The organism is Arsukibacterium sp. UBA3155 (assembly GCA_002364615.1).
Classification (GTDB): Bacteria; Pseudomonadota; Gammaproteobacteria; order Enterobacterales; family Alteromonadaceae; genus Alishewanella.
The window spans coordinates 1-57,671 of record DEYP01000022.1 but is presented as its reverse complement, the minus strand read 5'-3'; the positions used below and the strand labels follow the sequence as shown (position 1 = coordinate 57,671).

Here is a 57,671-nt window from a genome sequence, read left to right as displayed (position 1 = left end):
CATGCCAGCAGGTTTCAGTGCCGACATGGCAGGTAGGCCCCTGGGGCAGAGCCAGCACCAAAATGCTATCGCTATCGCAGTCACTGGCAATGCTAACCAGTTGCAACGTATTGCCGGAGCTTTCGCCTTTGGTCCACAGCCGCTGCTTGCTGCGACTGTAAAACGTGACCTGGCCACTCTGGAATGTGTGTTCAAGTGCTGCCGGGCTCATATACCCCTGCATCAGCACTTTACCGGAAATGGCGTGCTGCACTATTGCCGGTAATAACTGGTTATCGGGCCAGCTTAGGGCTTTAATTTGTTCTTTGTTCATAAGTAACCTTAGAAATTATCGTCTTCGCTTGAAGTCGGCTCTGAGGTTTAGCTGCACACAGAGACGCCGTAAATACCTCCCTGTAGGCTCCTCTGTGGCATCCTTGCCACAGACGCTCTGTTTAGCAGCTAATCCTCGTCGCTTGCGACATATGCGTGACAGTTGGCACAAACAAAGCAAGCGCGGATATACTTTTTGCTATGACCGTTGAAGCCCTGGACGGGCGGAAACGAGCCCCCATGGATGGGTTTACGGCGTGTCACAGCAAAAATGTACGCAGCGATTGCGTGTTCAAAGCTCCGTTTCCGCTTTTACGGCCGAATACTGATACCATCAGCTATCAGTTTCGCTTTAAGCGCCGCTATCTCAATAATTGCTTTGTGAAACACACTGGCGGCCAAAGCGCCATCTACATCGGCTTTTTCAAACACGTCACTAAAATGCTGCATGGTACCTGCACCGCCACTGGCGATTAATGGCACTTTACAGATATCACGAATGCTTTTCAGCTGGGCAATATCATAACCCTGACGCACGCCATCCTGATTCATGCAGTTAAGCACGATTTCGCCGGCACCGCGTTGCTGCACTTCCTCTACCCAGTCGCGGGTAAGCCAGCGGGTTTTCTGGGTGCGGCTTTCATCACCGGTAAACTGGTACACCTGATACTGGCCCGAGGCGACATCAAAAAAGCTGTCTATCCCCACCACAATACATTGCTGGCCAAAAATATGATTAAGCTCGCTAATCAATTCCGGCCGGGCCAGGGCGGGGCTATTTACTGAAATTTTATCCGCGCCCATTTCCAGGATCTTGCCGGCATCAAGCACACTTTTAATGCCGCCTGCCACACAAAATGGAATATCGATAACCTCGGCAATGCGCCTGACCCAGCTTTTATCCACTACTCTGCCATCGCTGGAAGCAGTGATGTCATAAAAAACCAGCTCATCGGCACCGGCTTCGGCATAACGCTGGGCTAAAGGCACAATGTCACCAATAATTTCGTGGTTACGAAATTGCACACCTTTTACTACTTTGCCATCACGAACATCTAAACAGGGTATTAACCGTTTTGCCAGCATGCAATGGCCTCCTTCAGGCTGAACTTACCTTCGAGGAGTGAGCGGCCCAGAATGACGCCGGCCACACCACTGCCAATTAATGCTTTGATATCATTCAAAGAACCTATACCGCCGGACGCCTGCCACTGTATTTGTGGGTAATGTGCAGTCAGTTCGCGGTAAAGCGCGACATTCGAGCCGCTTAGCGTGCCATCGCGGCTGATATCGGTACACAGCACATGTTTGGCACCTGCCGCTATATACTGATCCAGCACGTGTTCTAAGGTGATCGACGATTGCTCAATCCAGCCATGGGAAGGCAGGGTTTTCTCGCCTTTATCGTTAATGGCGACATCCAGCGCCAGCACAATATGCTCGCCACCGTACTTACGGATCCAGCTTTGTACCAGCTCTGGCTGACGAATAGCCAGGCTGCCAATTACCACCCGGCCTGCGCCAGCATCAAGTAAATCAATAACATCCTGCTCGCTACGTACGCCTCCACCTACCTGAATATGCAAAGGCGAGGCCGTCATGAGCTCGGTTAGCAGCGCCAACTGTCGCTTGCTGGCATCTTTAGCTCCGGATAAATCAACGATATGCAACCAGTCACTGCCATCTTGTGCATAGTTATTACGTAACGTCAGCGGGCTGAACTGGTATTCTGTGGTACTGTCATAGCGACCCTGATATAGCCGTACTACGGTACCGTCAATTAAATCTATTGCCGGGATAATCACAACTGCCACTCCAGAAAGTTTTGTAATAAGCGCGCGCCGGTTTTACCGGAACGTTCCGGGTGAAACTGGGCGCCTGCCACGTTATCTTTGCCAATTACTGCAGCAAAATCACTGCCGTAGTGGCACTGTGCCAGTGAATAGGCACTGGGGGCAGCGGCAAAGCTGTGCACAAAGTACATATAATCGCTGCTGCTAAAGCCCTTTAGTATCGGGTGGTTGCTGATACTGTGTAAAGTATTCCAACCCATATGTGGCAGGCGTAAGCCAGCACTTTGCATCGGTAAAACGGCACCGGGGATCAGATTAAGACAGGGCACATCCCCTTCCATGCTGTGGCTTGTCAGCATTTGCATTCCCAGGCAAATACCCAGTAGCGGCTGCTGCAAGCCCTGCAAGGTAGCAATCAGTTCGCCATGCTGCAGCTGGGCCATCGCATTGTGGGCCGTGCCAACGCCGGGTAACACCACTTTGTCGGCCGCTTTAATGACGGCTGCCTCATGGCTGATAGTGGCATCAACGCCTAAGCGTTTAAACGCAAAATACACTGAGCTGATATTGGCGCAGCCGGTATCAACAATAACCAGTTGCATTACAGCACTCCCTTAGAGCTTGGCAGCGCTTCGCCAGAGACGGTAATAGCCTGGCGTAACGCCCGGCCAAAGGCTTTAAACAGACCTTCGACCATATGGTGCTTATTGCCGTCAGAAACCGATAAGTGCAGGCTGATTAACATGGCATCGCTGATGGAGCGGAAAAAATGCGGCACCATTTCCAGGTTCAGACCGCCAACACTACCTTCGCCTAACTCAGCATCGAATTTAAACAATGGCCGGCCGGATAAATCGAGGATACATTCAGCCCGGCATTCGTCCATTGGCAGCACAAAACCGAAGCGGTTAATGCCACGCTTATTGCCCAGTGCTTGTTTTAACGCTTGTCCCAGCGCCAGTGCGGTATCTTCAACACTGTGGTGGTCATCAATGTGTAAGTCGCCTTCTACCCTTACCTGCAGCGAAAAACCACCATGGGTGGCAATCTGCTCCAGCATGTGATCAAAAAAGCCAACGCCGGTATTAAAACTGTTGTTGCCGCTGCTATCTAAATCGACGCTGATTTCAATATCGGTCTCGCGGGTAGTGCGGCGCACACTGGCCTGTCGCCCGCGGCTTAACAAGCGCTTGGTGATCTCTGACCAACCCAGGGTTTGCCTGTTGTACTGAAATGACGGCAAGCCCATATTGTCTGCCAGTTGCACATCGGTCAGGCGGTCGCCAATCACGTAAGAATTGGTAAAGTCGATTTTGCCCTGCTGCAGGTAATCCTTAACCAATCCGAGCTTCGGCTTACGGCAGCTGCAGTTGTCTTGTTCAAAGTGCGGACAAATCAGCACATCATCAAAAACAATGCCTTGAGAAGTGAGCAACTGCATCATTTTGTTGTGCGGCGCATCAAAGGTGTCCCGCGGAAAACTGGCAGTGCCCAGACCGTCCTGATTGGTCACCATAACCAGTCGGTAACCCGCGGCTTGCAGTTTTAGCAGTGCTGGCACCAGATCAGGCTCATACGCGAGCTTCTCCAGGCTATCAAGTTGCTTGTCTACTGGTGGCTCTTCCACCATGGTGCCATCGCGGTCAATAAATAATATAGGTTGGCCACTCATGCATGTTCTCTCTTTGTTTGCTGATAGGTTAAAAAATACTGCTGCAGCGCCGTTGCCAGGCGCTGCATTTCATCGGCGCTGCCGATAGACACCCTTACCACCTGAGTTAATCCCAGTTGGCTGGATTGATTGCGGATCAGAATATCGGCATTGATCAGCGCGCTGACACAGTCTGCAGCATCTGCCACTTGTAACAATACATAGTTGGCGTTACTGGGCCAGACTCTTTGTACCCCGGGCAGGGAGCCGGCCAGCTTAATAAAGTCGCTTCGCAGCGCATTTATTGTCGTCACACTTTGTTGCATCTGGGCAATGCCTGGTACCGACAGAGCCTGAGCCGCAATTTGCGCCACTGGCTCAGCAATCGGGTAGGGGGCTATCATTTTTTTCAGCGCATTAATCACCTCAGGGCTGGCCAGAGTGAAGCCACAGCGCAGCCCGGCCAGCCCAAACGCTTTAGACAGGGTGCGCAGTATCACTAAATGCGAATAGCGGCTTAATAGCGGTACCACCGAGGCTTCTGGGGCAAATTCAATGTAAGCCTCATCTACTACGACCAGGGCCTTACCTTTAAAGTGCTCCAGCACGGCAACAATTTGATCGCGCGGGATTAAATCGCCGGTCGGGTTATTCGGGCTGCAAATAAACACCAGTTTGGGACTGGTGGCGAAAATGCCATCCAGATCCAGTTTTTCACTGTTTAGTAGTAATACCTTGTTTATCGCAGTCTGGTTACTTTGGGCACTTATGGCATACATGCCATAAGTTGGCGGACAAATGGTAATGCTGTCACTATTGGGTTCGCAAAAGCTGCGGATCAAAAGCTCAATACCTTCATCGGCACCGCGGCTCACCAGCACCTGTTCGGGAGCTACACCCGCATAAGCGGCGTAAGCATTGATAACGGCTTTAGGCTGACACGACGGATACCGGTTAAAGGTGCCGTCAAGCTGATACGCCGGTGCCAGTGCGTTTTCATTGGCGTTCAGCCATACCGCGCCACCACTCATACTGCTGCGCGCAGAGGCATAGGGCACCAAATCTTTGACCAGTTGCCTGGCCAGGGTATTTACTGCAGCACCAGTTTGCTCTGTCATACCGTCTCTCCATCCATTGTAATGTTTTGTGCTGCTGTTTCATCAAGTAATGCCAGGCGCAGCCTTACCGCATTGGCATGGGCTTGCAAACTTTCTGCTTCGGCCAAAGTGACAATAGCCGGGCCAATGTTGCGCATACCAGTGGCCGATAGCTTCTGAACAGTGTAACGACGGTAAAAGTCAGTTAATGACAAGCTCGATACGGTTTTACTGTAACCATAGGTTGGCAGCACGTGGTTGGTACCGCTGGCATAATCGCCAGCCGACTCCGGTGTCCACTGGCCGACAAAGATACTGGCGGCACTGTCAAATTGATCGATTAGCGCATCGTCATTGGCCGTTTGCACAATTAAGTGCTCTGGCGCATAGGCATTAGTAACGGCTACAGCCTGGTCCAAATCTGCGGTTAAAATATAACGGCTGTGACTTAGCGCGGCTGCGGCAATGTCTTTACGCGGTAACTGCGCCAGTTGCGACGCAACTTCAGTCTGAACTGCTTCAATAAGCGCCAGGCTATCGCTGACTAAGATCACCTGTGAGTCAGGGCCATGTTCGGCCTGAGAGAGTAAATCGGCCGCCACGAAAGCAGGGTTAGCAGTATTGTCAGCCAGTACCAACACCTCTGAGGGGCCGGCTGGCATATCAATCATGGCGCCTCTGACATCCTGGCTTACTTGCTGCTTTGCCTCGGTAACATAGCGATTGCCCGGACCAAATATTTTATCTACCTTGGCGATGGTTTCAGTACCATAAGCCAGGGCGGCGATAGCCTGTGCACCACCAATGGTATAAATTTCAGTGATACCACATAGCTCCGCCGCATATAATATTTCCGGTGCAATATCATCAGCGGCCGGTTTGCCCGGGGGCGTTACCAGTACCGGTCGCGGACATCCCGCCAGTTGCGCCGGCACCCCCAGCATTAATACGGTAGAGGGCAGGGGGGCACTGCCACCCGGAATATACAGGCCAACCGCACCGATGGCGCGGCTTTTTAACTGGCACTGCACACCGCTGCTGGTTTCGACACTGATATCCCGTGGTAACTGTGCGGCGTGAAACTTACGAATATTATCGTAAGCCAGTTCGATGGCCGCTTTGCGCGCGGGCAATAAGGTCGCCAGCACAGATTGTTTTTTACTGTCACTTAAACGCAGTGCATTATGGTTTAAACCATCAAATTGCTTACTGTAGGCCCTAAGCGCATTATCACCTTGTTGTTTTACTGTGTTAATAATGGCATTCACCTGCTCAGCTAAACCCGCCGAGCCGGCCAAATCTGGGCGGGCCAGGGCTTTTTGCTGCGCTTTGACCGATAACTCAGACCATTTAATCAGCTTTGCCGGGGTCGTCGCCATAGTAGTCGCCATAGTGGTCGGCATGATTACTCCATCATTTTTTCAATCGGTAGCACTAAAATAGAGCTGGCGCCAAGCGCTTTTAACTGCTCCATGGTTTCCCAAAACAGGGTTTCACTACTTACCACGTGAATCGCTACCATACTGTCGTTGCCTGCCAGTGGCAGCATGGTCGGATTCTCTGCACCCGGCAACAAGGCAATCACTTCATCAAGCTTAGCGCGGGGCGCGTGCAGCATAATGTATTTGCTTTCATTGGCTTGCATTACGCCATTAATGCGCGGCATTAACTTGTCTATCAGTTTCAGCTGTTTGCTGTCGGTTAATGCTTTGCGCTGGATCAAAACGGCCTTGCTGCGGTAAATGACATCCACTTCTTTTAAACCGTTAGCTTCAAGCGTGGCACCGGTGGACACTAAATCACAGATTGCGTCAGCTAAACCGGCACGTGGGGCCACTTCCACTGAGCCTTTTAAATTAACGACCCGCGCCTGAACACCTTGCTGCTTTAAATAGCGACCCAGTAATCTTGGGTAGGTCGTGGCAATGGTTTTACCATTGAGTGACGCAGGGCCCTGATACTCATCTTCCTGAGGTATAGCGATTGACAGACGGCAGCCACCAAAATCCAGTCGCTTTAATACGGTGTAATCGAAGCTGTCATTATCCAGCTGTCGTTGCAGCGATTCTTCTTCCAGCACGTTTTCGCCAACAATGCCTAAATCACATACTCCGTCCATCACCAGGCCAGGGATGTCGTCATCACGAACCCGCAGAATATCAATGTCCATATTCTCAACATGGGCAATCAGGCGCTGCTCGCGCAGATTTATTTTTAAGCCGCAGCTGGTAAATAAGGCCTGCGAGTCAACCGATAAACGACCAGATTTCTGCATAGCGATACGTAAACGTTTACTTTCTGTTGCCGGACTCATAGTGGTCTCCGTGACGATAACTAAAAAATGAATACAATAATAAACAAAAACCCCGGGCCTGGGCTCGGGGTTTTTGTTACGTTACCACCGGAGCGCCAGACCTCTGCCCTCCGAAATTTCGGACGGCTAGTACCTGTGATGATGGTGCAGCGCGGTAACTATTAGCATTTTTGTCATTCTTGCGAATTAAGATGTTATACAAGTTACCCGTATGGCGGAAAAAGCGCAAGGGCACTTAGGAAAACACACACGATAGCAATATTCGCTAAGCTCATGAAATTAATCAATAATAAATATTATGGCGCAAAGGTAAATTGATTTATTTTTTCATTCCTTCGGCATGGTGTGAATTTTGTGGTTAAAATGCGGTCAACTTGTATAGTCAATGCGTTAATGATTTAAGATATCCGCAGTCAGGCCGATATCTTAAATAACACCAGAGTAACTGGGGCTTTTCATCAGAGGATAGCTATGGATGCTTTTATGCCATTTATACCACGTGTGCCGGGGACGCCGGTCGATCCTGATCCCAGACAGGTGGTTCCGGTATTTAAAGAAGCCAGGTTGAGTCCGTTAAAACAACACGAACAGAAGTTTTTGATCCTGCGCCGCCCGCCGCCACGCCGCGGCAATCTCGATCAGCACTATCCTGAACCTCCCTATACCACACCGGAAGAAGAACAGCATGTTGATAAAGATGGTCATCTGGATATTTTTGTCTGATTTTTTCTGTTGAAAAAGGCATAATAGCGCTCTTTTAACGTGCAGGCGCCACTGTGACTATTTTGAATTCCAGTATCTACCCGCGAAAAGATGTAACCGCGTTACTATGACGACTGCACTGGCCAGACAGGTACTGGCAGCGTTTGCGGTAAAAGGCAAACTTGCCAGCAATATCAGTGGTTTTAATCCGCGTGCGGCCCAATTGCAGATGGCCGAAGCGGTTGCCGGGGCCATTAGCGCAAATACCGCGCTGGTGGTGGAAGCAGGTACCGGCACCGGCAAAACCTATGCTTATCTGGTACCGGCATTACTTGCCGGCAAAAAGGTTATTCTCTCTACCGGTACTAAAAACCTGCAAGAGCAACTGTTTTTACGTGACTTGCCCAAAGTACAGCAAGCGCTGGCCAGCCCTATCCATACTGCGTTGTTAAAGGGCCGGGCGAATTATCTTTGCCTGTTTCGCTTAGAGCAGCATTACAATCACGTGCCGGTGCAGGATGATCAATTGATCCAGGATTTAAGCTTGATCAAAAAATGGTCTGCCGAAACCCAGTCGGGTGATATTGGCGAGCTAAGTTATATTGCCGAAGACTCCAAAGCGCTGCCTTACGTTACCAGCACTACCGATAACTGTCTGGGCAAAGACTGCCCGGTTTATGAAGATTGTCATTTACTAAAAGCCCGTAAAAATGCGCAGGCTGCTGATTTGGTAGTGGTTAACCACCATTTATTCTTTGCTGATCTGGCATTAAAAGACACAGGCTTCGGTGAGTTGCTGCCAGAAATGGATGTCATTATTTTTGATGAAGCGCATCAGCTGCCGGATATTGCCAGTGACTATTTTGGTGAACAGGTTTCCAGTCGCCTGCTGCTGGATTTATGTCGCGATCTGGAGTTGGCGTGTAAATCAGAGTTACGTGATCATCCACAACTGGTAAAAGTGGCGGAAAAACTGGCGAGTTTAGTCCGGGACTGGCGCTTGCTGTTCAGCGCCGAACCTGGTCGTGGTAACTGGCGAGACCTGGCGCAGCAGCCACCGATGCAAACCGCACTAACCCGGGTAAATGACGCGATCGATATGCTGTATCAGGTATTGAAAGGGAGTTTGGGGCGCAGCGATACCGTAGACAGCGTATTTGAGCGTTTGGCGCAGCTGAAAAACCGCTTACTGAAAATGCAGGACTTACAGCAAACCGGCGTTAGCTTGTGGTACGAAACCACGCGGTTGCATGTCAGTTTGCATTTAACTCCGCTAAGTATCGCAGAGCGCTTTAAAGCAATTGTGGCCGCGGGGCAGCGCAGCTGGATTTTTACCTCTGCCACGTTGTCCGTCAATGAAGGTTTCAGCCATTATACCGCCCAGATGGGGCTGGACGATGCGCAAACCTTGCTGCTGGAAAGCCCATTCGATTACGCCAGCCAGGCCATGCTTTGCCTGCCGCGCTATTTACCTGAGCCGCATCAGCAACAAATGGGCCCGGCTTTACTGGAATTGGCGGTGAAGCTGATTAAAGCTAACAACGGCCGCTGTTTTTTCTTATTTACCAGCCATCGGATGTTGCAATGGATGGCATCGGCACTTCCTGAGCACATTCATCAGCCGGTACTGGTGCAGGGCAGCACTGGAAAGCGCTTATTGCTGGAACAGTTTGTGACGCTGGATAATGCCGTACTGCTGGGCACCGGCAGCTTCTGGGAAGGTGTTGACGTCCGGGGGGATACGCTCAGTTGCGTCATTATTGATAAACTGCCATTTGCCTCGCCGGATGACCCATTGTTACAAGCGCGCAGCGAAGATTGCCAGCGTCGAGGCTTAGACCCGTTTAGCACGGTGCAGTTGCCCCAGGCAGTCATTACCTTAAAGCAGGGTGTCGGCCGGCTGATACGTGATGTCACCGACCGCGGTGTATTGGTTATTTGTGATAACCGGCTGGTAACCCGGCCCTATGGCAGTGTATTTTTAAAAAGCTTACCGCCCATGCGCCGCAGTCGCTCACTGGATGACGCTGTTGCATTTTTACAACAAACCAGACAGGAACAATAAGGTGAAGTTACTGGCATTAGATACCTCAACTGAAGCATGTTCAGTGGCGCTGCTACACCAGGACAGGATTATTGCGTTAGACGAAGTGTGTCCGCAGCAACATAGTAAACGGGTTTTGCCAATGATTGACCGCTTACTGGCAGATGCAGGATTGAGTTTAAATGCGCTTGATGGCATTGTTTTTGGCCGTGGTCCCGGCAGTTTTACCGGGGTGCGCATCGGTGTATCGGTGGCACAGGGTCTGGCTTTTGGCGCCGACTTACCGGTTTATGGTGTCTCGACTCTGGCGGCAATGGCTCAGGCTGCGGTGCGGTTATATCAGGCGAAGCAAATTGTTGCAGCTATTGATGCCCGCATGGCAGAGGTGTACCTGGCCAGCTTTAGCCTGGATGCTGACGGTGTGTTACAACAACGAAGCGCAGAACAGGCGGTAAAGCCGCAACAACTGGCGCCACTTGGCCTGACAGGCGAGGTGATTGCGGTAGGTACCGGTTGGCAAACCTATGCCAACGCGTTGCAGCAGGTTCAGCGCGCCCGGATCGTTACTGATATTATGTATCCATCAGCGCAGGATATGCTTACATTAGCCCAGAGCGCTTATGCTCAGGGACAGTTTGTCAGTGCCGAAAATGCCGAACCGGTGTATGTGCGTGATGAGGTGAGCTGGAAAAAGCTGCCAGGCCGATAAAATACTTGGTTAAACCTGCAAACTGGTTATAATTAAGCCAGTTTGCTTACTATGAAGATGTTATGAGCCTGACTGTAAATCAAAGCCTGAATGCTCCCGCTAATGTTGCCAGTGTGTTTGCTGGTACCGAGCAGCGCCGTGCGCCATTGCTGGAAGAAAAGCGCACAATTACCCAACAAGGTGAAGGTGTCAGGGCCAGTCAGCAAGCGATTAACCTGCTCGATAGCGAACAACGTAGCAAGCAAAACAATTTTCAAAATGCGAACTCCAGTCGCGGCCAGCAAGCTGTTGCCGCTTATCAAAGCCAGCAAAATGAGCAGCGCCGCGCCGAAGTTCAGTCATTGCTGGGTGTTGATCTTTACGCCTGAGCCAATCCAGTCGGGCGAAATTGCCGTAAACCCCTTATATTTATCTGTGTAACAGCTGCGATGCAGCGACATTATAAGGATGTATTATGGCTAAAACCTGTCTGATAACCGGTGCCAGTTCTGGCATGGGGAAAACAACTGCACTGCACTATGCCGCTAATGGCTGGCAGGTTTTTGCAGTAGCGCGCTCTGCCGATAAACTCGCTGAACTGGCCAGAAGCAATAGCAACATAAAACCGGTTAGTTTAGATGTGACCGATAGTGTTGCACTTGCAAACTGGACGGCAGGATTACCCTCCGGCCAGAAATTTGATGCGGTAATTCTCAATGCCGGTACCTGTGAATATGTTGACGCGACAGATCTGGATCTGGCCGCATTTGAGCGCACCTTTGCAGTCAATGTTCAGGGCGTGGTGGCTTGCACCCGGTATCTTCTGCCGCTGCTGAATAAAGGAAGCCATCCCACCCTTGCTATAGTCAGTTCCATGTCCCATTTTTTCCCTTTTACCCGCGCTGAAGCTTATGGCGCCAGCAAAGCGGCGGTAGCGTATTTCGCTGAAAGTTTGCGGGTTGACCTGGCCGATACCGATATAAACGTCTGTTTAATAGAACCGGGCTTTATCGACACGCCGCTTACCCGTAAAAATGATTTTGAAATGCCGTTTCTGATGGCTCCGGAAGATGCAGCGAAGCGTATATTTACTGGGATCAACAATAAAAAGGCACGGCTGCGCTTCCCTCGACGGTTAAGTTTTATGTTAAAAACGTTAGATTTATTGCCTTATACTCTGCGCAACAATGTTGCCAGTAAGATGAAACAGCAATGAGTAATGTCAGCACTTCACAAATATCTACCGGCTATTTAAGTCCGCCCAAAGGCATTCACTGGCGTTCAATTGTTGGTTTTGAGCTGGCGTGGCTGGCATTGGTGTATTTTCATAGCTGGGCTATTGTTCCGGCCATCGCTTACGGCCTATATGGTATTTATTGCCTGCCGGCGCGCGCCAGAATTGCCGTGTTGCTTATCGGGCTAACCGGTGTCGTTATTGACACCTTGCTGGTGAGCTTCAATGTTATTTCATTTAGTGGCGCCGCATTATTGCCCGTCTGGTTTATCTTAATTTGGTTTCTGTTTGCACTGGCAGCGGTTGAAACCATGGCGGGGTTTTTGCGCCCATGGTGGTTGGGGTTTTTACTGGGCGCTACCGGGGGGCCGCTTTCTTACCTTGGCGGCGCCGCACTTAGCGGCGGTCTGTTGCAGTTTCCGATGGCGCACTGGTCGTTTGTGGTGCTGGTGTTGGTGTGGGGCTCGCTCGGGGTGGTATTAGGGTATAGCAGGAGGTTTTATGCGCAAGCTACTAATTAGTTTATTGATAATCGGTTTCAGCACGATGGTTATGGCAGCACCAGAGGCGGCAGCAACACCAAAGCTGAAAACAGTAGGTGAGGGCAGTTACCGGTATTTGTTCTGGCAACTTTATGATGCCAGGCTGGCCAGTACCAGCGGTACCTTCAGCGATTACCAGCAAAGCAGGCCGTTGATGCTGGAACTGACGTATAAGCGGGATATCAGTAAAAAAGAGTTTATTGATGCGACAGTAGACCAATGGCAGGAGCTTGGCCATAGCACAGAGCAACAGCAGCAAGCGTGGGCTGCGACTCTGGATGAATTATGGCGTGATGTTACAGAGGGAGACCGGCTGGCAGCACTGTTGACTGAGCAAGGTCTGGTTCGATTTTATTTTAATGACACTGATATCGGGGTGGTAGAGGATGCTGAATTTGCGCCGGCGTTTTTCGATATCTGGCTTCATCCTGACACGACAGCACCAAAATTACGACGCCAGCTTCTGGCCACAGAGTAGACCGGGATGCGGTTGTTAAGCAACTTGCCGGGCGAGTGGCTCCAGCCTTATTGAGTTTGCTGAATATACTGAATCAGTTTTTTGGCAATTGCTGTATTATCCATAAAGCCGGTGAACTCGCCCGCCTGTTTGCCGTAGGCCATTACCGGCACATCGGCGGCAGTATGGCCGCTGCTGGTCCATCCTGTTAATGACGCATCGCTAATAAACTGTAAAATCTGGCTGCGGGCCACTTTTTCATCATCGTCTTTAAGTGCTTGCAGCAACAAATTTAACTGCGCTTTGTCTAAGGTAAGCCCGGTTAGCTCAGTAAAGCGTTTACTGATTTGCTGCTGGTTTTCCAGTTGTTGCAACTGCTTCGCTATGGCCCGGCCTGTTGCTTTCACTTTTTGAATAACCTCCGTTCTCCATTGGTAAATGCCGTTAGCGCCCATGGATAATCCGCCGGTTTCATGGTCAGCAGTAATAATAAGTAAGGTATCGGGATGGGTATCGACATAGGCCCTGGCAACTTCAATCGCTTTTGCAAAATCGTGCATTTCAGCCATGGCACAGGCAATATCATTATCGTGGCCGCACCAGTCAATCTGACTGCCTTCCACCATTAATACGAAACCGTTGTCCGCACCAGATAATAATTGCAGCGCTTTGCCGGTCAGGGTCGCTAGTATGTTATCAACATCAGAATTCAATGCTGCTGGCAGGGCGTCTTCAGATAGTAAAGCGAGCGCGGGTAACCGGGTTATCTGGTCAAGCTGGGCATAATCGTCAGTATACTGGTAACCCAAGGCGCTAAAGCCTGCAATTAAGTTTCTATCTTCCCGCGCAAAATATTTACTGCCACCGCCAATAATTAAATCAGCAACGGGCATGCCGTCAATGCGGTAATCCAGATACATATCGGCAATATCATTCATATTACGCCGACTTTTACTGTGCGCCAGGAATGATGCAGGGGTGGCATGATTCACTTGCGAGCTGGCGACTATGCCATTGGTCTTACCCAGCCGTTTTGCTAATTGCATCATGGTACCAATGGGAATGTGTTGCCGGTTAACCGAGATAGCGCCGTTATAGCTTTTCACTCCTGTAGCCAGGGCCGTTGCGCCTGCGGCCGAATCGGTTACCAAAGTATCGTCATCTGGATAAGTACTGGCCATGCCAGTTAATAACGCATCAAATACCGTTGGGACCACATCTGCCTTTGCCGGATCATGCTGATAATAACGGTACGCTGCTACATAGGACGGCCCCATACCATCGCCAATCATATAAATGATGTTTTTGGGCGCGGCAATGGCATTTAATGGCAGTAGGCTCGCTAAGGCAACAAATAAAAAGGCTGAACGCATGGTATAAACCTTGATGGTGTTCGGTATGAAACACAGTGTACGTCAACCGTGCAGAGCGACCAAGTATCTTGCGACGGGCAAACATCATTTTACTTTAAGTTTATCAAATAGGTGTTTTGCTGGACAATTTTTGCCAGGGCAGGCTATCTTAGAACGAATGCGTTGAATTGTGGTCCTACGTATATGATGTATAGCAAGCTGAATAGTGGTAAAAGGAAGCTATGAAAAAAATAATAATAAACATAGTACTGACAGTAGTACTGATAGTGGCAGTTAGTCTGGCATGGCAAACACACGCATCTGAGGCTGATCCACGGCAAAAATTAAGCGAGCTGGCGCTGCATAGTGAGCGCAGCGCAGAGCATATCGCCCGCAACCAATACCGGCACCCCGCAGATACCCTGCATTTTTTTGGGATAAAGCCGCAGATGTCGGTGCTGGAAGTGTGGCCCGGTCGTGGCTGGTATACCGAAATTCTGGCGCCCTATTTAAAAGATCAGGGCCAGTTGACGATAGCGCAGTTCAGTGGTGATGACGGTACGCTAAAAGACGAGAGAGCAAAGTTCTGGGCACGCTTAAGCGCTGAACTTTCTGAGCGTATTGCTGCGCAGCAGCAGTATTTTGGAACGGTGCATCAGGTTGAGTTCGAACCTCCTTATTTTGAACCTGCTTTAGCGGCGGATCAGTTTGATATGGTGCTGTCATTTCGAAATGCCCATATCTGGGATGAAAGAGGGCACTTATCTGCAACCTTGCAAGCCTTGTATGATCTGATTGCACCCGGTGGCGTACTGGGGTTAGTTGAGCATCGTGCAGCCACCTTATCTGACACCACCAGTGTAGCTGTTGAGGGGTATCTGGACGAAGCTTATGTGATTGCAGCAGCTGAGCAAGTTGGCTTTGAGCTGGTTGAGCGCAGCGAAATTAACGCGAATTTGCGGGACACAAAGGACCACCCGAAAGGCGTGTATACCTTGCCACCCACTCTGGCGCTGGGCAATTATAATCGGGAGCTGTATCAGGCAATTGGTGAAAGTGATCGGATGACCTTAAAGTTTATAAAACCAGCAAATGGAAGTTGATTAGCGCCAACGGTAGCAAGCTAATTGTGCAACACGGGCAATTGTGGGATGATTAGCGCTAGAGTAAATACTCAATATCAGGCTTATTAACCGGCAATAAAGCATCAGACGCTATTGCGGGCAGCCATTTTTATAACTATAAAATAATAACTTTAAAAGAAAGGAGTGGACGGTGGATAAAGTTTGGTTAAAGCGTTACCCGTCAGGTGTGCCCGCAGAAATTGATGCTGATCATTACCCTTCCCTGCTCGATATCTTCACTCAGAGCATTAGTCAGTTTGCCGATAAGACCGCCTTTATTAATATGGGTAAAAGCATCAGCTATCGTGAACTGGACAAGTTAAGCAAAGCCTTCGCGGCTTATTTACAAAAAGACCTTGGCCTGAAAAAAGGTGATGCGGTTGCCATTATGATGCCCAACTTATTGCAGTATCCGGTGGTATTAATGGGGGTGCTGCGCTCTGGTTGTACTGTGGTCAATGTTAACCCGCTTTATACGCCGCGTGAATTACAGCATCAGCTAACCGATTCAAAAGCAAAAGCGATTGTTATTGTTGAAAACTTTGCGCACACGTTGGCGGCAGTTGAAAAACAGGTTGGGCTCGACCACATTATTCTTACCAAAATGGGTGACATGCTGGGGTTGGTAAAAGGCAGTATCGTTAATCTGGTGGTAAAACATGTCAAAAAGCTGGTTCCGGCTTATTCATTAAGTAAAACCATTACTTTTAATGCGGTATTGGAAAAAGGCCAGCATCTGAAATATCAGAAACCGGAAATAACCGGCCAGGATATCGCTTTCCTGCAATACACCGGAGGTACCACCGGCGTATCAAAAGGTGCAATGTTATCGCATCGTAATATGGTGGCAAACCTGGAGCAATGTAGCGGCTTTCTCGACAGCTTTCTGGATAAGGGTAAAGAGCACGTGGTGACGGCATTGCCGCTTTATCATATTTTTGCCTTAACGGCGAATTTCTTCACCTTTTTCAAGTATGGCGGCACCAATTTACTTATCACCAACCCGCGTGACATGCCGGCGTTTGTTAAAGAGCTGTCTAAATTCCCGTTTACCGCTATTACCGGGGTTAACACCCTGTTTAACGGTTTGCTTAACACACCGGGGTTTGCCGACTTAGATTTTAGTGGTTTAAGGCTGGTGCTTGGCGGTGGTATGGCGGTGCAGCGCCCTGTCGCTGAACGTTGGAAAAAAGTGACGAAGACCCGTTTGCTGGAAGGTTACGGCCTAACCGAGTGCTGTCCGCTGGTAACGCTGAGCCCGTTCGATTTAGATGATTTTAATGGCAGTATTGGTTTGCCAGCGCCCTCAACCTTGATCCGGATTGTGGACGAAGAAGGCAACGATGTCGCTATGGGGGAACCGGGTGAAATGCTGGTGCAGGGCCCGCAAGTGATGGTTGGCTACTTAAACCGGCCGGAAGAAACCGCTAAAACCATTAAAAACGGCTGGTTGTACACTGGTGATATCGCCACCATGGATGATGAAGGCTTCTTCTATATCGTTGATCGCAAAAAAGACATGATTATTGTCTCTGGCTTCAACGTATTTCCGAATGAGATTGAGGAAGTTGTTGCCATGGACGAAAAAGTATTGGAAGTGGCCGCTGTTGGTGTAGCGAACGAAGCGTCTGGTGAAATTGTAAAGGTTGTTATCGTCAAGAAAGATCAATCGCTGACGGAGCAGGAAGTGATTGCTCACTGCAAACAACATTTAACGGGCTACAAAGTGCCAAAACTGGTAGAATTCCGGGACGAATTACCGAAAACCAATGTTGGTAAGATCCTGCGGCGTGAGCTGCGTGATTAATCCAAAACCGGCTGTTGCCGGTTTTGTTTTTTATGAGAAGTATTAATGAGTTACTTGATAACTGATAACCACACTCTGGCACAGTATTGTCAGAATGCTGCTGGCCAGAGTGCGCTGGCCGTTGATTCTGAGTTTATTCGACAGAGTACGTTGTATCCGAAACTGGGTTTAATTCAGCTATTTGACGGCAAGCAGCTGGCGCTGGTTGATCCGCTGACCATTACTGATTGGCAGCCTTTGGCCCAGCTGTTTGCAGATGAAACCATTGTTAAAACACTTCACTCATGTAATGAAGATCTGGAAGCGCTTGCAACCATTGGCATTACTCATATTCAGCCGCTCTTTGATACCCAACTGGCAGCAGAATTGCTGGGCCTTGGTAGTAGTATTGGCTATGCCAGGCTGGTTGAGCAGGCCACCGGTGAGTTACTGGACAAAAGTGAATCACGCACCGATTGGCTGGCCCGGCCTTTAGCCGAAAAGCAGTTGGAGTATGCAGCAAACGACGTGACCTATCTGCTGCCACTTTACCAGCATCTGCTGACCCAGTTTACGGATCCGGCATTGTTACCTTTATTATTGGCAGAAGGGCAGCAATTGCAACAGCGGCGGGCGAACCCGTTACCACCACGGCTAAAATATCTGGAAATTAAAAATGGCACCTTACTGCGCAGCCGCGACTTAGCTGTGCTGCGAGAGCTGGTAGCGTGGCGGCTGGAGTACGCTGCCAGTCGTGATCTGGCGCTGGGTCTGGTAATTAAAGACTTTCAAATGCTGGAGCTGGCGAAACGTAAACCAGGCTCGGTGGAGAGTTTATTAAATATTCCGGGAATGACAGGGCGAGACTTACGCCGTCATGCTAAAACCATAATCGAGTTAATAGAGCAAGCTAAACAGCTGCCACAGGAAGCATGTCCGCAACCGTTCTATCACGTCGAACATTTTCCGGGTGAGAAAGCGGTATTGGCTGAGCTTGGCAGCGCCATTAAAGAGCTTTCGGCTAACACCGGTATACCCGCCGCTTTTATATCGGTGCGCCGGCAATTGCATGAATACTTTAACTGGTGCTGGCGGGTAACCGCGCAGGAAAGAGCACTGTTGCCCGTGCCGGAATATTTGACCGGCTGGCGTCAGCAACTGTTGTTACCGCATTTGGCTGTACCTGCGCAAGTACAAAATTTAGTCAAAAATCTGGAATAAACGTTACCAGGATTAATTTAGATCATTAGAAAAATTAGATAAATTTATGTGATTTTCTGCAGTTAAAATATCTGATCCCGGTTAAATAGTTGTGTCGTAAATAAAACGCAATTAATAACTGAAGGGTAAGGATCATGAAAGGAATACTAAAATTTGCCGTCCCTGCTGTATTAACAGTGTCTCTCGCAGGCTGTTTTTTGGACAATGACTCAGATTTACCAACCCCTGTGCCACCACCACCGCCACCACCGGTAGTTGATGCAACATTGCAAGTTGTTCATGCGTCGGTAGATGCGCCAGATGTTAATGTACTTGCTGATGGCTCTGCTGTGATTGAAGGATTAAAGTTTGGTCAGGCATCTGACGTGCTTGCGTTGCCACCAGCTACTTACAGCGCGCAGGTTCAGGCTATTTTGCCTGGTGATATGACAGCAACTGTTATTGGCCCACTAGATCTAGCGCTTGAAGAAGCTGTTCGCTACACAGTTTTTGCTGTGGGCAAGGTCGCTGAAGAAACACTGGAGCCACTGGTCGTTACCGGCACAGTTGATGATGTTGCTGCAGGTAAAATCCGGCTGCAGGTGGTGCATGCCGCTTCTACTGCACCTGAAGTGGATATTCACGTTACGGCTCCCGATGCCGAGCTTGGCTCGCCATTAGCCACCTTAATGTATAAAGATTTCACCGATTTTGTCGAAGTAGATCCGGGCGAGTATCAGGTGCGTGTCGCGCTGCCTGGCACCGACACCGTGGTGTTTGACAGCGGTACTCTGGATTTATCTGCCGCAGGCACGGATTTGATTGTTGCCGCGGTAGATACCCGCTTCTCAGGCGAATCACCCATTTCTTTACTGGCAGTAGGTCAGGATGGCAGCGAGCTTGATATTCTTGATGTTGGCGCAACATCTTCGGTTCGTGTAGTGCACAACGTATCCGATGCACCAGCAGTAGATGTTATTGTTAACGATGCGATAACACTGGTTGATGCGTTATCTTTCCCTGATTTTACTGATTACGCTACCGTCGCACCCGACACCTACAATGTAAAAGTTGCTGCTGATGCCGATAACAGCGTGGTAGTTATAGATGCAGATTTAACGCTTGAAGCTGGTGCTTTTTACAGTGTGCTTGCAGTAGGTTCACTTGGTGAAGATAGCATTGAGCCACTGGTATTACCGGATATGCCGCGTCGCATTGCCACCGAAGCACAGGTTCGCATTGTGCATGGTTCAACGTTAGCCGGTAATGTCGATATTTATGTTACCGCTACGGAAGATATTTCTGCTACAGACCCTGCGTTTGCTGATGTACCTTTTAAATCAGAGACAGGTTATGTATCTCTTGCTGCCGGTGATTATGTGGTAACGGTAACACCTGCTGGTAGCAAAATGGCAGCAATTGGTCCGGTGGTGTTAACGCTTGAAGCAAACAGTATTTATACTGCTATTGCCCGTGATGGTGCAGGCTTAACGGCCGATGTCGGGTTAATACTAATGGATGACTTTGTAGTAGAGTAAGCGACATAAAACGTTGCCAGTTTACTGGTTCTGAATAGTTACTTGAAACGCCCGCCATTGCGGGCGTTTTTTTATCATCGCATAACCGGTTTTTAGGTTAATAGCGGTTAAATATTTTGCCAGAACGCAAACGATTTGCTACTTTGCTGCAGTAAAAATAACGATAACAGGAACGTTTGGGATGAAAGCTTTATTTGGCTGGCTGCTGCTGGCTGCATTTTTGGGTGCGATGCTGTGTGGTCAGGTTATTGCTAAAGAGTTACCAGTGGCCGCTTTTGCCAGTGCGCCGAGTGTTGATAAACTTCGGCTGTCACCCGATGGTACCAAGTTATCGATGATTCAAACCGTGGATACGGACGAGCAAGAACTGGTGTTAGTAAAACTGTATGATTTAGAAACCGGTGAACAACGATTTCTGGTAAAAGCAGACAGTAAAGATCTGACTATTTTCTCGGTCATCTGGGCCAACAACACGCAATTGCTGATGCGTGCAGCGTATGCGACTCATCGTTATGGTACGCCAGTCTCAGAGACCCGCTTGATGGTGATAGATATTGAAAGCGGCAGGAATAAAAGTATTGTCAGCGGCCAGTTACAGCGAAGGCTGGTGCGAACGCCACAGTTTCAATCCAATATCGTGGATTTAATGCCTGCCGATGAACATAAATTTTTGCTGGCATTAGATGGTTTTAATAATGAGTCAGGTGTCAGCGTTGTTAAGGTTAATTTAAATGGTGAACGTTACAGTATTATCGAACATGGTAGAAAAGGTATTTATGACTGGGTGGCAGATCGTCAGTACCGTCCGCGTATTGCCTTGTTCAGAGACGATACCCGCTATGAAATAAAAGAAAAACTGGCCGACAGTAATGATTTTCGCACGTTATGGCAATTTGAAATATTTTCTGGCGACGAAGTTTGGCCAATTGGCTTTGATAGCGAGCCGAATATTTTATATGTGTCGGCATATCACGATGGCCGGCTGGCCATTTTTCGCACAGATTTAGCTGAAGCGACACCAACGCTGCAGCTGGTTAAGTCCGATGCAAACTATGATGTGCCTGCCGATATTGATTATTCGTGGCAACAACAGAAAATTATTGCCATAGGCGGCGATTATGTCGATCCGGCCCATGAGTTATTTCAAAAATCATTAGATGCCGCGATACCCGATGCTGACAACCACATCGTTAGTACCAGCCATGATCAGAATCGTTATATTGTAGAATCCAGCAGCGCGACGATGGCGGGTAGCTATCTGCTTGGCGATCGTAAAGGTAAATCGCTGAATTTTTTAATTGATAAGTTTGCCAGCCTGAAGCCGGAATTAATGGTAGCCAAACAAAAAATAAGCTATCAGGCGCGGGATAATCTGACGATTGAGGGCTTTTTAACAACCCCACTGGGGTACGAGCAGGCCACTTCGGAAACTACCTTACCCACCATAATCTTTCCCCACGGCGGGCCTATTTCTTTTGATGATGAAGACTTTGATTACTGGACTCAGTTTTTTGCCAACCGGGGTTTTGCAGTATTGCAGATGAACTTTCGTGGCTCACACGGCTACGGCTTCGATTTTATGCAAATGGGCTTGCAGGGATGGGGCTTACAAATGCAAGATGATGTCGAGGACGGCACCCGTTGGCTAATTAAGCAGGGCATTGCAGACCCTAAGCGGATTTGTATCGTCGGCGCTAGTTATGGTGGCTATGCAGCGCTGATGGGGGCAGTAAAAACGCCAGAGCTGTACCAGTGTGTGGTGAGTTTTGCTGGGGTTACCGATGTCGAAGACCTGGTAAAATCTTATCGTAATTTTACAAATTATGAAGTTGTCAAAAAGCAGCTGGGTGACAATTTTGATTTGCTTGAAGAGCGCTCGCCGCTAACCCATGCTGAAAAAATTCAGGTGCCGGTATTACTGGTGCATGGTACTAAAGATCGCAGTGTGCCGGTAAAGCAAAGTAGTGCCATGTATCGCGCCCTGAAAAAACATGATAAAGACGTGCAGTATATCGAGCTGGAAGATGGCGATCATTATCTGAGCACCAACAGCCACCGGCTGCAAACGTTCCAGGCCATGGACATCTTTTTAAAGCAGCATTTAAAGGTAGCGGCGCCAACTCAGCTAACGACAGTAGTAGCCGAGTAATGGAACCATGCTAATAATCATTAATTTAGCAGTAAAACGCCCGCAGTAAGCGGGCGTTTTACTATGCCATTTTTACGATAACCCGGCCCTGTACCTTGCCCGCTAACAATGCTGTAGCAGATTCTATAACCTGATCTAATGAAATAACGTGGCTGATCGTGTCAAAGTCTTCCGGACTGAGTATGTCACTTAACTGCTGCCACGCTTGCACGCGATCCGCTAAGGGTCGCATCACACTATCAATACCATACAGGGTTACCCCGCGCAGAATAAAGGGGGCAACGGATGAAGGAAAATCCATGCCCTGCGCTAAACCACATGCCGCAACGGCACCGCCATAGCGGGTACTGGCGCAGGCATTAGCCAGGGTATGGCTACCGACACAATCAACAACAGCTGCCCAGCGCTCTTTTTGTAACGGTTTTCCCGGCTCACTGAACTGGGAGCGGGGTAAAATATCTACCGCGCCTAATTTTTTAAGGTAGGCGCTTTCATCTGGCCGCCCTGTAGCAGCAACGACCTGATAACCCATTTTGCTTAATAGTCGCACGGCATAACTGCCGACACCGCCATTAGCGCCGGTGACTAATACTTCGCCTTGCTCAGGTGTAATACCATGTTTTTGCAGCGCTAAGACACACAGCATAGCGGTGTATCCTGCCGTACCGACCGCCATGGCGTGTTCCGCAGTTATCGCTGACGGCAGGGGGATCAGCCAGTCGCTTTTCAGGCGGGCTTTTTCTGCCAGGCCGCCCCAGTGTCCTTCGCCAACGCCAAAGCCATTGAGCAGTACCTTATCGCCAACGCTGAAGCGCTTGGAGTCGGATTGCAGCACTTCACCCACAAGATCAATGCCCGGCACCATTGGGAAGCTACGCACCACCGGGGCCTTACCCGTTATCGCCAGGGCATCTTTATAATTGATGGTACTGGCAACGACCTTAACGGTAACATCGCCTGCAGGAAGTTGTTGCTCGTCCACGTCGCTTAATACTGAGTGATACCCTTGATCGTCTTTATTAATCAGAATAGCTTTGAACATATATTACTCCTTTGAACTGAGTTGCTTAGCTGTTTTGCTAAAACTAACGTTGCAGCTGCTGCAGAAAAAACTGGCCAAACTGGCGAAGTGGAGTATCAGAGCTCAGTAAGCGGGCACGTGATACCGCACCTTCCCAGCCTATCCAGAATACTTCGGCTAAATATTGACACTCGCTATCAGGACTCATTTCTCCCCGTGCTTGTGCCAAACGTAAACATGCGGCAACCTTGTTTTGCCAGCTAGCGTAAGTATTCATAATGGCCTGGCGAAAAGCCGTAGGTAACTTTGTTACCTCACCTTCTAAATTGCCAATAAGACAACCACGGTGGTAGTCGTATCTGGCCATACTTGTGCTGGCATCTGCCATAAAATTATTCAATCGTCGCAGCGGCGCGACGCTGTCATCCTGAAGACTTCGGTCTAACTTATTTTCAAAATACTGCCGATATTTCTTAAGCACCTGCAAACCAAAGTCTTCCTTGTTATCAAAGTGATGATAGAAAGAGCCTTTAGGGACCTGGACTGAGCGCAAAATGCTATCAAGACTGCTTTGATTAAAACCCGAGGTTGTTAACCACGTTAAACCTGCCCGAAGCAACACAGCTTTAGTGTCAGTGGGCGCGTCTGCGCATGTTTTTGGCCTGCCGCGGCTACGTTTTAGATTGTCCATTGATAGCCAATTACTCGTTTTATTTAAATTAGACTGCATGGTCTAAAATAGGCTATGTTGTATCGGTTTGCAAGTGGGATAACTAAATGACTGGGCGGTAAAACTAAAGGCTTATAACTAAAAGTGTATGCCAAAGCATGCAGACTAATTGAGCGAATAAATAAAAAAACCCGCGTTAAGCGGGCTTTTATCATTTTAAATCAATTTTTTAGCGTTTGTCATCCGGGAAGGTGACGTTGAGCTCGAGCACTGAGATCTGGTCGCCACGCTGTTCCAGCGAGACGGCAATCTGATCGGCCGGAATATCCACATACTTGCGGATAACTTCCAGAATATCGCGCTCTAATTGTGGTAGATAATCGGGGCCGTTTCGGCGCTTGCGCTCGTGGGCGACAATAATTTGCAACCGCTCTTTGGCGGTGCTGGCGGTGTTTTTCTTAGTTGAGCGAAAATAATCCAGTAATGACATCGGTTAACCTCCAAAAATCCTTTTCATAAAGCCTTTTTTCTCCACGTTCAGAAAACGGAACGGTACTTGTTCGCCCAATAAGCGCTTTATGGTATCCAGATAAGCCTGGCCGGCGTCGCTTTCTTTATCCAGAATTACCGGCTGGCCCGAGTTAGACGCATTAAGCACTGCTTGCGACTCAGGAATTACGCCAACCAGTTCAATCGCCAGAATTTCTTTAACATCTTCCACGCTGAGCATTTCGCCTTTTTCTACCCGCTCCGGGTTATAGCGGGTCAGCAGCAAATGCTCTTTAATGCCTTCCAGGCCTTGTTCAGCGCGCCGTGATTTGCTCGATAACATACCCAGAATGCGGTCTGAATCACGTACTGAAGACACTTCCGGGTTGGTAACCACTACCGCTTCGTCAGCGAAATACAACGCCATCATGGCGCCTGATTCAATACCCGCAGGCGAGTCACAGATAATAAAGTCGAAGTCTTTCGCCAGCTCGTTAAGGACTTTTTCGACACCGTCGCGGGTTAGCGCATCTTTATCACGGGTTTGCGAGGCCGGTAAAATAAACAGGTTATCGGTACGTTTATCTTTAATCAGGGTTTGTTTTAAGTTGGCTTCGCCGTTAATCACATTAACAAAGTCGTACACAACCCGGCGCTCGCAACCCATAATTAAATCCAGGTTTCTAAGGCCGATATCAAAATCGACAATAACCGTTTTATGACCGGCAAGTGCCAGGCCGGTACCAATTGCGGCGCTGGATGTGGTTTTGCCAACACCGCCTTTACCCGATGTAACCACAATAATTTTTGCCATAGTGACGATCCTTACACTAATTCAGAGATGACTAAGCTATCGTCCTGCATCTTAATGCAGGCTGATTTGCCCCAAAATTTTCCCTGCAAACTGTCGCTAAGCCAGTAGTTACCGGCGATAGAAACCAGTTCTGCCTGCAGGTTATAACAATAAATACGCTTGCTGGTGTCGCCGTTGGCGCCGGCAATTGCCTTGCCCCTGAGCGAGCCATAAATATGAATGTTGCCATCAGCAATGACTTCTGCCCCGGCACCAACCGCACCTTTAACAATTAAGTCGGTGCCTTTGGCATAAATTTGCTGGCCAGATCGTACGGTTTGCTCAACCACTTTGCTGTCCATAGTCGCTGCTACTGCAGCAACGCCTGCGCTGCTGGTTGCTGCACTGGTCGCGGGTGGCATGGCAGGAGCAGGCTCTCTGGCTTTTACGTTCGCCTTGGGCGCCTGTAACACAGCCAGACCAGCAGCATGCGCTGCGGCTTTCTGCTCAGGATTAGCGGCGGTAACACCAACCAGTACCAGTTTCAGCTCTGTAAACAGACTTTTTAATGAGACAAAATCAGGTATCTGGTTAATATCATTAAGGTTTAAGACGATAGGAGCCTGCAGAAAAAATGCAGGCGCTTGCGCCAGTTTGGCGCTTAATAAGGTTTGCAGCGTTGCTACGCTTAAATCAGCACAATGCAACACTGACATGGGAAATAAACTCCCTTTCAGCTCTAACGAATTATCAGACATAAAACTATCGGCGCACGCGTTATTTTTATCACTGCGATAAGCAGTATTATTTATGCACCTGACCTTAGAGCCAGTGCGCATTACCTGTGCTTCATGTTATAGTTTCGCCCTCTGTTAGGCAAGGTAGCGAAGACCTTTTATTGATGTTATGTGTTGTTTATAAAAGCCCACGTAAAGAGGGCACTTACCTGTATGTTGAACGTCGTGACGATTTTGGCCCGGTACCGGCTGCGCTAATGACCACCTTTGGCAAACCGCAGCTGGTGACGGTACTTAATTTGGCGAAGCGGGAACATTTAGCTCAGGTTGATATTCATAAGTTACGTTCCGCATTACATTCACAGGGGTTTTATCTGCAATTACCGCCCCCTCCCGAAAACCTGCTGGCACAACATAAAGCCAGTATCCAGACAGATAAAGGTTAATATGAAACTAAAATTAGCGCTAAAACACCTTGGCTTGCCTGCTCTTTTGGCAACGGGTTTGTTTACATCATATAGCAGCGTCGCTGCAGTTAGCCAAGCGGTTCAAGACACAAACGCAGCCGCTGCTGAGCAGGTGACTAAACCCAGCTTCGAAGATTACACCGCCGCTTTACGCCAGGAAGCAGAGCAGAAAGGCTACGATAACGCCTTGCTGAATCAAGTGTTCAGCTCGTTAACGTTTCACGAGCGGGTGGTAAAAGCCGATCAGAGCCAGCCGGAATCAGTGGAAACGCTCAGCACCTATTTACCCAAACGGGTAAGTACTATCCGCATCACCATGGCACGGGGTTTTTACCAGCAATACTTGCCAGAGCTGGAAAAAATTGGTGAGAAATATGGTGTGCAACCTCGCTTTATTATTGCTCTGTGGGGTTTGGAGAGCAGCTTCGGGCGTTTTATGGGCACTTATTCTATTCCTTCAGCGTTAGCAACCCTGGCTTACGATGGCCGGCGCGAAACGTTTTTCCGGCAGGAGTTTTTTAACGCGCTGGACATTCTGGCAGAGGGCCATATCAGTTTTGCCGATATGAAAGGCTCTTGGGCCGGTGCGATGGGGCAGAGTCAGTTTATGCCAAGCTCGTTTTTAGCCTATGCTCAGGATGGTGATGGTGACGGCAAAAAAGACATCTGGACCAATCAGCTTGATGTGTTTGCCTCCATTGCTAATTATTTAAAACAGCAGAACTGGGATAACAGTATTACCTGGGGCCGGGAAGTGGTTTTGCCTGAAGGTTTTGACACCGCTATGGCCATTCAGCCTGGTAGTCTGGCCCGTGCGGCCTGGTTAGGGCGCTGGAACGATTCGGCCCGCAGCCTGACCAAGTGGAACGAACTTGGGGTGCGTCGGCTAAATGGCACGGCGTTGCCCGCGCGCGACTTACAAGCGGCGTTAATTTTGCCAGACGGCAAAGATGGCCGGGCGTTTTTAGGTTACGACAACTACAAAAGCCTGATGCATTGGAACCGCTCTTATTATTTTGTTACCAGCGTCGGCTACCTGGCCGATCTGATTATTGCCGAGTAAGTCATGGCCTATTCTCATCAGCGCGTTGACGGCAGCAGCATCGCCTTGCCAGTAGGGAAGGTAGTATGCATTGGTCAGAATTATCAGGACCACATTGCTGAAATGCAAAGCAAAACCGCCAGCGAGGCGTTGTTTTTTATCAAGCCTAATACGGCATTGTGTCAGCTGGCGCCAGCTTTCGCGATACCGGTTGGCCGCGGTGCAGTGCACAATGAGCTGGAAATTGCCGTACTGATAAGCCAGCCGTTAACCCAGGCCTCGTCCGAGCACGTAGCGGCAGCGATCTGGGGTTACAGTCTGGCACTGGATTTAACCCTGCGTGAGGTGCAAGCCGGTCTGAAACAGCTGGGCCGGCCATGGGAATTAGCTAAAGGTTTTGATGGCGCCTGTCCGGTGGCTGGTTTTGTACCGGCCGCCGATGTTGCGCATCCACAACAACTGGATTTCAGTCTGACGGTAAACGGGGTAGAGCGGCAGCATGGCAACAGTGCCAATATGATACGAGGCATCAGCCAGCTTATCAGTGAAATGTCACAACATTTTACCCTGCTACCCGGCGATATGGTGCTTACCGGTACGCCCGCAGGTGTGGGGCCGCTGCAATCTGGCGATCAGCTGCAGTTGCAACTGGCCGACTTTTTTAACGTTAATACAAAGGTAAGTTAACGATGGCTTTAGCAGAGCGTTACTGGGAAACAAAAACCCTCGATGAAATGAGTAACGAGGAGTGGGAAGGGCTGTGCGATGGTTGTGCCAAATGCTGCCTGAATAAATTTATTGATGATGACGAAGAACAGGGCCCGACCAGTGTTATTAAGGCTGATGAGCAGGTGCACTATACCAACATTGCCTGCCGTTATCTGAACAGTCATAAATGCGAATGTACCGAGTATAGCCAGCGAACCGTGCTGGTGCCCGATTGTATTCAGTTAACTAAAGCCAATCTGAAAGACATTTTCTTTATGCCCACCAGTTGTGCTTATAGGCGCTTGCATGAAGGACGAGGCTTACCCAGCTGGCATCCGCTGCTTAATAACGGCAAAAAGAGCCTGATGCACAAAAAACAAATGTCGGTGCGCAACAAAGCCATTTGTGAAACCCATGTCGATCTGGATAATTTTGAAGACTATATCGTGCGCTGGCCACTAAACGATTTAGATTAAGCCGCAGGAAATTAACGATGTCTTTTTCTGAATTTAGCCAACAACTGCTGCGCCATTTTAATCCGGTTACGGTGCAACTGTTTATTACGGCTCTGGTACTGATTTTGTACTTTATTATCAGCTATCGGGTGATGCCGTTACTATCTCAGGTTATCGCCAACAGCCGGTTAAAGGCTGAGATGAATAAGCGCGCTGCGGTGGTATTTCACATTTTGCTGGTGCTGCTGCTGATCGTGGTGCTCAGCGTGATATGGGGTGTGGATATTCGTGGTTTGCTGGTGCTGGCGTCATCGATGATTGCCGTGATCGGGGTGGCATTATTTGCTGCCTGGAGTTTACTCAGTAATATCACTGCTTTTTTCATTTTGCTGGGCCAAAAAGCGTTCGCCAAAGGCATGGAAGTGCGGGTAATTGATGGCGGTAATCATCTTGAAGGCCGCATTATCGAAATTAATTTGTTTAGCACTGTGCTGCAAACCAAAGACAATGAACAGGTTATTTACCCCAATAACCTGCTGGTTTCAAGGCCGGTGGTGGTGTTTGCCAGAAAAAGCCGCGCTACAGTTAAAATTACGGTCGCAGAGAAAGCGCAGCGCTGGCGGCGCAAAACCTTCAGCACGCCAAAGTCAGACTGATTTTTCCGTGACAGCCGTTTTTGCTGCTGTTACATTTTGCTAAAACGGATACTAACAACAATAACACCGGGCACAGATGCGCTTAAAACATATTAAACTGGCGGGCTTCAAATCTTTTGTCGACCCAACCCAGGTGCCATTTCCAGAACAAATGACCGCAGTAGTTGGCCCTAACGGCTGTGGCAAATCCAATGTCATAGACGCAGTGCGCTGGGTGCTGGGCGAAAGCTCGGCTAAAAATTTGCGCGGCGATGCCATGACCGACGTTATCTTTAATGGCTCGGGCCAGCGCAAGCCGGTATCGCAGGCGTCGGTGGAATTAGTCTTTGAGAATACCCAGGGCCGGCTTAGTGGCAATATGGCCGATCGCAGCGAAATTTCAATTAAACGACTGGTCACCCGCGAAGCACAATCGACGTATTTCTTAAATGGTAGCAAGTGCCGCCGGCGCGATATTACCGATATTTTTCTGGGTACTGGTCTGGGGCCTCGCAGCTATGCCATTATTGAGCAGGGTATGATCTCGCGGCTTATCGAATCGAAACCGCAGGAGTTACGGGTTTTTATCGAAGAAGCCGCTGGCATTTCCAAATACAAAGAACGGCGGCGTGAAACCGAGAACCGGATTAAGCACACGCGTGAAAACCTCGACCGTCTGGCCGATGTGCGCGAAGAGCTGGCGAAAAATATTGATAAATTAAAACGACAGGCCAGCACCGCTCAGCGTTACAAAGAATTAAAGACGCAAGAGCGAAAACTGAAAGCAGAGCTGACGACCTTAAAATGGCTGCGCTTTAATAACCAGTTAGTGGCGTTAGAGCAGCAGTTAGCCAGCGAGGAAACTGAGCTGGAAAAATATCAGGCCGGTATGCAGGGCGAGCAGCGCATTCTGGTTGAGTTAAAAGAGCAAACCACTGATGCCCGGACAGACGTGGAGCAGCAACAAAGTCGCTTTTACCAGCTGGGCAACGCCATTAGCCGGCTGGAGCAGCAAATATTGCATCAGCGTCAGCAGCAGCAGATCCTTAGTAATCAGTTACAGCAAAAGCAGCAGGCGCTGGACGATAGCGAGCAGTTTATCGCCGGTGAGCAAGCGCAGTTAAACGAGCTAACCGAGCAACAGCAGCAATACGGCCCTGAACTGGCGCTTGGCGAAGCACAACTGGCCGAACTGGAGCTGCAGTTACAACTATCGCAAGCAACCCTGGCAGAGCATCAACAGCAATGGCAGCAGTGGCAGCAGCAATATTTTACGCTGCGTCAGCAACAGCAGCAGGCGCAGTTAGCCTGGCAGAGCGCCAGCACTCAGGCACAGCAGTATCAAAGCCAACTGACATTACGCCAGCAACAATTAGCCGAAGTGCAGCAACAACCACAAGCAAATGTTGAAGAGATTAGATCCCGGGTAAAGCAGTTGGCCGCACAGCGTGACGCGGCGCGCCGACAGGTTGAACAGGCATTGTTGAGCGCAGAGGAAACGGCAGCACAGACAACGGCAATTCAGCAGCAACTGGCTGCGCTGACTACCCGGCAGCAAATTTTAAGCCAGGAGCAGCAACGGTTAACCGCGCTTGAGCAGCGTCAGCAGCAAAGCCCGCAGGCGCTGCTTTCACAGTTAAAAGTTGCGCCAGGTTGGGCCGCAGCGGTTGCTGCTGCGCTGGGGGTGTTGCAACATGCCAGTGTTGGCACGGCAGAGGCGATATCGACAGATTTTAACTATGTCAGCCCGCTTAAGGTGCAAGCTGCACCAAATACCCTGGCCAGTGTGATCCATGCCGGCCATTATCCGGATTATTTTCAGAACATTATGCTGGCAGACAGTGTGGCAGCAGCCCAACAGCAACTTGCAGCGCTAGCCCCTGGACAGTCGGTTATTACTGCCGGGGGCCAGTGGCTGGGGCAGAACTGGGGCCATAGCTGCAGTAACGACAGTACCGACTCTGGTTTAATACGGCGTGAGCGATTGGCCGCAATTCATACCGAAATATTGGAACTGACCGCCGGTCAGGATCGGTCAGAGCAACAGTTAACCCTGTCACAGAGCGCTCAACGTGATGCCCGCAAGGTACTAACGGAGCAACAACAGCAATTAGCCGATATTGAAAGGCAGATGCAGCGCGCAGATACCGAGCACCAGCTGCAGGTTCAGGCCCGGCAACTGGCAGAGAAGCAGCAAGGACAGCTTGAAGCTGAATGTCAGCAGCTTAGGGCGAAACATCAGGCGTTAATGGCCGACCTGGCATTACTGGATGAACGCCAGCAACAGGCGCAGTTTATTCTGGATGAGCACGGCGAAGCAGAGCAGATCCTGCAACAGCAACAGCAACAGGCACAGCAGGCGTTGCAGCAAAGCCGCGAGCGTTATGAGCAGCAAAAAGAGCAATGTCGACAGTTACAAACGCAGCTGACCGTGGCCGAGCGACAACAGCAGGGCTTAGCACAGAATCTGCAGCGGGCCCAACTGCAACTGGCGCAGCTGCGTGAGCAAATTTATGGCCTGGAGCAACAGTTGAATGAAAACGACGAGCCGGAAATTTTGCTGCAGGAGCAATTGCAGGAGGCACTGTTAAACCGGCAGGACGCCGAGCAGGCGATGGTAGCAGCTACTGACCGACTGGCTGGCTTAGAGCAGCAAATGCGTGAGCTGGAGCAGGGGCAGCAAGGCATTATGCAACAGCTGAACCAGAAACGGCAGCATATTGAATCCTTACGCCTGGACGCTGAAGGATGTCGGATCCGCGCGAATAACATGTTGGAACTGCTGCGCGAACAACAGGTCAGTATTAAAGATGTGATGCCACAATTAGCCGCAGATGCCGAAGAAACGCTGTGGCAGCAACAACTGGATAAAACTGCAGAGGCAGTTAGCCGGTTGGGAGCAATTAATCTGGCGGCTATTGATGAATACGAGCAACAGAGTGAACGTAAGCGCTATCTCGACAGCCAGCATGACGACTTAACCGGTGCGCTGGATACGCTGGAAACGGCCATGCGTAAAATTGATAAAGAGACCCGGCAGAAGTTTAAAGACACCTTTGAGCAGGTAAACGAAGGCTTAAAAGGACTGTTTCCGAAAGTATTTGGCGGGGGCAGTGCCTATCTGGATCTTACCGAGGATGACTTACTGGAAACGGGTGTTACTATTATGGCCAGACCGCCTGGCAAAAAAAACAGTACAATTCATTTATTATCGGGTGGTGAAAAAGCGCTAACGGCCTTATCATTGGTGTTTTCTATATTCAGACTGAATCCAGCACCTTTTTGTATGCTGGATGAAGTAGATGCGCCGTTAGACGATGCGAACGTTGGCCGGTTTTGTAATCTGGTTCGTGAGATGTCGGAAACCGTGCAGTTTATTTATATTAGCCACAATAAAATTGCCATGGAAATGGCAGCACAGCTAATGGGCGTCACGATGCAAGAACCTGGGGTATCGCGGGTGGTGGCTGTGGATGTGGATGATGCTGTCAAGCTGGCAGTAGCCTGAGAACATAAAAAGGTACAACTATGGCTGATGAGTTGAGATTAGTATTAATTATTATCGGGGCGCTGGTACTGGGCGGCCTGTTTATTCATGGACTGTGGACGGTAAGAAAAAATAACCGTCAGACAAATCATCGTTATCATCCTGACGACGCGACGCCACCGGCTGCAGCAGAACAAAGTGAAGGCTTTGATGATTTAGGTGTAGGTCCGGTGCGGGTAATAAAATCGCGCAGCGGCGCGCCGACGGCTGCCGAAACGGCACGCACAGAGCCAAAAATTAACCCGGTGCCCACAAAGCCGGCTGCTCAGGACAAGCATAATAGTGATAGCCAGGGGGGTTCCCGGCAGCAGCCTGAGTTTGATTTTGACGGCGCAGGCGAGAAAACCGAGCCGGCGATTACTTTCAGCGCACTGGCTGACGATGAAAAACCACGCCGTTCGGTGCCTGATAATACGACCCGTCAGGTTGATGACCGCGTGGATACGGAGACCGCGTCTGAGCAAAAATCAGCCCATCAGCCTTCTGAAGTATTAATTTTGTATGTGTTACTGCCTGAAGGGCGTGACATTAAAGGCCCTGATTTACTGTCGGCGTTGTTACCTCTTGGCTTTAAATATGGCGACATGGATATTTTTCATCGTCATCTGGACAGTGCCGGTGGCGGTGATGTGTTATTCAGCCTGGCCAATATGTTTAACCCGGGCACCTTTGATTTAGAGCAAATAGATAAAATCAGCACCCGGGGCCTGAGCTTATTTATGACCCTGCCTGGACCCGGCGAGCCGCTGCAGAATTTTAATTTAATGCACAATGCAGCAAAAAAACTAGCCGAAGAGTTCGGTGGTCAGGTGCTGGATGGTCAGCGCAGTGTGTTAACGGTGCAGACGGTTCGTCATTATGTTGATAAAATACGTGAATTCCAGCGCCAGCAGCTTATTCATGGCTAACGCCAGAGATTAAATTAATACGGCAGGGCTTTCCCTGCCGTTTTTCATTCGGTAGTGAAAGAAAATGAGTGATTCCAAAAAAGCCAGAATGCGTGAACTGACTGACCAGTTACAGCAATACTCTCATGCGTATTACAACTTAAACCAGACCATTGTTCCTGATGCGGTATTTGACGAGTTGTTCGATGAGCTGGTTGCACTGGAAACGGCATTTCCTGACTTTGTTCAGCCGCATTCGCCGACCCAGCGGGTGGGCGCTACACCACTGGATAAATTCAGCCAGTATGAGCATGCTTTACCGATGTTGTCGCTTGAAAAAGCCAAGACGGACGACGAACTTGTTCAGTTTAACAAGCGTATATCGGATAGCCTGGACGTTGAAAATGACATTGTATTTTGTTGTGAGCCAAAGCTGGATGGCGTGGCACTGAGTTTACATTATCAGCATGGCGTTTTAGCAAGAGCGGTAACCAGAGGTGATGGTTTTACCGGTGAAGATGTGACCCATAATGCCCGGACGATTAAATCTATCCCATTAAAACTTTTGGGATCTGACCAGCCAGCCATGCTCGAGGTTCGGGGCGAAGCGTACATTCCCCTTAGCCAGTTTGCGCAAATGAACGATCGCTCAGGCAGCAGTGGTGAGAAGTTATTTGCTAATCCGCGCAACGCCGCTTCGGGCAGCTTAAGGCAGCTTGACGCTAAAGTTGCATCCTCCAGACCGCTCTCTTTTAGTGCCTATTCTGTTGGTGATGTCGATGACGAGCACGCAAAGCTTGATCAGCAAAGTCACTACGCCAGACTGTTACAACTGCAAGGTATGGGGTTGGCAGTCAGTCCGCTGCTGAAAAAGGTTACCGGCATAAATGCCGTTATTGACTATTGCCAGGATATTCTGCAGCAACGGGATACGCTTGGTTTTGAAATTGATGGTGTTGTTATCAAGGTGGATAGTTTGGCTCAGCAACAGGCACTGGGCTTTGTCGCCCGGGCGCCGCGCTGGGCTATTGCTTTTAAATTTCCGGCACAGGAGCAACTGACTACCTTGCTCGATGTTGAGTTTCAGGTGGGCCGCACCGGCGCCATTACCCCGGTAGCGCGCTTAGCCCCGGTGGTGGTAGGCGGGGTGACGGTCAGTAATGCTACTTTGCACAATCAGGACGAAATTAACCGGCTGGGGATTAAAATAGGTGACACGGTGACGGTGCGCCGGGCGGGTGATGTTATTCCACAGATTGTCGCGGTAATACTGGACCGCCGGCCAGCGCAGGCGCGCGATATTATTTTTCCGACCCGTTGCCCGGTGTGTCATTCCGCAGCAGAGCGGGTAAGTGGCGAGGCGGTAGTGCGCTGCAGTGGCGGCTTGTTTTGTCCGGCCCAGTTAAAAGAGTCAATTAAACATTTTGTCAGCCGTAAAGCCATGGATATTGATGGTCTGGGCGATAAGCTGGTCGAGCAACTGGTAGACCAGCAGCTGGTGAAAACCCCGGCTGATATCTACACCCTGGATATGCCTGCGCTGATTGGTCTGGAGCGGATGGCAGAGAAGTCGGCGTTAAAGCTGCTTAATGCGATTAAAGCGTCTGGAGAAACCAGTTTGCCTCGTTTTATTTATGCGCTGGGTATTCGTGAGGTGGGGGAAGCTACTGCGCTGAATCTGGCTCAACATTTTGGTAGTCTGCAAGCTATTATGGATGCCACAGCAGAGCAGCTGCTGGCGGTCAGTGATGTCGGTACTGTGGTCGCAGAGCACCTGCAAAGTTTTTTTGCTGAGCCGCATAACCAGCAGGTTATCGCCGACCTGCAGCGAGTCGGGATAACCTGGCCGGACATTAGTGTACAGCAGGCGTCAGCGCAACCGCTGGCCGGTTGCACCATTGTGCTAACCGGCACACTCAGTGCAATGGGACGGGATGATGCCAAAGCCCGCTTGCAGCAATTGGGTGCTAAGGTGTCAGGCTCCGTGTCAGCAAAAACCTATGCGGTGATTGCCGGTGACAATGCCGGGTCTAAATTGGTAAAGGCAAACGATCTGAATGTGCCGGTATGGACTGAGCAGCAGATGTTAGAACTTTTTAGCAGTAATGGAGTGGCCTAGGCATGGCGTTGTTGTATCAGTTGCTGACAGACTGGGGCTTATTTTTCCGACCTTATATACGTGATATTGCACTGGCGATGGTAGCCACCTGTCTGGTGGTATTTGGCGATGATATCAATCGTTTTATTCGCCGCCAGATCAGCAATTTGCACTTTATCTGGCGCACCAGTATTTTTATTCTGGTGTGCGCCTTTGGTTACGGTGCTATTACTATCTGGTTAACCCCGGTAGTTGCAGGCTGGCTGGTACGCCTAACCAACATAGAGTTGCCCTGGGTTTGCCTGGCAATTTTTATTGCTCTTGGCGTGTTCGCCCAGCGCAAGCGCCAGGTGTAACATGGCTGCGATAGCAATTATATGAGCGCTCAGCACTACTGGCCATTGCTGGACAATAACGGTTTACTGCAAATTCCCATGCGCTTTTATGGCCTGCTGCTACTGTTGCTGCGACCTTATATCAGCTGGGTGGCAGAGCTTAGCATGATGCGCTCTGAGCATAGTTTGCTGGGCCAATTTTACCCGCGCCAACATGACTTTTTAGTGGCCTGTCTTATCGCGCTGCCCTTATTGCTGTTGGTCGCGGCACTTAGTCAGCGTCGAGTGAAAGGTCACCGCTTCTGGTATTATTTATGGCGCCCGGGGCTGTGGTTTTTATGGCTGGTAACGCTGGCTGATTTTGCCCACAGTATCAGCGCGCTGGATGCCAACGTTATTCTTGATGCGCCCTGGCGATTAATTGCACCCTGCCTGTTGCTGGTGGCGATGCTATGGTTAGCATGCAGTAAAACCCTGCCGATGATTTTCAAAGAATGGCCTGAGCAGGTAAAGCCGGATAACGATACGACGGCGAGTAGCCGTTAATAAGCATGGTGCGTGACATGTTTTAGTTTTAGTTGCTGATACCGCTGTTGCTGTTCAGGTTTTAGGGTACTGTTTTCGATTAATAACTGGCATTGATCCAGCAAGCGTTGTTTAAGTGAGGGCGCGCACAATGAACGCGGGCTGGTTAACAGGGTTTGCCATAAATTCAGCGCGATACCGGCATTTTTTGGCATCACTTTGAACGCCAGGGTAAAGGCGTCGAAGGCCTCCTGCCAGTTGCCCTGTTTGTAAAGGGTGACCGCATTATTATTCAGCTCACGCGGGCCAAGGCGCATGGCCTGCCGTTCTTGCTGCTCCTGTTGTAAATAGCTGTTAAAAAGCGGGTCGGCCAGTTGCCGCTGGCAATGGTTGCTAATTTGGCGAAATAACTCAGCCGATGCCTGACTCAGTCCTACTTCGTGCAACGCTTTAGCCCGATCTAACGCGCCCTCCACTGAGGATATTTCTTGCAGCGGTTCCAGTGCGCTGAGCATGGCCTGAGCTTTGTCTTTGTGATCCTGTAAATACAATAATCTGGCTTGTAACACCTGTTGCTGGCTTTCCAGCGCAGCATGGCTGCCATTGGCATACTGACGCTGCACTGTGCTGAGCGACACGGCGGCCTGGCGGTTTAGCCGACTGCTGTGCTCTTCATCGTCCACACTCAGGGCGTAATCAATACTGGCGCGGGCCAGGGTTAAGTATAAATCGGGTTGCTCATACATGGAGTAGCGGGCATATTTCACCATATCGCGGGCAGCCCGGTACTGGTTTTCATAGTCGTGGTTGATGCGCGATAACTGCAATAATTTCTGTTGGCGAAACATATTACGCGGTGCCAGTTCTGCCGCTTCCAGCACGTGTTGTTGTGCTTGCTGATAATGCTGCTGTTTAAACTCCAGTTCAGCTAATAAATCCAGCGCAAATAACCGGCTTTCTGAACGCTCCAGCAAGGTCTCCAGTTCAGTAAATGCTTGTTGCTCCTTGCCCTGGGCTAAATGACAACGCACTAACCCCATCCGGGCCCAGCTAAAGGGCTGAATATTGAGCATGGCACTGAAAAATTTCTCTGTTACTCTGTAATCGCCCTGGCGTAATAAGACATCGCCTTTTAAGCGTAACAATAGCGGGAATAACTTATGTTGGCGGGCGTCGGCCAGCTGTGCATCAATGGCTGCCAGTGCCCTCGGATCGTCTTTAGCATCGAGTGCCTGATAGACGTCACGCAACAGCTGTTTACGCCGCAATACCCGTTCAACTCGCAGCTGCAAATCTTTAATTACAAAAGGTTTAGCCATAAATTCATCAGGTTGCAGTTCAATAACGCTGTGTACCAGCGACGGATCGGTTTCAGCACTGATAAAAATTACCGCACAACTTAGATTTTGCAGGCCTTTAGCTTTAATTTCCTCATACAGCTGGAAACCATCTTTACCCTGTTGCTGATTGTGGGCACAAATAATTAAATCGAACTGATTGTCGCGGCACAGGTTTAATGCGACGTTGGCCCGTTCGGCCAGAAAAATATTCTGATAACCCAGTTGCTCTAACGCAAAGCGGAAAAAGCCCTGAGCTAAACTTTGGTCATCTATCACCAGAATACGTTCATCACGACGCGGCGCAGTGTTCATACAGTTAAGGGTTCCAGCCGGCAGTAAACCTGTTGGCTTACTATAGCAAGTTTTGGCTACGGCAACAGCAGATCAATGAAAGTGCACAAAAGCATTGGTATTTATGACTACCCTTGAACTTACAGCTCAGTGGTCCAATGTTAACTTACAGGGTTATAACTAAGCCTTAATAGAAACCCGGGCCCCATATAAGCTGCTAATGGTCATTGCCCGGCTTAAAGGAGGAATAATGAAAAAAGTACTGATATTTTTAACTAACCATGCCACGCTCGGTGACACAGATGAAGCAAACGGCACCTTTTCTCCTGAACTAACGCATGCTCTGGATGTATTGCTAAAGGCTGACGTTCATTACGATCTGGCTTCGATCAAAGGCGGTAAGGCACCACTTTATGGCACGGATATCGCCGACGATGAGGTAAACAGCCGGATCCTGGCTAATGAAGAGTTGCAGCACCGGCTTAACAATACGCTTGAGGCGGCAAAATTAAACATTGATGACTACGATGCTATTTTTTATCCGGGTGGCTTTGGCTTGCTGTCAGACCTGGCCAACAATGAAACAGTAGCAAAATTAAGCGCCAGACATTACGAGAGCGGCGGTGTGCTGGCGGCAGTATGCCATGGCCCGGCTGGGTTATTGCCCATTACCCTGAGTAACGGTGAAAAGTTACTGGCTAACACTGTTGTAACCGGCTTTACCCGTGAAGAAGAAGTGGACTATGAGACGATCGATAAAATCCCGTTTTTGCTGGAGGAGTCTTTAGCCCGGGCGGCAAAGCAGTATCGAAAAGGTCAGCCATGGGCTGAGTTGGTTATTGAAGATAACCGGGTTATTACCGGCCAAAACCCCGGAAGTGCCCATGGCGTCGCCGCAGCGTTGGTAAAGCGATTAAAATAGTTAGCAAATAACAGGGTTTTGCTGATAAAAACGTCCTTTTACAGGGCGTTTTTTTATAGGTTATTTAGATAGACTTACGCTAGAGTGTCATTATCGTTGAAAAATAATCAGGTGTAACTTATGCCATTAGCGTCAATTATGAGCAGAAAGGTGCAGGTCACTACCGAAGATGCCAGTCTGGCCAGCTTACGTGCGTTATTAGTTGATGCCAAATTTCAGCATGTACCGGTAGTAAACAGTCTGCAGCAGCCCATAGGTATCGTTTCGGTAAAAGATTATTTTAAAGCGGTAAGTGCGCTGATGAATACGGCCTCTGAGAGCACTATTGAGCTTTACCTGCAAAAGCGTAAGGTTGGCCAAATCATGTCGTCACCGGTCATTAGTGTGTCGCAAGATACCGGTATTTTACAGGCGGCCAGTATTCTGGTGGAACGCAATATCAGTTGTCTGCTGGTTATCGACGCCCAAAAACGGCTAATTGGCATAGTGTCATGGAAAGATATTATGCGTCGGATTGTCCTCGCCCAACAGAAAAAACAACAAGAATCAGCGCAAAAAAAATAATTTTTATTGGGGAGCGGTGCTTTTTTATGATATCAGATAAGGAAGTGGTGGATTGTACTGGGTTTGGGCTAGTGGCAACCGTGTCTTGGTAAAGAGGGGCGGTGCTTTTTTATGATATCAAATAAGGAATTGGTGGATTGTACTGGGTTTGGGCTAGTGGCAACCGTGTCTTGGTAAAGAGGGGGCGGTGCTTTTTTATGATATCAGATAAGGAAGTGGTGGATTGTACTGGGTTCGAACCAGTGACCCCCGCCTTGTAAGGGCGGTGCTCTCCCAGCTGAGCTAACAATCCACGGGAGATATACTTTTGTAATTTGGAACATCAAATTGGTGGATTGTACTGGGTTCGAACCAGTGACCCCCGCCTTGTAAGGGCGGTGCTCTCCCAGCTGAGCTAACAATCCACGCTGTTTGATGGCGCTCATTATAGGGAGCATGAATTTAGTGTCAACATTATTTTTTAAAAAGCGGGCCGATTGCTGCAAAAGTAAACATCCGGGTTTTTTGCGGTGAATTGGCAGGTTAATGCCGGCGCGTGGGTGGTGCATCCTTAGCCGAGCATTGTTACAATAGCGTCAACTCAGTTTTCGCCTATATTGGATTAATTATGTCGTTAGTTACCCGTTTTGCACCAAGCCCTACCGGTTATTTGCATGTTGGTGGCGCCCGTACCGCGTTATACAGTTGGTTATATGCCAAAAAGCGCGGCGGTACCTTTATTCTGCGAATTGAAGATACTGACTTAGAGCGGTCAAATCAGGCTTCAGTGGATGCCATTCTGGAGGGCATGCAATGGCTGGGGTTAGCACATGACGACGGCCCGTATTATCAAACCCAGCGTTTCGATTTATACAAAGAAGTGGTTGCGCAACTGCTGGCAGAAGGCAAAGCCTACAAGTGTTTTTGCACGGTAGAAGAAGTTGATGCAATGCGTGAAGCGCAAATGGCGGCAGGCGAAAAACCGAAATACAATGGCATGTGGCGCGACCGTACCGATCATCCGGCAGATAAACCTTTTGTGATACGTTTTAAAAACCCCCAGCAGGGTGTGGTAGTCATTGACGACATGATCAAGGGCCGGATTGAAATTGCGAACAGCGAACTGGACGATTTAATTATTGCCCGCAGCGATGGTACCCCAACCTATAACCTTACTGTGGTAGTGGATGACTGGAAAATGGGCATTACCCATGTTATCCGCGGTGATGATCATGTAAACAACACGCCGCGACAAATGAATATTTTGGCAGCCCTGGGCGCAGAGATCCCTAAGTATGCGCACGTGCCGATGATCCTGGGTGATGATGGAAAGCGCTTGTCAAAGCGCCATGGCGCGGTAGGTGTGATGCAGTATCGCGATAACGGCTTTTTACCTGAGGCGTTAATTAATTATTTGGTGCGGTTAGGCTGGTCTCATGGCGATCAGGAAATATTCAGTAAAGACGAGCTGATAGAGCTATTCGATTTAGCCGATTGTAACCGGGCGCCATCTGCGTTTAATACCGAAAAGTTGCTGTGGTTAAATCAGCACTATATGAAAACCTTGCCGCCGGCCAGAGTGGCGAGTGAACTGCAATGGCATTTAGCCCATCAGCAGCTTGACACCCGCACCGGCCCAGCCATTGAAGATGTGATAAGCGTTCAGGCGGAGCGGGTAAAAACCCTGGTCGAGCTGGTAGAAGTCAGCCGTTATTTTTATGAAGACTTTAGCGAGTTTGAAGAAAATGCCGCTAAAAAACATTTAAGACCGGTAGCGGCTGAACCTCTGGCGTTAGTGAAAGAGAAGCTGACCGCGTTAGGGGAATGGCAGTTAGACGCTATTCATCATGCTATTAACGCCGCAGCAGAGCAGCTGGGTGTTGGCATGGGTAAAGTAGGCATGCCGATGCGGGTGGCAGTAACCGGAGGTGGTAATTCGCCGGCACTGGACCAAACCTTGTTGCTTATTGGCAGGGAGCGTACGCTAGCCCGGATAACGATGGCGCTTGAGTTTATCAGTAAAAGGGCAGAGGCAAGCTAATAAAGTGCTAAACCAGTTTAGAGTGTTAATGCTGTTGCTGGTGTTGCTATCGGCAATGCTACCCGTGTTGGCCAATGATGATGCTGATAGCGACTCAGATGGTGATGGTGTTGCAATTGGCGATCTGCCCACTTTTGAGTTGCCGTTGGAGTTTCTCGGCACTATTGGGGGCGACATCGAGCTTGGATTGCTCATCAATACCGGCAATACCGAAGCGCACTCTATCCGGATAAACAGCGAGTTATCCCATGAAATGGAATACTTTCGGAACAAATATCAGCTGTACGGCCGGATCCAGCGCAGTAAAGTGTTTAATGCACTCACGGAAAAAAATGACGATGTCACGACTGCCAAGCGCTATGGCATTACCGGCCAGAGCAACTACAAGTTTTTAATTGGCCGTCAGTCTGTGTTTGGCCGTGGTGCCTATTTATACGATATGTTTGGTGCTTTTAGAGTACAAAGCTCACTGGCAATAGGTTATGCCAACCGGGTGTACGAAATGCAGGCCAATTATATCGATTTGGAAACAGGGCCGGGCTTTGCCCATCAGCGCAGCGCCAGCGGCAGAACCAACACCGGTCTAATCTGGTTTCTGGCGTTTAATATGGAGCAAAAGATCTACAAAGGGAGCAGCTTTAAACAAAGCTTCGAAGGCTCAGTGTCACTGGATGGTGCCAACTCGACCTTTCTCAGTCGTAGCAGCCTCACGTCGCAGTTGTTTGACAAATTATCGATGCGCTTTAGTTTTACCGCCCGGCACAACTCGCGCCCTGAAGGTAATTTAGAAACCATGGACACCGAAACCGCAGCCTCTCTGGTTTATACGTTTTAGCGATAAAAAAAGGCTGCCCGGAAAGCGGACAGCCTTTTTTACTAGTACTATCTAGTGCAGTACACGCGCCCTTAACGTACCCGGTATGGCCTTTAGCTCGTTTAATGCCAATTCATGATCTTCTGAATCGACATCAATGACCACGTAACCAATATCCTGTACTGTTTGTAAGTACTGGCCAGAAATATTGATGTTGTGCTTGGCAAAAGTCTCGTTAATTTTGGTCATCATCCCTGGCTGGTTTTTATGAATATGCAGCAGGCGTGAGCGACCTTTATGTTCAGGCAGAGAAACTTCCGGGAAATTCACCGCCGACAGGGTTGAGCCGTTATCGCTGTATTTAACCATCTTACCGGCCACTTCATAACCAATGTTTTCCTGCGCTTCCTGGGTAGAGCCGCCAATATGCGGCGTCAACAGCACATTATCAAAAGCGCGCAGCGGTGAAATAAACTCTTCGTCATTGCCTTTAGGCTCTGTCGGAAAGACATCGATGGCCGCACCCGCCAGCTTTTTGCTTTGCAAACTGGCGGTTAACGCGTCGATATCGACCACGGTACCGCGCGAAGCATTAATTAAAATAGCGCCTTGTTTCATTTGCGCCAGTTCAACCTGGCCAATCATATTTTTGGTTTGTGGGGTTTCCGGTACATGCAGGCTTATGACATCAGAGGTAGCCAGCAGGGTGGTTAAATCAACCTGATTGGCGTTGCCGAGTACCAGTTTGCTTTCAATATCATAAAATTGCACCCGCATGCCGATATGTTCGGCCATAATGCTCAGTTGTGTACCGATATGGCCATAACCAATAATACCCAGGGTTTTGCCACGGGCTTCATAGGAGTTATCAGCCGTTTTCAGCCATTCACCGCGGTGAGCCGCGGCATTACGCTGGGGAATGCCCCTGAGCAACATAATGATCTGGCCCAGCACTAATTCGGCGACCGAGCGGGTGTTGGAAAACGGCGCATTAAATACCGGGATCGCGCGCTTTAACGCGGCATCTAAATCAACCTGGTTGGTGCCGATACAAAAGCAGCCAATGGCCATTAACTTATTGGCGGCATCCAGTACCCGCTCAGTTAGCTGGGTACGGGAGCGAATACCAACAAAGTGTGCTTCGCTGATCCGCTCGATAAGCTGATCTTCCGGCAACGAGGTCTTAAGATATTCAATATTAGTGTAGCCCTGATCGGTAAAGGTTTTCACCGCACTCTGGTGCAACCCTTCCAATAGCAGTATTTTTATTTTGTCTTTAGCCAGCGAATATTTTTCCATTTCTTTCTCGATACTCTAATTTTTTAATAAAAGGGGCTGCAGGTTCGTGAGCGATGGCGATGCAACGGCGCAGTCGATGCATCGCCATTCGCTTACTTTAGTATGCTGGTGCCATTGCTGCTGCCTACCAGCACAATGTCAGCCGGGCGTCTGGCAAACAGGCCATTGGTAACAACGCCAACGATATTATTCAGCTGCTGCTCCAGCGCCAGCGCATCAGCTATCTGCAAGTCATGGGCATCAATAATCAGATTGCCATTGTCGGTAACCACGCCCTGGCGCAATACCGGTGTTGCGCCCAGTTTTTGCAATTCGCGGCTAACATAGCTGCTGGCCATTGGGATCACTTCAATGGGTAGCGGGAACTTACCCAGCACGTTAACCTGTTTAGTGCTGTCGACAATACAAACGAAGGTTTTTGCTACAGCTGCCACAATTTTTTCGCGGGTTAGGGCTGCACCGCCGCCTTTAATCATTTGTTTCTGATCGTTTATTTCATCAGCGCCGTCAATATAGACACTCAACTCACTGATCTCATTCAGATCCAGCACCTCAATACCGAGTTGCTTTAACTTAGCCGTAGATTGTTCAGAGCTTGACACTGCACCGCGCAAAGTATGTTTAATGGTGGCCAGGGCGTCGATAAAATGATTAACGGTAGAGCCGGTACCTACCCCGACAATACTGTCTTCGCTGACAAATTCCAGGGCTGCCCAGGCAGCATCGCGTTTCATTTCATCTTGGGTCATAACAGTCTCTTTTAAGTCAGGGTGTTTTCGCGTTTAGCCGTACAGATGGATATTATATCGAAAGCGGAGGCAGAAAAAGGGCAAATGCCGAAAAAGGTGCAAAACAGTTTAAGAGATGGTGAGATATTCATATCGCAGGCCACAATACCCGCTCTGGCTCGTCACAGCAACTACTCCGGGCTTCCTGCCCTTCGCGAGCCCGCTAAAGCGGTTCAAATTCGTTCCTGACGAATTTGTCGCCATGATGCCTGCGGCAGGGCTCAGACACTCTGTGACGACCAGATCGCGTTTCTGGCCTGCTTTTGATCTAAATGTCAGCGAAAATCAAAGTATTTAGCAGGCGTTATAAGCTGCTGCAGCGGAATATCCCAGCTAGCCGTTGGTAGGTTATCTACCTGCTGACAATTATGCGCCAGGCCAATAATCTGACAATAGCTGTCAGCGGGTAGTTGCGATAAGGTCCGGTCATAAAAACCGCCCCCCATGCCCAGCCGGTTGCCGCTGACATCAAACGCCACCAGCGGGGTGAAAATAATATCCAGCGCCGCAACGGGCATAATGTTAGCGCAATTAAGCTGTGGCTCGGGTATCCCAAACCTGTTGGGTTGCAGTTCGGTTGTCTTGCCGTAATGCAGAAATAACAGGTAGCCCGGGCAAAATGGGTGTAGTACCGGCAGGTAGACATCTTTACCCGCGTGCCACAATGCCTGAATAAGCGGTTCAGTATTAAGCTCGGCATCATTGGCCAGATAAAGCGCAAAATGCTGTTTCGACATTAAATCAGCGGTGTTGGTAACGCGTTCTGCCAGTTCAGTGGCGGCCTTAACATGAGTAGCTGTGGGTAATTGCTGGCGCAACTGACGGACGTGCTGACGAATAGCTGAACGGGATTGCGAAAGCGAAGCAGGGTGCTGCGGTTGTGACATCAGAATACCTTTGCAGTGGTTAACACCTTGGCTGTCGTTAAAGCACAGCTTAAAACAGAAGTATTAAGGGTTCTCCAGGTTGCCGTTTGTTACTTAAGCCCTTGAACCCATGGTTCAAGGCGGAAGACTCATGGTTACCGTAGGCTTCCCGGTACAAGCCGGGCCTGCACAAAAGTAACGCAGAAGAATTCCTGGATAAAACAATTATCGGCTCAGGGACGTCAATAACATTACAAACAACCCAGAGAACGCAACTAGTATAGCAGCTGTGCGGTGCGCTTATAAGGGGCAAACTGACAATTGCTATCAGCTTGCTCAGATATCCGGCAATAGGGTTTGCTGGCGCAGCCTACTGGCAGTTGGCCTGCAGCAGTGATAGGATATTAGCGGATAAACTTGTGAAGATTACCTTGTGAAGACTACGCTATGAGCAACCCCCTGATTCAAACTTATGACCGCTGGAGTAGTGAGCTGGAGCACGCTCATGTTATCGCCTCGGCAGCGGAGCTGCATGGCTTAATTGCTGGCATGTTGTGCGCTGGGGTAAAGGCTGACGCAAAAGCCTTGCTACCGGTGCTGTACGATTTTCTGAATGACGGTCAGGCGTTGCCATCAGCACTGGAAAAACAGGTGCAGCAATTAGTCGATGCCACCGCCGACAGCCTCAGCCAGAATGATTTCTCGTTTAATGTGTTATTGCCCAGTGACGACGATGCACTGTTTGAGCGATTAGAGGCATTGGTAGAATGGTCGCAGGCCTTTTTAGTGGGTTTTGCGGTGCAGCAAACCGATTTATCGCTGGTGTCAGAGGACGTGCGCGAAGCCCTGGATCAGCTGACAGAAGTGACCCGGGTTGATATTCATACCGTAACTGATGGCAGTAAAGATGAGAACGAAGAAGCTTATTACTTAGTACTGGAACATGTGCGGATCATGGTGCTGTGCTGCTTTAATGAAGTTGGTCTTAAATACAGCCCGCAGGCACCCCATGGCAAAACGTTGCATTAACTAGCGGTTATATGGTTAACCTGTCTTTTGAAGGATGGTAATGAACAATTCTGTATTTGTGCAGCGCCGGGCGCAGCTAATTGCGACGTTACAGCCAGATTCGGTGGTATTAATCAGTGCGGCCACGGAGCAAAGCCGCAGCCGGGATACCGGGTATCCATTTCGCCAGCACAGTGACTTCTGGTATTACAGCGGCTTTAATGAACCCGATGCGCTGCTAATTTTATCCAATCGTGCCAATTTACCTGCAGCACAGCTGCTGTGCCGTGAAAAGGATCCTGCGCAGGAAGTATGGCATGGACGCAGGCTTGGTCCTCAGGCTGCCAGCGAAGCCCTGCAATTGCAGGCCACAGCGCTTAGTGAACAAAGTACTATATTAAAGCAGTCGCTTGACGGAAGTAGCGCTGTCTACCTTAACCTGACCGAACAGACGGACTTGCTGGCGCAAATTACCGTGCAGATGCAAGACCTCAAGCAACGGGAAAAACGTGGTGAGCGCGCGCCTTTGCAGCTGATAGATTTAGCGCCGCTTAGCGGCGCACAGCGGCTGGTAAAAGATGATAGTGAAATAGCCATTATGCGCCAAGCCGGCGAGATAAGTGCCCAGGCACACATCCGGGCCATGCAGTATTGCCGCCCTGGCCGGTTTGAGTATCAACTCGAAGCAGAAATTCTGCATCATTTTGCCCTTAACGGTGCCCGCTATCCGGCCTATAACAGTATTGTCGGCAGCGGTAATAATGGCTGCATTTTGCATTACACCGAAAATAGCAGTCTGTTGGCAGCCGGCGATTTAGTATTAATTGATGCTGGCTGTGAATTATATGGCTATGCCGCTGATATCAGCCGCACCTTTCCGGTTAGCGGCAAATTCAGTGACGAGCAGGCGGCGCTGTATCAACTGGTGTTAGATGCCCAGTACGCCGCGTGCAATGCGGTAAAGCCAGGCAGCGATTTTGCTGCTGTTACCGCCGCTGCCGAGCATGTGTTAACCGAAGGGCTGCTGGGGCTGGGTATTTTACAGGGCGAACTTAGCCAGTTGATTGCTGATAAAGCCTGCAAGCAATATTTTATTCACGGTATTGGCCATTGGCTGGGGCTGGATGTGCACGATGTTGGCGCCTATAAAGTTAACAACGCGTCACAGAACGGCAGCGAGCAGCCCTTTGTGCCGGGCATGGTATTAACCATTGAGCCAGGGCTTTATATTCCGGCCGGTAGTCCTACTGAGCGCCGGTGGTGGGATTTAGCCGTGCGTATTGAAGATAACCTGCTGCTAACCGCCGATGGCCATGAAAATTTAACTACGGCAGTGCCCAAAGAAATTGATGCGATTGAGCAATTAATGGCGACGGGCAATGCCAGAGACTAATAGCAGCAATAGCGTATTTGATCTGGTGATTGCCGGTGGTGGCATGGCCGGCAGTTTACTGGCCTGGTGCCTGAGTCAGGCCTGGCCAGACTGGCGTATTGCCATTATTGAACGCCAGGCTAAAGCGCAGAATAGTATACCCGCCAGTTTTGACAGTCGTAGTATTGCCCTGGCAGCCGGTAGCATAACATTGCTGCAGCGCTGGGGGCTTTGGCCGGATCTGGCGGCTAATGCGTGTCCACTTGAGCATATTTGGGTGTCAGACCGTGGCCATTTTGGCAAAACCCGCTTATCGGCGACCGAGTATCAGCAAGCGGCGCTGGGCCAGGTACTGGAAGTAGAGCACCTGGGTAATTTACTGGATCAAAAGCTGGCGCAGCAAAGCAACATTACCTTTTTTCAGCCCGATGTTATCAGCTCGGTTAGCCCGACCCCGGACAGTCAGCAGATCCAACTTAACAGTGGTGCAGCGCTTAGCGCGAAATTATTAGTGATTGCCGAAGGCGGCTTATCGCAAACCCGACAGCTGGCGGGCTTTAGTGTTAGCAGTGATGATTACCAGCAAACCGCAATTATTGCCAACCTGGCCCTGGCGCAAAGCCATCAGCATACCGCGTTTGAACGCTTCACTGAGCATGGACCTATTGCGCTGTTGCCACTAACTGGCCAGCGCTATTCGCTGGTGTGGACAGTCGATCGCAATGCCGCAACTGATTTACTGGCACTGGATGACGCTGCTTTTACCGCGGCTATTCAACAGGCCTTTGGCTACCGGGCCGGCATATTTAAAAGCACCGGCGCCAGAGCGCAGTACCCGCTGACCTTGCGTCGGCCCGATGACATTGTGCGCCATCGCAGTGCGCTGCTTGGCAACAGTTTACATAATTTACACCCGATAGCAGGCCAGGGGTTTAATCTGGCGATTCGCGATATTCAGGCGTTAATGCTGGCACTGGCAGATAGCAGCGATGCAGGCGCGGATCCGGCAGCCGCTGATCCCGGTGCTTACCGGGTGCTGCGCCAATACCAGCAGCTACGCGAGCAGGACATTAAACGGGTAGTCTGGTTTACCGATGCACTCGTCCGGGGCTTTTCTAATAACTCACGGCTGGTGGCGCTGGCGCGTAATGCCGGTCTGGCAGCCATGCTGCTGTGTGATCCGTTAAAACGGCCGCTTGCAATGCAGGCCATGGGCCAGGGGCAATCTTATGCAAAATACTGATATCACCATCGTCGGTGGCGGCAGCGCCGGCCTTACCCTGGCGTTATTGCTGGCCCGCCAGCAGCTGCGGGTGGTGCTGGTAGAAAAAGGCCCTGTGCCAGCCGATGCTGCGCCTGGCACCAGCGCCACTGGCGCGCAACCTGAATATCAGCGGGTCAGTGCGCTTAATATGGCGTCGCGTGCGCTGTTCACTGAGCTTGGCGTCTGGCCCGGGTTGTTAAGTGGCGCGGCCGCCTACACTGACATGCAGGTATGGGAAGCTGACAGCTTTGCAAAAATTAGTTTTGCCGCAGCGCAGCAGCAAGTTGAGGCGCTGGGTTATATTTGTGACAACGAGCAGATCCGATCCTTGTTGTATCAGCAATTGCAGCAACACAGTAATGTGCAGTGCTATTTTGAAGTCGGCATTAGCCAGTTAAAGCAGGGCGAGCGTGACGTGATGCTGCAACTTGATAACAACGAGCTTATTTTAAGCCAGTTATTAGTTGGCGCTGACGGCGTTAACTCTTTCGTGCGCCAACATATGCAACTGCCTTTAACCCATTGGGATTATCAGCACACCGCTATTGTCGCCAAAATCCGTTGTGCTGAGGCCCATCAGCTGACCGCCCGGCAGGTGTTTTTAGCCACTGGCCCGCTGGCGCTGTTGCCGCTGCCTGAACCGGACATGTGTTCAATTGTCTGGAGCGCAGAAACAGACGAGGCCAGACGCTTAATGGCGCTGGATAATACAGCCTTTAATCAGGCATTGTGCGCCGCCAGTCATTCAGTGCTGGGGCCGCTAACATTACAAAGCGAGCGCCAGGCCTTTGGTTTAACCATGCGTTATGCCAGCAGCTGGCAGCGCGGCCGGGTGGTATTAGTAGCCGATGCCGCGCACAGTATTCATCCGTTAGCAGGCCAGGGCATGAATTTGGGCCTGATGGATGTCGCTGCGCTGGCACAGCTGATTGGCGAGCAGCAAGCGGCGGGAGAGGATCTTGCCGCCACAACCATGTTGCGCCGGTTTGAACGCTGGCGTAAAGCGGAAGCACAAAGCATGATCATCACCATGGAAGCGTTTAAGCGCGGCTTTACGGCCAAAGCGCCATTAGCAAAACTGATACGTGGCCTGGGGCTGGTGGCAGTAGATCGGCTGCCGCTGCTAAAACAGCAATTAATGGCGCATGCGCTTGGCCTGAAAGGCGATTTACCACAGCTGGCCCAACAGCCAGTTGCTGGTGCTGACGTTTAGAAAATTTAAAACTGAAACAGTTTAAACATTCATTACTTTTCAAAATTATTTGTATTTTTATGGAGTGAAATTAGCTTGATTTGAGTAGTGATTATTAGCATGCTTCGACTTCTTATCTTTACATTTTATTTTATTATATTTTTTGCCAACTCGATCATTCTAAAAAAATCAGCAGGTTTTTCGCATTACCATAGCGTCAGTATTTTTTACAGTCTTGTCAGGTGTTGAGAGTGTCACTTGCTAAAGCTGTTGAATTTAAATGATAAATTATAATGGTGTGAAAATTGCTTTGCGGCCTCGATTTATAATAATCATAAACTAAATAAGGTTAATCTGTATGGCTGTAAAGTTTTTAATATCATTGGGTACTGCTTTAGTTCTATTTATGTCAAACACATTGCATGCAAGTGTTATAAATGGAGGTGAGTTACTCGATGGATCAGGAGCAAACTTTTTGGAAGAACGTTTAGGTCTTGGGAGTTTGGACTTTACAAATATTTCAAATCTTTCAAGGGGGGCTTCTACTTCTGTATGGCATGCTGACGTATTTGGTTATACCAATGTTATTTCTATTTACGATGTTATTTTCCAAGGGAACAATTATCTGATTGGAGGTTTCTCTTCAATTGGCCACGACGGTAACAGTTATTCATATAATCAGACCACGACTGCCAATAATTTTATTTTTAATATTTCACTTGGCGTTATCCATAATACTCAAGCTATGGTATGGAGTGGTCAGTACGACCAATATGATTCTAATGTTTATTTTGCAACTTTTGGCGGAGGTCACGATCTTTTTGGTGGTAGTTACGTGTTGGGTAATGCAGGCTATATTAATGCCAGTAATTCATATAATAACGGCTATAGTTACGGAGGAAGTCAACACCTTCTGGGATCAGGAGTATCTGGCTTTCAAAATATAATTATTAATGGGTTAGAATCTTACACTTTTGCACCGTCGTCAATTTCAGCGGTGAATATTCCCGTGCCCTCAACTTTGGCAATTCTGGGACTTGGTCTACTTGGTGCGGGCTTTTCGAGAAAAAAGATAACTAAATAAAAGTCTCTTTGAGCTTAAAATTGCCCCGGCTTTTGCCGGGGTTTTTATGTCTGAGTTAGCAGGCGTTAAAACTATCACTCCACTCTGGAATTAAATTTTCGCAGCAGCTGAAAATATTTGTTAGGCAGTTGTGCGTTTTGCATGAGACTGCGGTTTTGCCTTAGTTTAACTTGTAACAGTATCTGCCGCATTACAAAAAGTAATCCAAATTGGGCTGTTTGCTGCGGGGCGTATGCGGTATAATCGACCGGTATTTTTTAGTCTCAAGCTTAGTATTTTTATGTAATAGCCTGAAAAATAAGGCTTATTGCTATTGTTAGTTTTACCGCTTGTGGCCCTCACAATAAGTAGGAAAAAAATAATGGCTCAAAAAACTGCGTTACATGCCAGTCACCTTGCTGCTGGTGCCAAAATGGTCGATTTTTTTGGCTGGGATATGCCAATTAATTACGGCTCACAAATTGAAGAGCACCATAGCGTTCGTCGCGATGCCGGTATGTTTGACGTATCACACATGACCATTGTTGACCTGACTGGTAGCCGCACCCGCGAGTTCCTGCGCTATTTACTGGCCAATGACGTTGCCAAACTGACCGTACCCGGTAAAGCGCTGTATACCGGTATGCTGAATGAGCAGGGCGGGGTCATCGACGATTTAATCGTGTATTTTATCGAAGACGCGTTTTTCCGTTTAGTGGTTAACTCGGCCACCCGTGAAAAAGATCTGGCGCATATTAATGCTAAAGCCAAAGCGTTTGAGGTAACGGTAACCGAGCGTCCGGAATTTGCCATGATTGCCGTGCAGGGCCCGAACGCAAAAGCCAAAGTGGCGACCTTATTAACCCCAGAGCAGCAAGCCGCTGTTACGGGCATGAAGCCGTTTTTTGGCAAGCAAGCCGGTGAGTTATTTATTGCTACCACCGGTTATACCGGTGAAGACGGCTATGAAATTGCTATGCCAGAGGAGCAGGCCGCTGAGTTCTGGCAAAAGCTGCTGGACGCTGGTGTTGCTCCGGCAGGTTTGGGCGCACGTGATACGCTGCGTCTGGAAGCCGGCATGAATTTATATGGCCAGGATATGGATGAAACCGTATCACCGCTGGCAGCGAATATGGGCTGGACCATTGCCTGGGCACCGGAAGAACGCGATTTTATTGGCCGCGCGGCGCTTACTGCACAAAAAGCTGCAGGTACCGACAAACTGGTTGGCCTGGTAATGGAGCAAAAAGGTGTACTGCGCCATGGCCAGCGGGTTGTGGTTGAAGGCGGCGAAGGGGTTATTACCTCGGGCACCTTTTCCCCAACCTTAGGTTACAGTATTGCCATGGCCCGCGTTCCAGCCAACACGGCAGATAATGCTGAAGTGGATATTCGCGGCAAACTGGTTAGTGTTAAAGTGGTTAAGCCGGCTTTTGTGCGCATGGGTAAAAAAGTCATCTAAAATAACAAACGTGGCAACCCAGGTTGATCATTAAAATATACGTGTTAAGACAGCTAAGGAATTTACAATGAGCTCTATCCCTACAGAATTAAAATACGCAAGCAGCCACGAATGGGTGCGCAACGACGGTGATGGCATTTACACCGTAGGCATTACCGAGCACGCGCAGGAGCTGCTGGGTGACATGGTATTTGTTGAGCTGCCAGAAGTGGGTGACAGCGTAACCCAGGGCGATGACTGTGCGGTAGCCGAGTCTGTAAAAGCGGCTTCTGACATTTACGCGCCATTATCCGGCGAAGTGGTTGAAATTAACGACGCGCTGGCCGACTCACCAGAGCAGGTTAACGCCAGCCCGTATAACGACGGCTGGATGTTTAAAATTAAAGTAAGCGATGAAAGCGAACTGGACGCCTTATTAGACGCGGCCGGCTACAAAAGCAGCATCGACGAAGCTTAATAAACAGATCGCTATAGCATAAAGCCCCGTACTTACCGGGGCTTTATCTTACTAACAGCTGTTCTGAACGCTGTAACAATATTAGGACATTCAAAGCATGACCCATACCGCTGTGAAAACCCTGTCGCAACTTGCGAACCACGACGAATTTATTCAGCGCCACATTGGCCCGGACGAGGCGGAAACCGCTGCGATGCTGGCCGAGCTTGGCGTTGACAGCATGGAAACGCTGATTGCCCAAACCGTGCCTGCCAGTATCCGCTTACCCAAGCCACTGGCTACCGGCAGCAGCCGCACTGAAAATGATGCACTAACCCATTTAAAGGCGGTGGCAGCGAAGAACAAAATGTATAAGTCATACATTGGTATGGGTTATCACCCCACGTTAACCCCGAATGTTATTTTGCGTAATGTGCTGGAAAACCCGGGTTGGTACACGGCTTACACGCCATACCAGCCAGAAATTGCCCAGGGCCGGTTAGAAGCGCTGTTAAACTTCCAGCAAATGTCGCTGGATTTAACCGGTATGGAGCTGGCCAGTGCCTCATTGCTGGATGAAGCCACCGCCGCTGCTGAAGCCATGGCACTGGCCAAGCGGGTAAGCAAAAGTAAAGCGAACCTGTATTTTATTAGTGACGACGTGCACCCGCAAACTATCGACGTGGTAAAAACCCGTGCTGAAATGTTCGGCTTTGATATTGTGGTGGGTAAAGCCAGCGATGCGGCAAACCATGATGTGTTCGGTGCGTTAATTCAGTACCCAGCCACTAACGGCGATATCCGTAACGACAGCGCTTTAATTGCAGCGTTGCAGGCGAAAAAAGCGGTCGTCGCGGTAGCGTCAGATCCGATGGCATTAATGCTGTTAAAATCGCCAGGCGAGCTGGGTGCCGATGTGGTGCTGGGCTCGATGCAGCGCTTCGGAGTACCAATGGCCTACGGCGGCCCGCATGCCGCATTCTTTGCCACCCGCGATGCTTACAAGCGTTCTATGCCGGGCCGGATCATCGGCGTGTCGAAAGACCGTCGTGGCAACCAGGCGCTACGCATGGCCATGCAAACCCGCGAGCAGCATATCCGCCGTGAAAAAGCGAACTCGAACATTTGTACTGCCCAGGTATTACTGGCCAATATCGCTTCTTTTTATGCGGTATACCATGGCCCACAAGGCTTAAAAGATATTGCAGAGCGTATTCACCGCAGTGCCGATATTTTTGCTGCCGGCATCAAAGCCAAAGGCGTTGAGTTAGTAAACAGCCACTGGTTCGACACCATTACCTTTAAAGTTACCGACCGTGCTGGCGTGATAAAACGCGCGTTAGACGCTGGTGTTAACCTGCGTACCGACGTGACTGACAGCTTAGCGGTTAGTTTCAGCGAAGCGACGCAGGCTGCCGATATTGCACAATTATTTGATATCGTGCTGGGTGCGGATCACGGGCTGGATGTTGATAAACTTGATAGCGATATCGTTAGCAATGGCTCGGCATCTATTCCGGCTGAATTAGCGCGGACTAACCCGCTGTTAAGCCATCCGGTATTTAACCAGTATCACAGTGAAACTGAGATGCTGCGTTATATTAAAAAGCTGGAAAACAAAGATTTAGCCCTGAACCATTCGATGATTTCGCTGGGTTCTTGCACCATGAAGTTAAACGCCACGGCCGAAATGATCCCGATCACCTGGCCGGAGTTTGGTTCATTGCACCCATTCGTACCGCGCGATCAGGTCGATGGCTACTATGAAATGATCACTGAGCTTGGCGACTGGCTGGTAAACATCACCGGTTATGACAATATCTCTATGCAGCCAAACTCAGGTGCGCAGGGCGAATACGCCGGCATGATCGCCATTCGCAAATACCATGAAAGCCGCGGTGAAGGGCATCGTAATATTTGTTTAATTCCGGTATCGGCGCACGGCACTAACCCGGCAACGGCAGCAATGACCAGCTACGATGTGGTACTGGTTGACTGCGACAAGTCGGGCAATATTGACATGGCCGATTTAAAAGCCAAAGCCGCTGAAGTCGGCGATCGCTTAGCGGCCATTATGGTCACTTACCCGTCTACCCATGGTGTGTTTGAAGAGACTATTCAGGAGCTGTGCGACATCGTTCACTCATACGGTGGACAGGTGTATATGGACGGCGCCAATATGAACGCCCAGGTGGGCTTAACCTCACCAGGCTTTATTGGTTCTGACGTATCGCACTTAAACCTGCACAAAACTTTCTGTATTCCACACGGTGGTGGCGGCCCGGGCATGGGTCCTATTGGCGTGAAAAGTCATTTAGCGCCGTTTTTACCTAACCACCCGTTGATAAAAATCGACGGTACCGGCGATAGCAATGGTGCAGTAGCGGCCGCGCCATTTGGCAGCGCCGGCATATTACCCATCAGCTGGATGTATATTGCTATGATGGGCGCCGAAGGCTTAAAACAAGCCACCGAGTTTGCCATTTTAAATGCCAACTATATGGCTAATAAACTGAACCCGCACTTCCCGGTATTGTACCGGGGTAGCAATGGCCGGGTAGCGCACGAATGTATTATCGACATTCGCCCGTTAAAAGAAGCCAGCGGTATTACGGAGATGGATATTGCCAAGCGCTTAATGGATTACGGCTACCATTCGCCGACCATGAGCTTCCCGGTCGCCGGCACCTTGATGATTGAACCAACCGAATCAGAAAGCAAAGCCGAGCTGGATAAGTTTATCGAAGCGATGACCAGTATCCGCAGCGAAATTGCCAAGGTAGAAGCAGGCGAGTGGACAGTGGATAACAACCCACTGGCCTACGCCCCTCACACCATGGCTGACATTCTCGACCCGGCATGGGATCGCGCCTACGAGCGCACCTACGGTGCCTTCCCGGTAGCCTTTGTCGCCGAGAACAAGTTCTGGCCAACCGTTACCCGCATTGATGACGTATATGGCGATCGGAATTTAATGTGTTCATGTCCAAGCCCTGAGGCGTATCGGTAAGCAAGTAGCATAAAAATATTGGCTTTAAGCTGATACTCAAAACTAAAACCCCGGCCAGTGTGCCGGGTTTTTTATCGCTTAAATTGGCAATTGCAGTGCGTATTCTTTAAGGCTAAGCTGTTCTAACGTTTCAAATAAGCATACATTGGCTGATGTGGTTGCCCGTGAAGAGCCCGTTATGAAAAAGCTAACTATCAGAATGCCGGACGATAAAGCCAGCAGGCTTAAAGCCCTGGCGCAAAGCCGCAATATCAGTGTTAACAAGCTTATTGAGGAACTCTCTACTATTGCACTGACAGAATATGACGCGCAGGTCAGATTTGAAGTACGTGCAGCGCGGGCTAACGCAACTCACGGACTTGCATTGCTTGATGAATTAGAAAAATTGGAGCTGGCTGACTAAGTAGTTTCCGGCTTTGCAGTAACAATCAAACCCCGGCCAGCGTGCCGGGTTTTTTTATGGTTAATTGTTAAATATGTAAAATAAAGGTTTTAATTTTGGCTGTGTTAAGGCAGTATTTCTTATCAAGTTTGTCTGTCAGGGCGTAAGTATGCAAATCCGATTAGTTGTTCTTAGTGTGTCACTGCTTGGTGCGCTTATTAGCTGTACAGCCTTTGGTACCGGTCAGGGCAATGCCAAAGACAATGCCAGAGTGCCGCTGGATCGTTTGCAAGCTTTAAGCAACGGCCAGCCGGTTACGCCATTACCGCCGTCATTTTCAGCGCAAGCGACCAAGGGTATTGCTAATGATCAATTGGCGATGTATCTGGCTGGGGTTATCGACAGTGGCGAAGGCCAAAGCTGGTGTGTCGCCGCATCGGGCTTACCGCCACATGAAGTTAACCAACAACTGTTGGCAGAACTGCAACGTGATTTGCAGCAGCAGAAAGTCGCTGCCAATGCTAACTCCGCAGTGCAGCTGGCCAGCAAATTAAAAGTTTTATTTCCGTGTAAATAACATTGAGTAGGGAAACACCATGTCAGTTATTAAATATCAGGCTGTTGCCGATGCATACGAAAAATACAACGCTTTTGAAACTACCGAACTTTATCAGTTACTGGGCTGGGACGATCTGATCGGCAAGCCTGAATGGGCAAATACCTGCGCAGTGAGAATGAGCCTGGCCTTGCTGGAGGCCGGTAAAACCGTTGCTGGCCGGGTACAGATTAAAAAGGGCGATCTTAAAGGCAAGTGGATTGAGCCAGGGCAGAACCGCTTATCAGACTGGTTAGTTCGCCAGCTTGGCGAACCTGAAGTATTCCCATTTAACAGCAGCAGCGCCGCTGGCCCGCAGTCGCTGTACGGCAAAAAAGGCATAGTGTCGTTTATGCGTATTCCAAGCTATGCAGGCGGCCATATCGACTTGTTGCACCCCTCAAACGATTACCTAACCTGCAGCCGCAGTTGTTACTTTACCGCAGATGAAGTACGTTTCTGGCAGCTTAACTAGGGTTTGCTTATCTTTCGTGAGAAATTAACCTGGAATATCAACAATATCATTCCCTTTGCCCCCCGATTTAAAGGGGGCAGATTTTAATCTTGATCTGACCCTGAGGTATCCCCACA

The 57,671-nt window shown here is 49.5% G+C and carries 55 protein-coding genes, 2 tRNA genes and 1 other RNA gene (1 of these 58 running past the window's edge); 37 read left to right on the top strand and 21 right to left on the bottom strand.

The features are described from left to right. The 8 genes from hisIE to hisG all read right to left on the bottom strand — a co-directional run. Positions 1 to 313, bottom strand: the 5' portion of a protein-coding gene (hisIE, locus tag B2X65_RS10280) for a bifunctional phosphoribosyl-AMP cyclohydrolase/phosphoribosyl-ATP diphosphatase HisIE (protein WP_290612433.1). The gene continues 302 nt to the left of window position 1, outside the view; only the first 313 of its 615 coding nucleotides appear in the window; it begins with the start codon at positions 311 to 313; its stop codon lies beyond the left edge, outside the window. 311 nt (positions 314 to 624) lie between these two features. Continuing rightward, positions 625 to 1,398, bottom strand: a complete 774-nt coding sequence (gene hisF / locus B2X65_RS10275) for an imidazole glycerol phosphate synthase subunit HisF (RefSeq protein WP_290612432.1) — start codon at positions 1,396 to 1,398, stop codon at positions 625 to 627. Further along, complete coding sequence (hisA, locus tag B2X65_RS10270) at positions 1,380 to 2,117, bottom strand: 1-(5-phosphoribosyl)-5-[(5-phosphoribosylamino)methylideneamino]imidazole-4-carboxamide isomerase (protein WP_290612431.1); 738 nt, start codon at positions 2,115 to 2,117, stop codon at positions 1,380 to 1,382. Before hisA ends, hisF begins: the two co-directional genes overlap by 19 nt. Continuing rightward, complete coding sequence (gene hisH / locus B2X65_RS10265; RefSeq protein ID WP_290612430.1) at positions 2,114 to 2,707, bottom strand: imidazole glycerol phosphate synthase subunit HisH; 594 nt, start codon at positions 2,705 to 2,707, stop codon at positions 2,114 to 2,116. Before hisH ends, hisA begins: the two co-directional genes overlap by 4 nt. Continuing rightward, positions 2,707 to 3,777 (bottom strand): bifunctional histidinol-phosphatase/imidazoleglycerol-phosphate dehydratase HisB, encoded by a 1,071-nt coding sequence (hisB, locus tag B2X65_RS10260; RefSeq protein WP_290612429.1) that lies wholly within the window; start codon positions 3,775 to 3,777, stop codon positions 2,707 to 2,709. The genes hisH and hisB overlap by 1 nt, the downstream gene beginning before the upstream one ends. Further along, positions 3,774 to 4,874, bottom strand: coding sequence for a histidinol-phosphate transaminase (gene hisC / locus B2X65_RS10255; RefSeq protein ID WP_290612428.1), 1,101 nt, complete (start codon positions 4,872 to 4,874; stop codon positions 3,774 to 3,776). Before hisC ends, hisB begins: the two co-directional genes overlap by 4 nt. After that, positions 4,871 to 6,256 carry a histidinol dehydrogenase gene (hisD, locus tag B2X65_RS10250; protein ID WP_290612427.1) on the bottom strand — a complete coding sequence of 462 codons (1,386 nt, stop codon included), beginning with the start codon at positions 6,254 to 6,256 and terminating at the stop codon, positions 4,871 to 4,873. Before hisD ends, hisC begins: the two co-directional genes overlap by 4 nt. Before the next feature lie 2 nt (positions 6,257 to 6,258). Beyond that, positions 6,259 to 7,167, bottom strand: a complete 909-nt coding sequence (gene hisG / locus B2X65_RS10245; protein WP_290612426.1) for an ATP phosphoribosyltransferase — start codon at positions 7,165 to 7,167, stop codon at positions 6,259 to 6,261. A 483-nt stretch (positions 7,168 to 7,650) separates the two neighbouring features. Here hisG and B2X65_RS10240 point away from each other — a divergent pair, with 483 nt between their 5' ends. From B2X65_RS10240 to B2X65_RS10210, 7 genes are all read left to right on the top strand, one after another. Beyond that, positions 7,651 to 7,890, top strand: coding sequence for a hypothetical protein (locus B2X65_RS10240; RefSeq protein WP_290612425.1), 240 nt, complete (start codon positions 7,651 to 7,653; stop codon positions 7,888 to 7,890). Positions 7,891 to 7,996: 106 nt separating this feature from the next. Next, positions 7,997 to 9,934 (top strand): ATP-dependent DNA helicase, encoded by a 1,938-nt coding sequence (locus tag B2X65_RS10235; RefSeq protein WP_290612424.1) that lies wholly within the window; start codon positions 7,997 to 7,999, stop codon positions 9,932 to 9,934. Between the two features lies 1 nt (position 9,935). Next, positions 9,936 to 10,622, top strand: a complete 687-nt coding sequence (gene tsaB, locus B2X65_RS10230; protein ID WP_290612423.1) for a tRNA (adenosine(37)-N6)-threonylcarbamoyltransferase complex dimerization subunit type 1 TsaB — start codon at positions 9,936 to 9,938, stop codon at positions 10,620 to 10,622. A 62-nt stretch (positions 10,623 to 10,684) separates the two neighbouring features. Beyond that, positions 10,685 to 10,990: a hypothetical protein gene (locus B2X65_RS10225; protein WP_290612422.1), complete on the top strand. Its 306-nt coding sequence runs from the start codon at positions 10,685 to 10,687 to the stop codon at positions 10,988 to 10,990. Between the two features lie 86 nt (positions 10,991 to 11,076). Beyond that, positions 11,077 to 11,817, top strand: coding sequence for an SDR family NAD(P)-dependent oxidoreductase (locus B2X65_RS10220; RefSeq protein WP_290612421.1), 741 nt, complete (start codon positions 11,077 to 11,079; stop codon positions 11,815 to 11,817). After that, complete coding sequence (locus tag B2X65_RS10215; RefSeq protein ID WP_290612420.1) at positions 11,814 to 12,356, top strand: DUF2878 domain-containing protein; 543 nt, start codon at positions 11,814 to 11,816, stop codon at positions 12,354 to 12,356. The genes B2X65_RS10220 and B2X65_RS10215 overlap by 4 nt, the downstream gene beginning before the upstream one ends. Further along, positions 12,337 to 12,855: a chalcone isomerase family protein gene (locus B2X65_RS10210; protein WP_290612419.1), complete on the top strand. Its 519-nt coding sequence runs from the start codon at positions 12,337 to 12,339 to the stop codon at positions 12,853 to 12,855. The genes B2X65_RS10215 and B2X65_RS10210 overlap by 20 nt, the downstream gene beginning before the upstream one ends. A gap of 47 nt (positions 12,856 to 12,902) precedes the next feature. Here B2X65_RS10210 and B2X65_RS10205 read toward each other — a convergent pair whose 3' ends face one another. Then, entirely contained in the window at positions 12,903 to 14,207 is a 1,305-nt protein-coding gene (locus tag B2X65_RS10205) for an alkaline phosphatase (RefSeq protein WP_290612418.1), read from the bottom strand. Between the two features lie 221 nt (positions 14,208 to 14,428). On the opposite strand from B2X65_RS10205, the gene B2X65_RS10200 reads away from it, so the two are divergent. The 5 genes from B2X65_RS10200 (at position 14,429) to B2X65_RS10180 (ending at position 21,983) form a co-directional block, all read left to right on the top strand. Further along, positions 14,429 to 15,289, top strand: coding sequence for a class I SAM-dependent methyltransferase (locus tag B2X65_RS10200; RefSeq protein WP_290612417.1), 861 nt, complete (start codon positions 14,429 to 14,431; stop codon positions 15,287 to 15,289). A gap of 172 nt (positions 15,290 to 15,461) precedes the next feature. Beyond that, positions 15,462 to 17,117, top strand: coding sequence for a long-chain-fatty-acid--CoA ligase FadD (gene fadD / locus B2X65_RS10195; RefSeq protein WP_290612416.1), 1,656 nt, complete (start codon positions 15,462 to 15,464; stop codon positions 17,115 to 17,117). 45 nt (positions 17,118 to 17,162) lie between these two features. Then, on the top strand, positions 17,163 to 18,317 hold the full coding sequence (rnd, locus tag B2X65_RS10190) for a ribonuclease D (protein ID WP_290612415.1): 1,155 nt from the start codon (positions 17,163 to 17,165) through the stop codon (positions 18,315 to 18,317). A gap of 197 nt (positions 18,318 to 18,514) precedes the next feature. After that, a complete protein-coding gene (locus B2X65_RS10185) occupies positions 18,515 to 19,834 on the top strand; it encodes a DUF4397 domain-containing protein (protein ID WP_290612414.1) in 1,320 nt (439 codons plus the stop codon). Between the two features lie 181 nt (positions 19,835 to 20,015). Further along, complete coding sequence (locus tag B2X65_RS10180) at positions 20,016 to 21,983, top strand: alpha/beta hydrolase family protein (protein ID WP_290612413.1); 1,968 nt, start codon at positions 20,016 to 20,018, stop codon at positions 21,981 to 21,983. Between the two features lie 61 nt (positions 21,984 to 22,044). Here B2X65_RS10180 and B2X65_RS10175 read toward each other — a convergent pair whose 3' ends face one another. The 5 genes from B2X65_RS10175 to minC all read right to left on the bottom strand — a co-directional run bounded on the left by B2X65_RS10175 (position 22,045) and on the right by minC (position 25,714). After that, complete coding sequence (locus tag B2X65_RS10175; protein ID WP_290612412.1) at positions 22,045 to 23,025, bottom strand: MDR family oxidoreductase; 981 nt, start codon at positions 23,023 to 23,025, stop codon at positions 22,045 to 22,047. A gap of 43 nt (positions 23,026 to 23,068) precedes the next feature. Then, positions 23,069 to 23,695 carry a TetR/AcrR family transcriptional regulator gene (locus tag B2X65_RS10170; protein WP_290612411.1) on the bottom strand — a complete coding sequence of 209 codons (627 nt, stop codon included), beginning with the start codon at positions 23,693 to 23,695 and terminating at the stop codon, positions 23,069 to 23,071. 208 nt (positions 23,696 to 23,903) lie between these two features. Then, on the bottom strand, positions 23,904 to 24,164 hold the full coding sequence (minE, locus tag B2X65_RS10165) for a cell division topological specificity factor MinE (protein WP_019675453.1): 261 nt from the start codon (positions 24,162 to 24,164) through the stop codon (positions 23,904 to 23,906). A 3-nt stretch (positions 24,165 to 24,167) separates the two neighbouring features. Further along, positions 24,168 to 24,977, bottom strand: a complete 810-nt coding sequence (gene minD, locus B2X65_RS10160; RefSeq protein WP_290612410.1) for a septum site-determining protein MinD — start codon at positions 24,975 to 24,977, stop codon at positions 24,168 to 24,170. A gap of 11 nt (positions 24,978 to 24,988) precedes the next feature. Next, on the bottom strand, positions 24,989 to 25,714 hold the full coding sequence (gene minC, locus B2X65_RS10155) for a septum site-determining protein MinC (RefSeq protein ID WP_290612409.1): 726 nt from the start codon (positions 25,712 to 25,714) through the stop codon (positions 24,989 to 24,991). Positions 25,715 to 25,857: 143 nt separating this feature from the next. On the opposite strand from minC, the gene B2X65_RS10150 reads away from it, so the two are divergent. From B2X65_RS10150 to B2X65_RS10105, 10 genes are all read left to right on the top strand, one after another. Next, positions 25,858 to 26,139: a YcgL domain-containing protein gene (locus B2X65_RS10150; protein ID WP_290612495.1), complete on the top strand. Its 282-nt coding sequence runs from the start codon at positions 25,858 to 25,860 to the stop codon at positions 26,137 to 26,139. A gap of 133 nt (positions 26,140 to 26,272) precedes the next feature. After that, on the top strand, positions 26,273 to 27,223 hold the full coding sequence (locus B2X65_RS10145) for a lytic murein transglycosylase (protein ID WP_290612408.1): 951 nt from the start codon (positions 26,273 to 26,275) through the stop codon (positions 27,221 to 27,223). 3 nt (positions 27,224 to 27,226) lie between these two features. Next, a complete protein-coding gene (locus tag B2X65_RS10140) occupies positions 27,227 to 27,889 on the top strand; it encodes a fumarylacetoacetate hydrolase family protein (protein ID WP_290612407.1) in 663 nt (220 codons plus the stop codon). 2 nt (positions 27,890 to 27,891) lie between these two features. Next, positions 27,892 to 28,386 (top strand): YcgN family cysteine cluster protein, encoded by a 495-nt coding sequence (locus B2X65_RS10135; protein ID WP_290612406.1) that lies wholly within the window; start codon positions 27,892 to 27,894, stop codon positions 28,384 to 28,386. A 17-nt stretch (positions 28,387 to 28,403) separates the two neighbouring features. Continuing rightward, positions 28,404 to 29,021: a mechanosensitive ion channel domain-containing protein gene (locus B2X65_RS10130; protein WP_290612405.1), complete on the top strand. Its 618-nt coding sequence runs from the start codon at positions 28,404 to 28,406 to the stop codon at positions 29,019 to 29,021. A gap of 76 nt (positions 29,022 to 29,097) precedes the next feature. Then, on the top strand, positions 29,098 to 32,508 hold the full coding sequence (gene smc, locus B2X65_RS10125) for a chromosome segregation protein SMC (RefSeq protein WP_290612404.1): 3,411 nt from the start codon (positions 29,098 to 29,100) through the stop codon (positions 32,506 to 32,508). A 20-nt stretch (positions 32,509 to 32,528) separates the two neighbouring features. Then, positions 32,529 to 33,455: a cell division protein ZipA gene (zipA, locus tag B2X65_RS10120; protein ID WP_290612403.1), complete on the top strand. Its 927-nt coding sequence runs from the start codon at positions 32,529 to 32,531 to the stop codon at positions 33,453 to 33,455. A 64-nt stretch (positions 33,456 to 33,519) separates the two neighbouring features. Then, entirely contained in the window at positions 33,520 to 35,553 is a 2,034-nt protein-coding gene (ligA, locus tag B2X65_RS10115; RefSeq protein ID WP_290612402.1) for an NAD-dependent DNA ligase LigA, read from the top strand. Positions 35,554 to 35,555: 2 nt separating this feature from the next. Then, positions 35,556 to 35,888, top strand: coding sequence for a DUF3392 domain-containing protein (locus B2X65_RS10110; RefSeq protein ID WP_290612401.1), 333 nt, complete (start codon positions 35,556 to 35,558; stop codon positions 35,886 to 35,888). A 21-nt stretch (positions 35,889 to 35,909) separates the two neighbouring features. Continuing rightward, positions 35,910 to 36,413 (top strand): DUF2919 family protein, encoded by a 504-nt coding sequence (locus B2X65_RS10105; protein WP_290612400.1) that lies wholly within the window; start codon positions 35,910 to 35,912, stop codon positions 36,411 to 36,413. On the opposite strand, the gene B2X65_RS10100 is transcribed toward B2X65_RS10105, so the two are convergent. After that, the gene (locus tag B2X65_RS10100; protein WP_290612399.1) at positions 36,410 to 38,044 is read right to left on the bottom strand and encodes a response regulator; all 1,635 of its coding nucleotides are present in this window, start codon (positions 38,042 to 38,044) and stop codon (positions 36,410 to 36,412) included. The two genes, B2X65_RS10105 and B2X65_RS10100, sit on opposite strands and share 4 nt — an antisense overlap. 229 nt (positions 38,045 to 38,273) lie before the next feature. Between B2X65_RS10100 and B2X65_RS10095 the strand changes: the two genes are divergently transcribed. Together B2X65_RS10095 and B2X65_RS10090 are read left to right on the top strand one after the other, a co-directional pair. After that, positions 38,274 to 38,945, top strand: coding sequence for a type 1 glutamine amidotransferase domain-containing protein (locus tag B2X65_RS10095; protein ID WP_290612398.1), 672 nt, complete (start codon positions 38,274 to 38,276; stop codon positions 38,943 to 38,945). A 120-nt stretch (positions 38,946 to 39,065) separates the two neighbouring features. After that, positions 39,066 to 39,509, top strand: coding sequence for a CBS domain-containing protein (locus B2X65_RS10090; RefSeq protein WP_290612397.1), 444 nt, complete (start codon positions 39,066 to 39,068; stop codon positions 39,507 to 39,509). A 216-nt stretch (positions 39,510 to 39,725) separates the two neighbouring features. On the opposite strand, the gene B2X65_RS10085 is transcribed toward B2X65_RS10090, so the two are convergent. Together B2X65_RS10085 and B2X65_RS10080 are read right to left on the bottom strand one after the other, a co-directional pair. Next, positions 39,726 to 39,801 (bottom strand) — tRNA-Val (locus B2X65_RS10085). 36 nt (positions 39,802 to 39,837) lie between these two features. Then, positions 39,838 to 39,913 (bottom strand) — tRNA-Val (locus B2X65_RS10080). Between the two features lie 203 nt (positions 39,914 to 40,116). On the opposite strand from B2X65_RS10080, the gene gltX reads away from it, so the two are divergent. Both gltX and B2X65_RS10070 read left to right on the top strand, forming a co-directional pair. Beyond that, entirely contained in the window at positions 40,117 to 41,529 is a 1,413-nt protein-coding gene (gene gltX / locus B2X65_RS10075; protein WP_290612396.1) for a glutamate--tRNA ligase, read from the top strand. Further along, a complete protein-coding gene (locus tag B2X65_RS10070) occupies positions 41,495 to 42,364 on the top strand; it encodes a DUF481 domain-containing protein (RefSeq protein WP_290612395.1) in 870 nt (289 codons plus the stop codon). Before gltX ends, B2X65_RS10070 begins: the two co-directional genes overlap by 35 nt. A 51-nt stretch (positions 42,365 to 42,415) precedes the next feature. Here B2X65_RS10070 and serA read toward each other — a convergent pair whose 3' ends face one another. The 4 genes from serA to ssrS form a co-directional block, all read right to left on the bottom strand. Next, a complete protein-coding gene (serA, locus tag B2X65_RS10065) occupies positions 42,416 to 43,642 on the bottom strand; it encodes a phosphoglycerate dehydrogenase (RefSeq protein WP_290612394.1) in 1,227 nt (408 codons plus the stop codon). Between the two features lie 92 nt (positions 43,643 to 43,734). After that, the gene (rpiA, locus tag B2X65_RS10060) at positions 43,735 to 44,391 is read right to left on the bottom strand and encodes a ribose-5-phosphate isomerase RpiA (protein ID WP_290612393.1); all 657 of its coding nucleotides are present in this window, start codon (positions 44,389 to 44,391) and stop codon (positions 43,735 to 43,737) included. A gap of 314 nt (positions 44,392 to 44,705) precedes the next feature. After that, on the bottom strand, positions 44,706 to 45,317 hold the full coding sequence (locus B2X65_RS10055; protein ID WP_290612392.1) for a 5-formyltetrahydrofolate cyclo-ligase: 612 nt from the start codon (positions 45,315 to 45,317) through the stop codon (positions 44,706 to 44,708). Positions 45,318 to 45,384: 67 nt separating this feature from the next. Continuing rightward, positions 45,385 to 45,568: non-coding RNA, 6S RNA (ssrS, locus tag B2X65_RS10050), on the bottom strand. Positions 45,569 to 45,743: 175 nt separating this feature from the next. Here ssrS and B2X65_RS10045 point away from each other — a divergent pair. The 11 genes from B2X65_RS10045 to B2X65_RS09995 all read left to right on the top strand — a co-directional run bounded on the left by B2X65_RS10045 (position 45,744) and on the right by B2X65_RS09995 (position 57,555). Then, positions 45,744 to 46,325 (top strand): UPF0149 family protein, encoded by a 582-nt coding sequence (locus tag B2X65_RS10045; RefSeq protein ID WP_290612391.1) that lies wholly within the window; start codon positions 45,744 to 45,746, stop codon positions 46,323 to 46,325. Positions 46,326 to 46,365: 40 nt separating this feature from the next. Then, the gene (pepP, locus tag B2X65_RS10040; RefSeq protein WP_290612390.1) at positions 46,366 to 47,697 is read left to right on the top strand and encodes a Xaa-Pro aminopeptidase; all 1,332 of its coding nucleotides are present in this window, start codon (positions 46,366 to 46,368) and stop codon (positions 47,695 to 47,697) included. Next, complete coding sequence (gene ubiH, locus B2X65_RS10035) at positions 47,684 to 48,919, top strand: 2-octaprenyl-6-methoxyphenyl hydroxylase (RefSeq protein WP_290612389.1); 1,236 nt, start codon at positions 47,684 to 47,686, stop codon at positions 48,917 to 48,919. Before pepP ends, ubiH begins: the two co-directional genes overlap by 14 nt. Continuing rightward, the gene (locus tag B2X65_RS10030) at positions 48,906 to 50,153 is read left to right on the top strand and encodes an FAD-dependent oxidoreductase (RefSeq protein ID WP_290612388.1); all 1,248 of its coding nucleotides are present in this window, start codon (positions 48,906 to 48,908) and stop codon (positions 50,151 to 50,153) included. Before ubiH ends, B2X65_RS10030 begins: the two co-directional genes overlap by 14 nt. Positions 50,154 to 50,490: 337 nt before the next feature. After that, a complete protein-coding gene (locus tag B2X65_RS10025; RefSeq protein ID WP_290612387.1) occupies positions 50,491 to 51,216 on the top strand; it encodes a PEP_CTERM-anchored TLD domain-containing protein in 726 nt (241 codons plus the stop codon). A gap of 361 nt (positions 51,217 to 51,577) precedes the next feature. Then, positions 51,578 to 52,657 carry a glycine cleavage system aminomethyltransferase GcvT gene (gcvT, locus tag B2X65_RS10020; RefSeq protein ID WP_290612386.1) on the top strand — a complete coding sequence of 360 codons (1,080 nt, stop codon included), beginning with the start codon at positions 51,578 to 51,580 and terminating at the stop codon, positions 52,655 to 52,657. Positions 52,658 to 52,724: 67 nt separating this feature from the next. After that, positions 52,725 to 53,114, top strand: a complete 390-nt coding sequence (gene gcvH / locus B2X65_RS10015; RefSeq protein ID WP_290612385.1) for a glycine cleavage system protein GcvH — start codon at positions 52,725 to 52,727, stop codon at positions 53,112 to 53,114. A gap of 97 nt (positions 53,115 to 53,211) precedes the next feature. Continuing rightward, complete coding sequence (gene gcvP, locus B2X65_RS10010) at positions 53,212 to 56,103, top strand: aminomethyl-transferring glycine dehydrogenase (RefSeq protein WP_290612384.1); 2,892 nt, start codon at positions 53,212 to 53,214, stop codon at positions 56,101 to 56,103. 178 nt (positions 56,104 to 56,281) lie between these two features. Then, complete coding sequence (locus tag B2X65_RS10005) at positions 56,282 to 56,506, top strand: toxin-antitoxin system HicB family antitoxin (RefSeq protein ID WP_290612383.1); 225 nt, start codon at positions 56,282 to 56,284, stop codon at positions 56,504 to 56,506. Positions 56,507 to 56,654: 148 nt separating this feature from the next. Beyond that, on the top strand, positions 56,655 to 57,062 hold the full coding sequence (locus tag B2X65_RS10000; protein WP_290612382.1) for a Rap1a/Tai family immunity protein: 408 nt from the start codon (positions 56,655 to 56,657) through the stop codon (positions 57,060 to 57,062). A gap of 19 nt (positions 57,063 to 57,081) precedes the next feature. Continuing rightward, entirely contained in the window at positions 57,082 to 57,555 is a 474-nt protein-coding gene (locus B2X65_RS09995; protein ID WP_290612381.1) for a T6SS effector amidase Tae4 family protein, read from the top strand. Positions 57,556 to 57,671 lie beyond the last annotated feature (116 nt).

Coding starts and splice junctions, on each gene's coding strand:
- B2X65_RS10045 (WP_290612391.1), top strand. CDS start 45,744: ATGAGCAACCCCCTGATTCAAACTTATGACCGCTGGAGTAGTGAGCTG.
- B2X65_RS10175 (WP_290612412.1), bottom strand. CDS start 23,025: ATGTTCAAAGCTATTCTGATTAATAAAGACGATCAAGGGTATCACTCA.
- hisB (WP_290612429.1), bottom strand. CDS start 3,777: ATGAGTGGCCAACCTATATTATTTATTGACCGCGATGGCACCATGGTG.
- B2X65_RS10105 (WP_290612400.1), top strand. CDS start 35,910: ATGAGCGCTCAGCACTACTGGCCATTGCTGGACAATAACGGTTTACTG.
- B2X65_RS10240 (WP_290612425.1), top strand. CDS start 7,651: ATGCCATTTATACCACGTGTGCCGGGGACGCCGGTCGATCCTGATCCC.
- B2X65_RS10135 (WP_290612406.1), top strand. CDS start 27,892: ATGGCTTTAGCAGAGCGTTACTGGGAAACAAAAACCCTCGATGAAATG.
- pepP (WP_290612390.1), top strand. CDS start 46,366: ATGAACAATTCTGTATTTGTGCAGCGCCGGGCGCAGCTAATTGCGACG.
- B2X65_RS10005 (WP_290612383.1), top strand. CDS start 56,282: ATGAAAAAGCTAACTATCAGAATGCCGGACGATAAAGCCAGCAGGCTT.
- serA (WP_290612394.1), bottom strand. CDS start 43,642: ATGGAAAAATATTCGCTGGCTAAAGACAAAATAAAAATACTGCTATTG.
- ligA (WP_290612402.1), top strand. CDS start 33,520: ATGAGTGATTCCAAAAAAGCCAGAATGCGTGAACTGACTGACCAGTTA.
- ubiH (WP_290612389.1), top strand. CDS start 47,684: ATGCCAGAGACTAATAGCAGCAATAGCGTATTTGATCTGGTGATTGCC.
- B2X65_RS10000 (WP_290612382.1), top strand. CDS start 56,655: ATGCAAATCCGATTAGTTGTTCTTAGTGTGTCACTGCTTGGTGCGCTT.
- minE (WP_019675453.1), bottom strand. CDS start 24,164: ATGTCATTACTGGATTATTTTCGCTCAACTAAGAAAAACACCGCCAGC.
- gltX (WP_290612396.1), top strand. CDS start 40,117: ATGTCGTTAGTTACCCGTTTTGCACCAAGCCCTACCGGTTATTTGCAT.
- gcvP (WP_290612384.1), top strand. CDS start 53,212: ATGACCCATACCGCTGTGAAAACCCTGTCGCAACTTGCGAACCACGAC.
- B2X65_RS09995 (WP_290612381.1), top strand. CDS start 57,082: ATGTCAGTTATTAAATATCAGGCTGTTGCCGATGCATACGAAAAATAC.
- hisD (WP_290612427.1), bottom strand. CDS start 6,256: ATGCCGACCACTATGGCGACTACTATGGCGACGACCCCGGCAAAGCTG.
- gcvH (WP_290612385.1), top strand. CDS start 52,725: ATGAGCTCTATCCCTACAGAATTAAAATACGCAAGCAGCCACGAATGG.
- B2X65_RS10090 (WP_290612397.1), top strand. CDS start 39,066: ATGCCATTAGCGTCAATTATGAGCAGAAAGGTGCAGGTCACTACCGAA.
- B2X65_RS10220 (WP_290612421.1), top strand. CDS start 11,077: ATGGCTAAAACCTGTCTGATAACCGGTGCCAGTTCTGGCATGGGGAAA.
- B2X65_RS10025 (WP_290612387.1), top strand. CDS start 50,491: ATGGCTGTAAAGTTTTTAATATCATTGGGTACTGCTTTAGTTCTATTT.
- hisH (WP_290612430.1), bottom strand. CDS start 2,707: ATGCAACTGGTTATTGTTGATACCGGCTGCGCCAATATCAGCTCAGTG.
- B2X65_RS10205 (WP_290612418.1), bottom strand. CDS start 14,207: ATGCGTTCAGCCTTTTTATTTGTTGCCTTAGCGAGCCTACTGCCATTA.
- B2X65_RS10200 (WP_290612417.1), top strand. CDS start 14,429: ATGAAAAAAATAATAATAAACATAGTACTGACAGTAGTACTGATAGTG.
- B2X65_RS10110 (WP_290612401.1), top strand. CDS start 35,556: ATGGCGTTGTTGTATCAGTTGCTGACAGACTGGGGCTTATTTTTCCGA.
- B2X65_RS10095 (WP_290612398.1), top strand. CDS start 38,274: ATGAAAAAAGTACTGATATTTTTAACTAACCATGCCACGCTCGGTGAC.
- B2X65_RS10130 (WP_290612405.1), top strand. CDS start 28,404: ATGTCTTTTTCTGAATTTAGCCAACAACTGCTGCGCCATTTTAATCCG.
- hisG (WP_290612426.1), bottom strand. CDS start 7,167: ATGAGTCCGGCAACAGAAAGTAAACGTTTACGTATCGCTATGCAGAAA.
- B2X65_RS10215 (WP_290612420.1), top strand. CDS start 11,814: ATGAGTAATGTCAGCACTTCACAAATATCTACCGGCTATTTAAGTCCG.
- zipA (WP_290612403.1), top strand. CDS start 32,529: ATGGCTGATGAGTTGAGATTAGTATTAATTATTATCGGGGCGCTGGTA.
- B2X65_RS10030 (WP_290612388.1), top strand. CDS start 48,906: ATGCAAAATACTGATATCACCATCGTCGGTGGCGGCAGCGCCGGCCTT.
- B2X65_RS10180 (WP_290612413.1), top strand. CDS start 20,016: ATGAAAGCTTTATTTGGCTGGCTGCTGCTGGCTGCATTTTTGGGTGCG.
- B2X65_RS10235 (WP_290612424.1), top strand. CDS start 7,997: ATGACGACTGCACTGGCCAGACAGGTACTGGCAGCGTTTGCGGTAAAA.
- B2X65_RS10100 (WP_290612399.1), bottom strand. CDS start 38,044: ATGAACACTGCGCCGCGTCGTGATGAACGTATTCTGGTGATAGATGAC.
- B2X65_RS10170 (WP_290612411.1), bottom strand. CDS start 23,695: ATGGACAATCTAAAACGTAGCCGCGGCAGGCCAAAAACATGCGCAGAC.
- smc (WP_290612404.1), top strand. CDS start 29,098: ATGCGCTTAAAACATATTAAACTGGCGGGCTTCAAATCTTTTGTCGAC.
- gcvT (WP_290612386.1), top strand. CDS start 51,578: ATGGCTCAAAAAACTGCGTTACATGCCAGTCACCTTGCTGCTGGTGCC.
- B2X65_RS10210 (WP_290612419.1), top strand. CDS start 12,337: ATGCGCAAGCTACTAATTAGTTTATTGATAATCGGTTTCAGCACGATG.
- hisC (WP_290612428.1), bottom strand. CDS start 4,874: ATGACAGAGCAAACTGGTGCTGCAGTAAATACCCTGGCCAGGCAACTG.
- rpiA (WP_290612393.1), bottom strand. CDS start 44,391: ATGACCCAAGATGAAATGAAACGCGATGCTGCCTGGGCAGCCCTGGAA.
- minD (WP_290612410.1), bottom strand. CDS start 24,977: ATGGCAAAAATTATTGTGGTTACATCGGGTAAAGGCGGTGTTGGCAAA.
- minC (WP_290612409.1), bottom strand. CDS start 25,714: ATGTCTGATAATTCGTTAGAGCTGAAAGGGAGTTTATTTCCCATGTCA.
- hisF (WP_290612432.1), bottom strand. CDS start 1,398: ATGCTGGCAAAACGGTTAATACCCTGTTTAGATGTTCGTGATGGCAAA.
- rnd (WP_290612415.1), top strand. CDS start 17,163: ATGAGTTACTTGATAACTGATAACCACACTCTGGCACAGTATTGTCAG.
- B2X65_RS10140 (WP_290612407.1), top strand. CDS start 27,227: ATGGCCTATTCTCATCAGCGCGTTGACGGCAGCAGCATCGCCTTGCCA.
- B2X65_RS10055 (WP_290612392.1), bottom strand. CDS start 45,317: ATGTCACAACCGCAGCACCCTGCTTCGCTTTCGCAATCCCGTTCAGCT.
- B2X65_RS10225 (WP_290612422.1), top strand. CDS start 10,685: ATGAGCCTGACTGTAAATCAAAGCCTGAATGCTCCCGCTAATGTTGCC.
- B2X65_RS10150 (WP_290612495.1), top strand. CDS start 25,858: ATGTTATGTGTTGTTTATAAAAGCCCACGTAAAGAGGGCACTTACCTG.